The organism is Bacillus sp. 22475 (genome assembly GCF_052044835.1).
Taxonomy (GTDB): Bacteria; Bacillota; Bacilli; order Bacillales; family Bacillaceae_G; genus Bacillus_A; species Bacillus_A cereus.
The window spans coordinates 1-57,671 of sequence record NZ_JBQENW010000024.1; the positions used below are offsets into that span (position 1 = coordinate 1).

Below are 57,671 nucleotides of genomic sequence, written 5' to 3' on the forward strand. Positions count from 1 at the left end.
ATATATGCTTGAGCATGGATAATTTCTTTCTGAAGTTCTTTTAATTCTTCCGTAGATCCTGATTCAATCTTCATATAAGTAGTAACTAGACTAATCATCATATCCATCTTTTCTACTATATTTTGAATGACCTGTTCAGATTGCTCTTTTTTAGGGTGCTGTATTGCTATTAATGCATTTTCTATATAATTGTTCTTTCTTTGCTGGATATCATAAATAAACTGTTTTGTGTTTGAGTTCATTTGCTATTCCTCCATTTTGGATATACTTCTATTCTATCATATTCGAATGGGGAATATTGGATTATCCTAAATATACACCTGTCTCGCACATCTCCTCAAATATACAAACTAATCCCTTAACATAAAGGAAGCTAAACAAAATATGTCAATTTTGTGCCTAAATATAAAATTTATTTTTTGATACGGTGCCCCCATGCCCATCAACTTAAGAATTTAAAATTACCCCAAAAGAAAAATGAGTTTTTTGTTACAAGTTAACCAAAAATTTCGTTCTGAAGGCACTAAAAAATTTTAGCTTGATAGTGATGGGGCCTCTATATAAAAAAACACAGTTCATACTCAAACTGTGTTTTTTCGACGTATAATGAATTACATAAATCATTAGTCACTGTCTAATAATTTATCAACATCTCTTTTTATTCTTTAAAATCTGCAACAGAACCAGGACCCTCCTCAAAGTATAAATTCCAAGGGAGGAACTGTTCTTTATTTACTTATATACGTACAGCTGTACCACTGATAGCAACCATTAACATTCCATCACGAACAACTTCGTAATCTACATCAATACCAACGATAGCGTTCGCGCCTTTTTGTTTTGCAAGTTCTTTCATTTCGTCCATCGCAATATCACGGGCTTCTTTTAGCTTACTTTCATAAGCACCAGCACGGCCACCGACAACATCACGAACTGAAGCGAATAAATCGCGTACAATGTTTGCACCCATAATAGCTTCCCCATTTACAATATCAATATACTCAATAATCTCTTTACCTTGAATTCCAGAAGTCGTTGTTACAATCATGACTGACACTCTCCTAATATATTATAATTTTTGATTAGCTTTCTTATGGCTTTATTATGCCGTAGAAAAAGTGGTTCTGTTGCAAAAAATACTCGATAAAAACATAGAGTATTTTTGTATCAAAACCTGCAATTACATATGTCTTCCTATGACATATGCAATTGAATAAAAGTAATAGAATTATTTAACATATGTATCGCCATAACATATGCAAGGGATCTGTTAGAAATAAGATAAGCCGCAGTAAGTATCACCGCGCCAGGTAAATAAAGAGCATAATCCGAAAGCTGGTTCGTATGAAGGAATGTAAAAATTAGAATCGAAATGATAGATGCAATAGCAGTACCAATATAATGTGAAAAACGATTTAATATTATATGACGAAATATAATTTCTTCAAGTATTGGACCGAGAATACCAAATACAAGTAATGTAAATATAAGAGGTATCTCCGCGCCCGTTTCAAGGAGCTGTTCTTGATTCTCTGGCTGACCAAGTGCCAGAAAACGCATAACAGTCTGTTCTACAATTACCGTAAATAAAACCACCAGAGGAACACTTACTATTTTCAAAATTGTCTTCTCTTTAAAATAAGCAAAACTCTCAATAATTTCTTTCTTAAATAAAATTATTCCTATAATAGCAGGTACAGTAAAAGCAATGGCACTAATAATAAATTCTGAGTCAGCTAAATTGCTGTTAGTTAAAAGTGATATGCCAAATAATATGAACCAGCCAAATTGAAGTAGTGTAAAGATTGTAAAAACTAGTAGCATATTAATTTCTTTTTTATTGGTTTGTATAAAGCTCACTTTGTTACCTCCATAATTAAATTACTTAGAATCTTTGATTTTTCTTTCTGCATTATGTTCTCCTTCTAAAATATATTTATATAAATTCCGAACCGGACCGTTCGGTTCGGAAACTAATGATACTATAAGTTTCTAGTTTTTTAAACCCCTTTTATAAATTATTAATAAAATAAAAATGGTAAACAACAAATATATTTATATCTCAGTTGCTTAATTACAAGTAAATTTCAGTACTCATTAATTTTTGACAATTAGCTTTTTATAGAATGAAGTGATAAGGCTTTTAACTGCAAGGACTGCGGGAGATATCCTAATATACGAAGTGAAAGTGGGAGTAGTTCAAACACTTTAGCTAAACATATTAATAAAAATTATATATAATAATCATATGTCTATACGTTAAAATTAACTATATATTTTTACACCTCTACGATTTTAGGTAAAATTAGTTGTATAATATGACTGAATTAAACAATCGGTCATGTTATTTTGACAGAAAATTCACTTAAGTTATATGGATAATATAATTTGATTAACTTCTTTTCAAACTGTATTGTTTGAGGTTTCCATAAGATAGGGATTGATAAGATATTTCTGTTCCGAACTTATTTATACTTACAAAAAAATTAAGAAAATAGAGGGTAAACATTACCTAGAATATTAGGATCGTTTTCATTAGGAGGATTACAAAGCATGACTAAAGTTGATAAGGTAAAAGAAAAAATTATTGAAACATCTTTATATTTATTTAATACTAATGGGATAACTCGCACATCCATTCAGGATATAATGACAGCTACTGAGTTACCTAAAGGATCTATTTATCGTAGATTTAAAAGTAAAGAAGAAATTGTCCTTGCTGCCTACGACAAAAGTGGTGAGATTATGTGGAGTCATTTTCATAAAGCAATGGAAAATAAAAAGACTGCAATTGATAAAATCCTTGCAATATTCCTTGTATATCAAGATGCAGCTAATAATCCTCCTATTGCTGGAGGCTGTCCATTACTTAATAGCGCAATCGAAAGTACTGGAGTATTTCCAGAATTACAAAAAGCAGCAGCAAAAGGTTATGATGATACAGTAATGTTAATGGCTTCTCTCATAAAGGAAGGAATAGAGAAACAAGAACTTAAAGAAGATATAGACATTATATCACTCGCTTCTTTTCTTGCCTCTTCAATGGAGGGAGCTATTATGGCAAGTCGAGTATCTAACGATAATATACACCATCATTACTTTATTGAACAAATAAAACATCATCTTTTCACTTATTCTAAATAAGTGGGAACTTGCTTGTTTTCATCCAATTTTTATAAAGTTAAATTGAATAAATACCCCTTATAAATAGTATCTTCTGTTTATAAGGGGTATTTGAATAGTTTTTAGCAAAGGTAGTCTTTAGATGATGTTTCATGTTTCTTATTGAACGATTTCATTATATATAATAAGCGTAATAGAAGTTCAGTTAAATAAAATTCGGTAGTCGAATTTTTTTGCATAAAGCTGTATAATGCTTGTAACGAAAGGGAAATACAGGAAGGGATTTGTAATGAGTTACTATGGAAAAAGATAAACAACAATTAAGCGTTGAAGTTGCAAGATTATATTATCAATCAGATTATAGTCAACAAGAAATTGCTAACAAATTAAATATTTCAAGACCGACGATTTCTAGATTGTTAAAGTATGCGAAAGAAAAAGGGTTTGTTCAAATTAGCATCGCTGATCCATTTGCTGATTTAGATAACGTCGGGAATTTACTGAAAGAAAAGTACAACTTGTTAGAGGCACATGTTGTATTTTCTCCAGTGCCGGAATATGCAACGATTACAGAGTATATAAGTAAATATGCTGCTGAGTATATGGAAAAGACGGTTAAAAACGGTGATATTGTTGGTGTAAGCTGGGGCATGACGATGTATGAAATCGCTAGAAAAATCGTACCGCAACATGTAAAAGGGGTAGAGGTTGTCCAGCTAAAAGGTGGTATTAGTCATTCAAGTGTAAATACATATGCGAATGAGACGATAGCTTTATTTGCAGATGCTTTTCAAACGACGCCAAGAAATCTACCTCTTCCAGTTATATTTGATAATGCAGTGACAAAAGAATTAGTGGAGCAGGATCGACATATTCATCACATTATCGAAATGGGAAAACAAGCGAATATTGCAATTTTTACTGTAGGAACAGTGCGAGACGAAGCGCTATTATTCCGATTAGGTTATTTCGATAAGGATGAAACAAATTTACTCAAAAAACAATCGGTCGGTGACATTTGTTCACGTTTCTTTGATGGAGACGGAAATATTAGTAGCGAAGAAATCAATAAGCGTACCATTGGAATTGAGTTAGAGGAACTGAAATTAAAGAAACGCTCTATTTTAGTTGCAGGTGGTAATAGAAAAATAAAAGCAATTGATGGTGCGTTACGTGGCGGGTATGCAAATGTATTAATTATCGATCAGCATACAGCAAAAGAACTGTTACATTATGAAAAAGGTTAGAAATAAAAGGCGTTCTCAAGATGTTAATTTTGAGAACGCCTTTTATTTTGTTATGTATGAATGATAGGAGTCTTTTTTGAACACAAATTGCCTTTTTAAAAATAATTATGGATATGGAGATACATACTACCATTGTTAACATAGAAAATTTGATTATATATGAAGTGTTCTTTGTTAGAATGCGCTTTATTTACTACAAGAAAATTTCTTTTAAAAAAGAATGAACAAAATTTCAAAAGTTTATTTACATTTGTTCAACCAAGAGTTAGAATGAAGTTGTTAAAAGATATGAGGAGTGAAGATAATGAACATTGCAAAGTTAATTGACCATACAATTTTAAAAGCTAATACTACTAAAGAAGATGTTATGAAAGTAATCGAAGAAGCAAAGGAATATAAATTCGCTTCTGTTTGTATTAACCCAACATGGGTAAAATTAGCGGCTGATGAACTAGCTGGACATGATGTAGACGTTTGTACTGTAATCGGTTTCCCATTAGGAGCAAGCACTACTGAAACAAAAGCATTTGAAACAAAAGATGCTATCGCAAAAGGTGCAACTGAAGTTGATATGGTAATCAATGTAGGCGCTTTAAAAGATGGCGATAACGAACTTGTTGAAAAAGACATTTATGAAGTAGTACAAGCAGCAAAAGGAAAAGCTCTTGTAAAAGTAATCATTGAAACTTGTCTATTAACAGATGAAGAGAAAGTACGCGCTTGTGAATTATCAGTAAAAGCTGGTGCTGACTTCGTAAAAACTTCAACTGGATTCTCAACTGGCGGAGCAACTGCTGAAGATATCGCATTAATGCGTAAAACAGTAGGACCAAACGTTGGTGTAAAAGCATCTGGCGGCGTTCGTACACGTGAAGATGCAGACAAAATGGTAGCTGCTGGAGCTTCTCGCGTTGGAGCAAGTGCTAGTGTTGCAATCGTATTAAATGATGCAAAAGGTGCTACAGATAACTATTAATCAATAATGAAGTAAGAAGCAATAGATACACAAAGTGAAGTGTATCTATTGCTTTAACAATTGAAAAAAATGTAAGCGGATACGCATGGGAGGAAACGGCTTATGAAATACTTAATCGGTGTTTTTGGCCTCGTATTGATTTTAGGTATTGCTTGGCTTGCTAGTAATAATAGAAAGAAAGTCAAATATCGTCCAATCATAACGATGGTTATATTACAATTCATTTTGGGGTTTCTATTATTAAATACAAGTGTAGGGAATATATTAATTAGCGGAATAGCAGATGGTTTTGGAGAATTACTAAAGTATGCCGCTGATGGTGTGAATTTCGTATTTGGTGGATTAGTAAATCAAAAAGAGTTTTCATTCTTTTTAAGTGTATTAATGCCAATCGTATTTATATCCGCTTTAATAGGTATTTTGCAACATATTAAAGTATTACCTATTATTGTGAAATCTATCGGTTTAGCATTAAGTAAAGTAAATGGAATGGGGAAACTAGAATCATATAACGCAGTAGCTTCTGCGATTTTAGGACAATCTGAAGTATTTATTTCAGTTAAGAAACAACTAGGGTTATTGCCAGAGAAAAGAATGTATACATTATGTGCATCAGCAATGTCTACAGTTTCTATGTCTATCGTTGGATCATATATGGTGCTATTAAAACCACAATATGTTGTAACCGCTTTAGTGCTTAACTTATTCGGGGGCTTCATCATTGCTTCTATCATTAACCCGTATGAAGTTACTGAGGAAGAAGATATGTTAGAAGTACAAGAAGAAGAGAAGAAGACCTTCTTTGAAGTATTAGGGGAATACATTATCGATGGATTTAAAGTTGCGATTACAGTAGCAGCTATGTTAGTTGGTTTCGTTGCTCTTATCGCATTCATTAATGCAGTATTTAAAGGTGTAATCGGTATTTCATTCCAAGAAATTCTTGGTTATGTATTTGCACCATTTGCATTTATTATGGGTGTTCCATGGCATGAAGCAGTTAATGCCGGAAATATTATGGCAACAAAACTTGTATCGAATGAATTTGTCGCTATGACAGATTTAGCACAAGGAAACTTCAATTTCTCAGATAGAACGACAGCGATTATATCTGTATTCTTAGTTTCATTTGCAAACTTCTCTTCAATTGGAATTATTGCTGGGGCAGTTAAGAGCTTAAATGAAAAACAAGGGAATGTAGTCGCAAGATTTGGTTTGAAATTACTTTTCGGTGCAACATTAGTCAGTTTCTTATCAGCAACAATCGTTGGCTTATTATTTTAATAGATTTATATAACATAAAAAGGAATGGTGATTATAATGAGAATGGTAGATATTATTGCGAAAAAACGTGACGGAAAAGAATTAACGACGGAAGAAATCAAATTCTTTATTAATGGATATACAGACGGAAGTATTCCTGATTATCAAGTGAGTGCACTTGCGATGGCAATTTTCTTTAAAGATATGACAGATCGTGAACGCGCAGATTTAACGATGGCGATGGTTGAGTCTGGAGAAACGATCGACTTATCAGCAATTGAAGGAATTAAAGTAGACAAACATTCAACTGGCGGTGTTGGTGATACAACAACATTAGTATTAGGACCATTAGTAGCTGCTTTAGACGTACCAGTAGCAAAAATGTCTGGTCGTGGTTTAGGACATACTGGCGGAACAATTGATAAATTAGAAGCGGTAGAAGGATTCCACGTTGAAATTACGAAAGAGCAGTTCATCGATATTGTAAACCGTGACAAAGTAGCTGTTATTGGACAAACAGGAAACTTAACACCTGCAGATAAAAAGATCTATGCATTACGTGACGTAACAGGAACAGTAAACTCAATTCCTTTAATCGCAAGTTCAATTATGAGTAAAAAAATTGCAGCAGGTGCTGACGCAATCGTACTTGATGTAAAAACAGGTGCAGGTGCATTCATGAAGACAGAAGAAGATGCAAAAGAATTAGCGCATGCAATGGTACGTATCGGAAATAATGTAGGACGTCAAACTATGGCTGTTATTTCAGATATGTCACAACCTCTTGGCTTTGCGATTGGTAATGCTCTAGAAGTGAAAGAAGCAATTGATACGTTAAAAGGTGAAGGTCCAGAAGATTTAACAGAATTAGTACTTGTATTAGGAAGCCAAATGGTCGTACTTGCGAAAAAAGCAAATACGTTAGAAGAAGCTCGTGAAATGTTAATTGAAGTGATGAAAAATGGTAAAGCAACTGAGAAGTTTAAAGAGTTCTTAAGCAATCAAGGCGGAGATAGCTCAATTGTAGACAATCCAGAAAAAATGCCACAAGCGAAGTATGTAATTGATGTACCTGCAAAAACTTCAGGTGTTATTTCTAACATTGTTGCAGATGAGATTGGTATTGCAGCTATGTTACTTGGTGCAGGTCGTGCAACGAAGGAAGATGAAATCGATTTAGCAGTAGGATTAATGTTACGTAAAAAAGTTGGCGATGCAGTAAAAGAAGGCGAGCCGTTCGTAACAATCTACGCGAATCGTGAAAATGTAGAAGATGTAAAAGCTAAAATTTATGAGAATATTTCTATCGCTGAAACAGCAGTGGCTCCTAAATTAGTTCATACAGTTATTACTGACTAATCATCATTACATTGACTTTGAGGAGGAAATCATATGGATAAGAAAAAATATATTGAAGAAGCAAACAAGATGTTATCGAAAGCGTATATTCCGTATTCTAAATTTCCTGTTGGCGCAGCGTTAGTTACGAAAGAAGGTAAAATCTATACTGGTTGTAATATAGAAAATGCTTCTTACGGTTTATGTAACTGTGCAGAAAGAACAGCAATATTTAAAGCGGTATCAGAAGGGGAGCGCGATTTTAGTTACTTAGTTATTACAGGAGAAACTGATGGACCGATTTCACCATGTGGTGCGTGTAGACAAGTAATTGCTGAATTCTGTGATCCGAAAATGTCTGTATTACTAACGAATGTAAAAGGTGATGAAAAAGAAGTGACTGTTGAGCAATTACTTCCAGGTGCTTTCACAATTGACGATTTAAAATAAGTTAAAAAGCCATTTTGCAATTATTAATTGCAGAATGGCTTTTTTGTTCATATTCCGTTCATAAACTTTGCGTAAAATGATCACAGCCAATATGGAAAGTTTACAGCAGGAGGAATATAATGAAGAAATTCTATAATGTGGCATGTAGTTACTTATTGTTACTTATTGGTTTATGATTTTGCTAAAAAAGTCATTTAAATAGATAGGAGTGGAAAGTATGATAGCACTTTTATCAAGTGTCATAGCGGTTTGTATGGCTGTTGGGGTAATGTTTCTACGTTTTAAAGCAGCGAAAAAGCCGGTAACGAAAAAGAAAATTATATTACCACCAATTTTTATGAGTACAGGCGCGATGATGTACTTTTTACCAGAGTTTCGATTAACATCGTTAGAAATAGTCGAGGCAATTAGTATAGGGCTTATTTTCTCTATTTTTCTTATTAAAACAACTAAGTTTGAAATAAGAAGTGAAGATATATATATGAAACCGTCAAAAGCATTTATATTTATTTTAGTTGGGTTGTTAGCTGTACGAATAGCATTAAAGTCATATTTAAGCCAATCAATTGATTTGGCAGAGTTAAGCGGCATGTTTTTCTTACTCGCATTCGCGATGATTATATCGTGGAGAATTGCGATGTATCGCTCGTTTACTAAATTAGAAAAGACAATAAACAGAGCTGGAATTTCTATGTAGGAAATCCAGCTCTGTTTATGTTTTATTGAAATTCTTTAGCGCGGAACTCATTTACTTAATTTTAAACGTATTTGAGCATCTTGTAATGCAACTGGTGTAACGTTAAGACCATTCGGATCAACAATTTTTGTATTTAATAAAACGGAATCTAGGCTTCCACGAAATGTTTGTGTATAGTTTTGACGCAACGTCTGTTGTTCTTGTTTTTCATCAACTGTTAATCCAGTTGCTTTTTCTTTTTTTGACAATTCGTTAATACGGAATAAAATATTTTGCATTTTGTTCACCTCTGATTTGATTTAATTACATTAGTTACTTACTAATGTATAGTTATTGTAACGTGTAATTTTAATTATGTCAACACCATCAAAAAAAGGTTAAAAATTGACGAAAAATTGTAACAATAATAAAATGAATTGATTAGATAATTAGTTTTTTAATCATACATAAAACGCTAGGGGGATTAGTATGAAATCAACATTTTTTGCTCAAAATAGAGAACGATTAGCAAACACATTACCAGAGGGATCTATTACGGTTTTATTTGCGGGACAAGCACCGCATATGTCAGCTGATGCACATTATAAATTTGTACCGAATCGTAATTTTTACTACTTAACGGGAATCGATGAACCAAATGTTATTTTTATGCTGAAAAAGTTTGGGAATAGCGTAGAAGAGACACTTTTTATTGAAAAATCAGATCCAGTAATGGAAAAATGGGTTGGGAAAACAGTTTCTAGCGAAGAAGCAGAGGGAGTTTCAGGTATAAAGAAAGTTGTATATTTAGATAGCTTTGAAAAAGCAGTATCAAATATACTCTTTACAGAAAATGCGAAGCATCTATATTTAGATATAGAACGTCGCGAGTGGAATGGTACGGAGACAAAAACATTAGCATTTGCTAAACATGTAAGAGAACAATACCCACACGTAACAATTGGTAATGTATATCCGAACATTTGTGAATTACGAGTTTTTAAAACAGAGGAAGAAATTGAAATTATTAAAGAAGCGATTGCTATAACGAAAGACGGTATTTACAACGTACTTAAGCATGCAAAAGCAGACATGATGGAGTATGAATTAGAAGCTCAATTTGATTTTATACTGAAATCATCTGGCATTAAGCACCATGCGTTCAATACAATTTTGGCAAGTGGTAAAAATGCTACAGTTCTTCATTATGAAGATAATGATGCACAAATTCAAAATGGTGATTTAGTATTGCTAGATTTAGGTGCTCAAAAAGACTACTATAACGCTGATATTAGTTATACATTCCCGGCAAATGGAACATTCTCTAGTCGTCAAAAACAAATTTATAATATTGTATTAAAAGCATTAAAAGAAACAACAGAGATTATTAAGCCGGGATTAAAGTTCGCTGCATTAAATGAGCATACAAAAAAGGTACTGGCAGAAGAGTGTAAAGCAATTGGTTTAATTCAAAAAGATGAAGAGTTATCAAAATACTATTATCATGGTGTCAGCCATTTCCTTGGTTTAGATACACATGATGTAGGGAAATACCAAGATAGAGTATTAGAAGAAGGTATGGTTATTACGATAGAACCAGGTCTTTATATTGAGGAAGAGTCGATCGGTATTCGAATAGAAGATGATATTCTTGTAACGAAAGACGGGTATGAAAACTTGTCAAAAGATATCATTAGAGAAGTTGAAGAAATTGAAGAATTTATGAGTGTAAATAATGAACATGTAAAAGGAAACCAAGCTGTAGTTAAATAATAAAAAAGTCATCACTAATTTATTTGAACTTTATCTCGAATCGTGGACAATTAAAAAATCCATGATTCGGGATAGGGTTCTTTTCTTCGAATTACTAATCTTTAATTATTAATCCTAATAAAGTAGCAAACTGAACAGCTTGATATGTTGATACTTTACATCCTCTTAAATCGTTCACTGAAACTGTAAGTGTATCAAAGGTAGAAGAACTAATATCTATCCCCTTCAGTGATGTCTGATCAAAATTAGCTTCATCAAGACTACATAATTGGAATTCAACTTTTTTAAGTTTACAGTCAAAAAAATCTGCATTATTTAATGAAGTTTCATTGAAGATGATTTTTTCTAGTTTAGAATTTCCAAATGCTGCTAAATTCAAAATTGAATTCTCAAATTTAACATTTCCTAAGCTAGATTCTGTGAAATTTACTCCGATTAATTTACTGTTTTTAAATTCGACTCTGTGAACAGAAGAATTGCTTAAATTAACATTTGATAAATCACAGTTTTCAAAACAAACATCTGTAATATCAATATTGCTAAAGTCTGTATTAGTAAACTTACAGTTTTTTATCACCGCATCATATAATCGCACTCTATCTACAGATTCATTTTCGAAAGTGGAGTCTATAATTTCACACACTTCCAATGTTGGATCTTCTTCATAAAAAATATCTTGAAAATTCTTTGAAGATAACTCTGGTGAAATTTTTGGTCTATCAATTTTCATCGTATATCAATCCTCTTCTATTTGATATATTTGTGTAATTTGAGTCTATTGTCTTCTTGTAAGGAACATTAGTTCTTATTATACAAAAATGTAAGTTCTTTTGTGAAGAGCATTTTAGCTACATTTTTCTTATTTAATAATAGTAGTGTTATTGTTTCTTAAGAAATAACGTCAAAACAAATACGAGAACGGCTAATATAGTCGCTACAAGGAAAATATTTTGTATTCCTAAAATATTCGCCTCTTGTAAAGTCTCCGTTTTTAGTGATTTTCCAATTAAGTTACGTAAGATCTAATTACATCTCCTTATTTTCTTGAAAATCAACTTCTATAATGATTTTGAAAAAGAAAAAGGAGGGATTTTCCATGAAGCGATTTGTATTAGCAGCCGTTACAGTCTCTGTAATATTTTTAATTGCTGCCTGTTCTGTGACGACAAATACAACAAATGATCATAAAAATATGAATGATAAAAAAACACTACAGACTGAAACAGCTACAACACCATTGAAGGTTGAAAAAGGACCAGAAGTTACTTTAATTGCGAAAGAAGAAAAGCAAAAATTAAGTAACGGTGTTATTGTTCCAGTCTGGACATTTAATGGCTCATCTCCTGGTCCAGAAATTCGGGTGAAAAAAGGTGAAAAGGTGAAAGTGACATTAAAGAATGAATTATCTGCACCAGTATCTATTCATTGGCATGGATATCCTGTCCCAAATAACATGGATGGAATTCCAGGCGTGACGCAAGATGCGGTTGAACCAGGAAAAAGTTTCACTTACGAATTTGAAGCGAACGTACCAGGAACGTACTGGTATCACTCGCATCAAGATTCTGTAAATCAATTAGATAGAGGTTTGTATGGAGCGCTCATTGTAGAAGATACAAAGGAAAAATATGATAAAGATTACACATTAATGTTGGATGAATGGGTTACAGATAAAGAAGAAATTAATAAGCAGTTAAAAGAAATGACAAAAGGGCAAATAGGTAATAAATCTAAAGGTAATGAAAATGGGGAAAAGAATGATGATAAGAACGGCATGGATCATTCTGATATGAACATGGGCAGTGATAAAAAAGACTCTAGTAATATGGAAGGAATGGACCATGGAAATATGAAGATAGAAGGTCATGATATGAGTATGTATGATTTATTCACAATCAATGGAAAAAGCGGTGATTTAGTAGCGCCATTAAAAGTGAATAAGGGAGATAACGTTCGTCTTAGACTCGTCAATGCTGGTTATCTATCACATGATATACATGTTCATGGCCATGATATAAAAGTAATTGCGACAGATGGTCAACCAATAAACGATCCAAAAGTTATAAAGGATAAAGTAATTTCAATCGCACCGGGTGAACGTTATGATATTGAATTTACTGCTAATAATCCTGGGAAATGGTATGTTGAAGACCATTCAAAAAATAAAGGTGTAAAAGGAATGAAAGCTGTTATTGAGTATGATGGCAGCAAAGAGATGAAAGATAAAGCAGACGAAAAAGAAAAATTACCGAAAGTAGATATAATGAAATATGGTACTAAAAAATTAGGAAGTTTCACGTTAAATCAAGAGTATACTGCCATATATAATATGGACTTAAATACGCAAATGAATGGAAATGAAATGGTATATACAATTAACGGAAAGGTATTTCCGGATATTGACCCAATTCAAGTAAAAAAGGGTGATTTAGTAAAAGTGAAGTTGGTAAATCGTTCTAAAATGGATGATCACCCAATGCATTTACACGGGCACTTCTTCCAGGTGTTGAGTAAAGATGGAAAACCGATAAAAGGTTCTCCAATTGTAAAAGATACATTGAACTTAAAACCGGGTGAAGAATATGAAGTAGCCTTTGTAGCAGACAATCCGGGTGAGTGGATGTTCCACTGTCACGACCTACATCATGCTTCAGCAGGGATGGTAACGGAAGTGAACTATACAGATTATAAATCTGACTATGTTCCAAACCAAAACATTCCTAATAAGCCAGAATAATAGGAAGCAGTTATCCTATGGATAGCTGCTTATTCATTTTTGTTGCAAGTACTAATGTATATGTTGATTATGCCCAGGTGAAGGAGTATGATCTGGGAATGTCGCGAATACGGCAACGATAATTACTACACTAATTGAAAGTAATAACAAAAAACGCTGTTGGATAAAAGTAGAAAAGTTCTCCGATAACAATTGAATCACACAGGACATAGTAATCGTTATAGTAAGTAAAAGGCTAATGAACAATATACTATGAGCTTGTTGAGCGTTTAACATTTCTGTAATCATTGCTCCCATCATACTTGCCATTAATCCAGAGAACATTCCTTCTAAAGCAGTATATAGGTGAAAACGTAGACCGATTAAGAAACCGATAAAACCACTAATTAAAATAGCAAGCAAAGTAGAATATAGTAATGCCCCCTTAAAGAGAATGCCTAAGTAAAAACCAATACTTAAACCGATACTCATACTAAAAGACATAATAAATACCATATACTCCATTAGGGTACCTTTACGTTTAGAAATATAGGATGTAATAAGAATCGAGGTACAGCAAAGTGTTAAGGTAGTTAACGTATAAGCAAACATTATGATACCTCCTTGTCCTATCGTTCATTTCATCATATGTTTATATGGAGGGTACTTATGCTTATTAAGATCTGCATATTATCTGCACAATTTCATAGATGTAAGCAAAGGAACGCTTGATTTTTTAGGGCGTCTTTTTTAATTATAAGCATGTGAAAGAAATTGTTATATTATGAGTTTCTATTGTGAAGCCATAAAGAATAAGCGTATAATATTATAGGTCTCCCACTTGCGAGACAAACCGCGAATGATAAATAAGATTGTTGTTTTATCATCGCTTCTAAACATATAGACAATGAAAGTAACACTGGAATACAGATAGGGAGTTATAAAATGAAATTAATTATTGCCGAGAAACCAGATCAAGGGTTGGCTCTTGTTTCACAGTTTAAATATCGCCGGAAAGATGGATATTTAGAGGTAGAAGCGAATGAGTTATTTCCAAATGGAGCGTACTGTACATGGGCAATTGGTCATTTGACGCAGTTATGTAATCCAGAGCATTATCACGCAGAGTGGAAAAAATGGTCACTTAATACATTACCGATGATTCCAGAACGTTTTCAATTTGAAGTAACAAAGTCAAAGTATAAGCAATTTAACGTTGTGAAACAGCTGTTACATAATCCACAGGTAACAGAAATTATTCACGCGGGCGATGCTGGGCGCGAAGGGGAATTGATTGTACGAAACATTATTAATCTTTGTAACGTGAAAAAGCCGATGAAGCGTCTATGGATTTCGTCTTTAACGAAGCAAGCTATTTATCAAGGATTTAAAAACTTGCTTGATGAATCAGATACAATCAATACGTACTATGAGGCGTATACAAGGTCATGTGCGGATTGGGTTGTTGGTATGAATGCATCACGTGTCTTTAGTATTTTGCTAAAGAAAAAAGGAATGAATGATGTATTTTCTGCTGGTCGTGTCCAGACACCAACGTTAGCATTGATTGTAAAGCGAGAGAAAGAAATTGAAAACTTTAAGTCAGAGCCGTTTTGGGAAGTGTTCGCAACCTTTAATATAGAAGGAAAGAAATATGACGGAAAATGGGAAAAGGATAATGAATCCCGCTTAAAAGACCCTGATATGGCGAATAAAATTGCGGCATTTTGCCAAGGGAAACCGGCTGTTGTGAAGGAAATGAAAACGGAGCGTAAAGAGTTTCAGCCGCCGCTTTTATTTAACTTATCATCACTGCAAGCAACGGCAAATAAAGCCTTTAAGTTTTCACCGAAAAAGACGCTTGATATAACGCAAGCACTCTATCAAAAAGGGATTGTTTCTTATCCACGTTCAGATTCTAACTATGTTACACAAGGAGAAGCAGCGACGTTCCCTGATATTTTACAGAAGTTAAGTCAGTTTGATGAATATAAAGGTTTATTACCGGCTCCGGTTGAATCCATTATGAATAACAAGCGTTATGTAAATGAAAAGAAAGTAACAGATCACTACGCAATTATTCCGACAGAGCAAGTTACAAACCCAAGCAGACTATCAGGTGATGAAAAGAAAATATACGATATGATCGTAAGAAGGCTTATTGCAGCTCATTATGAAGTTGCAATCTTTGACTATACAACGATTGTAACGCTTGTAGATGAACGTGCTGAATTCATTTCAAAAGGAAAACAGCAAATTCAAGAAGGTTGGCGTAAAGTTATTTTCCAAGACGATAAAGATGACGAAACCATTCTTCCAATTGTAGCTGAAGGCGAAGAAGGAAAAGTTGTAAAGGTGAAAGTGAAAGAAGGAAAAACACAGCCACCGAAGCGCTATACAGAAGGACAACTTATTACGTTAATGAAAACAGCTGGTAAGTATTTAGAGAATGAAGAGCTGGAGAAAGTATTAAAGAAAACAGAAGGTTTAGGTACGGAAGCGACTCGCGCAGGTATTATTACGATGCTGAAAGACCGTAAGTATATAGATGTAAAGAAAAACCAAGTGTATGCGACTGATAAAGGAAAAGTATTAATTACCGCAATTGGTGATAAAATACTAGCTTCACCGGAAATGACTGCGAAATGGGAACAACGTCTTGCGGAAATTGGTGAAGGTACAGCTTCACCAGCTACATTTATGGAACAGACGAAAAAGCTATCAGCTAAAATTATTGAAGACGCAGTGGAAATGTCTGAGAAGTGGGATTTCACGGGACTACATGTTGAATCGATTGAACGGAAAGGATCGAAATTTACAACGGGTAAAAAGGTTGGTAGCTGTAAAAAATGTGATGGTGATGTAATTGATAAGTCAACGTTTTACGGTTGTTCTAACTATAATACAACGCAATGTGATTTCACCATTTCAAAGAAGATATTAAGTAAAACAATTTCGCAAAAGAATATGACAAAGCTCTTAAAAGGTGAAAAGACTGATTTAATTAAAGGCTTTAAAAAGGGCGAGAAAACGTTTGATGCGAAATTAGAGTGGAAAGATAATAAGATTAATTTTGTATTTGAGAATTAATTTGTTAAAAGAGCATGACATAAAACTGTCATGCTCTTTTGTTTTTCTTTCATATAAAATTTAACGATAAAAAAAATCCTTTAAATAATAATTTTTTATTGTAAAACGATAAATCTTGTATTAAAATCAAAATCATAATAAATGAGTGAGGTGCTTTTGTTAAAAGGTAACAACCTTATTTTTAAAATTAGAGGAGGTATAACTATGAACATTAACAATTTGATTGTTAAAAATATGGATAACCCCCATGAGTTGGAGAAGATGTATAGAAAAGATCCGAAAGCTTTTAAAAAAGCATTCTCACAAGCATGGGACCAAAACCCTGATTCTCAGATTCTAGGTGCTTGGTATGAAAGGTTGCATTTCAAGGAGAAAGTAAATAAAGAAAAAACATCTTTGTTTCAAAAAGGTTTCTTATTCATGGGCCTTTTAGCTATTCTGGCCGGCATAAGCACCAGGATCATTTTCCACTTTGTTGAGCAGGAAGCAATTGCTCCAATTAACTTGGCTTTTGGTGTAATTCCCTTTATTGCTGCTTATTTTGTTTACAATAATACTCCCCAAAAAAGTATTATTTATTCCCTTGCAGCGTTGTTCCTAATTTCCGGGATGTATCTTAATACGTTGCCAGTAAATTATAAAGACAGTACCATCCTTGCTTATTTACATCTTCCTATATTTTTATGGGTCTTAGTAGGGCTTGCGTTTACAGGAAATGAATATTTAAAAGGCAGTACAAGATTAGCCTATATTAAATTTAATTTAGAATATTGTCTTCTCTACGGGAGCATGGCAGTGAGCGGAATGATACTAGCAGTATTCACCATGCGTTTATTTAGCTTTGTTGACTTAGATATAGGAGAATTCTATTTTAGTAATGTTGTTTTATTTGGAGCAGCGGCTCTCGCTATTGTGGCTGCATACTTAGTATCAATGAATCTTAAGTTTGCTAAAAATATTACACCATACATATCTAAAATTTTTAGTCCTCTCGTTCTGATCACCTTGCTTATCTATCTTATAACGGTAATTTGGGTCGGGAAAAATCCATTCTTGGATCGCAATTTCCTAATGACCTTCAACGGAATACTGCTTGGTGTATTGGCTGTTACTATATTTTCTATCGTTGAGAGTGACTCGCACGAGAAAAAGAACATTTCAGATTATATAAATTTTTCCTTAATTGTTCTGGCACTTATTATTGACACTGTCGCATTGTCAGCCATCGTATTTAGACTTTCATCTTACGGAATTACACCTAATAGACTTGCTGTTTTAGGAGTAAACATACTGATTTGGGCAAATCTCATTTGGATTATGTTTTCCTATATGCGTTTCTTGCAAAATAAATCAGGACCAAAAGCTATCCAAGATGCCGTTACGAAGTATTTGCCAATATACGGAATTTGGGCAGCTTTCGTTATATTTACGTTTCCTATCATTTTTAATTAGAAAGGATCTGTTAATGCCGGAGTAGTGAGGGCTAATAATCATTGGGGGATGAACAAAACCCCCAATGATTAAAGTTTCACTTTATTATAATTGGTATTATTACGTTTGTAGTTTCGGTAATTTCATTTGTATTGATAAATAAGAAATAAGTGTTGTATGTAATCTTTCCATAATAAAAACCGTCCCAAAATGGGACGGTTTTTATTATGCGTATTGCCGTTTTTTCTTAATAAGCAACAAAACTTGTGAAACACAAGCTAGTACCGGTAACTCAATCAACGGTCCAATAACGAGTGCAAGTGCGATAAGAGGCTCGTCTGGAAAAGCTGTTACAGCGATAGCGAGTGCAACAGGTGAGTTTCTTGCTAACGTTGTTAAGCTTAGACTTACTGTATCTTTGTAAGATAAATGCATGATGCGCCCGATAAATTGTCCTAGTAAGAAATTAATGATGAAGAACAATAGAACAGGAACGAGTAATAATAAAACGACATTCATATTTTGCAGTAAATATTTACCTTGTGATGCAAACATCGCTACTATTGCTAAACTTAAAAATACAATTTGAGCAGAGCTGAAAAACGGAATGAGTTTATTCTCGAGAGTTTCAGCTTTTTTCATTTTATTCATAATGAACTTTGTAGCGTGTGCAAGTATAAATGGTAAGACGATTACGATAACAATACTTTCTATTAAAACAGAAACCGCTACAGTTTTCATGACACCAGCAAATAAAAATAAATAAATTGGAAGGAGTAGTACTTGCAAAATTAAATTTACAGGTAAAATTGCAGTAGAAAGTGCTACATTTCCTTTCGCTATTTCAGTAAAGATTAAGTACCAATCTGTGCATGGAGTAACCATTAACATTATAAATCCAATCCAAAGTGCTGGATGATCGGAAAGAAATAGTGCTCCTAATCCCCAAGCGAGTAAAGGGGTCCATAAGAAGTTAATAGTAAGACTTGTTCCAGCAAATTTTAAATTGCGAAATCCGTTTTTTATTTCTTTTAATGGGATGCTGAGGAATAATCCATATAGCATGAAAAATAAGAAGGGAACAATAAACTTGTCTGAATACGTATGTATCATATTAAATTGTCCGAGTACAATGCCGCATGTAACAGCAAAAAGAATAATAAAAGTTTGAATCTTTTCTATAGTGCTCATGAATAAATCCTTTCTATATATGAATTTTCCTCTCTAAGTTTATTATACAAGTAATAAAGATGTATTTGGTGTTCAATTGTATTTTAGTTAATATTTTTAAATTGAGATTTCGTTTTTTATTAAAAGTTACTTGACTAAAGTAAGTGGCTATATTATAATTACTTACATAAGGTAATTAAATAATAAAAAGTTTTGATAGCTAAACTTAAGGTATCTATTGGAACTTTTTCTTAGAATAAGAATTTTTATGATGATGAATAATGAATATGAAAAGAAAGATTAGGTGAAGAAAATGGGACTATTTAGCTCATTATTTGGTAAAAAAGAAGAAAATACGAATGTAGAGGGGAATAAAAAAATGTCAAAAGTATTATTTGTAAAAGCAAACGATCGTCCAGCGGAGCAAGCAGTTAGTTCAAAAATGTATGAAACATTTGTAAGTACTTATAAAGAAGCAAATCCAAATACAGAAATTACGGAATTAGATTTATTTGCATTAGATCTTCCTTATTACGGAAATATCGCGATTTCAGGTGGATATAAACGTAGCCAAGGCATGGAGTTAACAGCTGAAGAAGAGAAGGCAGTTGCTACAGTAGATCAATATTTAAATCAGTTTTTAGAAGCTGATAAGGTTGTATTTGCATTCCCATTATGGAACTTTACAGTACCAGCACCATTAATCACATATATTTCATACTTATCTCAAGCTGGAAAAACGTTTAAATATACAGCAAATGGCCCAGAAGGTTTAGTTGGTGGTAAAAAAGTAGTTGTGTTAGGTGCTCGTGGTTCAGATTACTCTTCAGAGCAAATGGCTCCTATGGAAATGGCAGTTAATTACGTAACAACTGTACTTGGATTCTGGGGAATTACAAATCCAGAGACAGTTGTAATTGAAGGGCACAATCAATATCCAGATCGTTCACAACAAATTGTTGAAGAAGGTCTAGAAAACGTTAAAAAAGTAGCAGCGAAATTTTAATTCATGATAGTAAATGGAAAAACCAACATGGATGACCATGTTGGTTTTTTAGTCTATTTTTCATGTTAAAAAATGTATATTTATAAAATAAAAGAAAAGTTCGAAAATAGTATTGCAAAATATTATATAGCAAACTATAATGAGTTCAAGAATAGTTGATACTTAAATTAAATATTCAGAAAATTCAATTAGTTAAAATTGGAAAATGAGATAAGGAAATTTGAATGGGGGTTATATTATGGCGAATAAAGTACCGTTTTCGTTCATAGTAGTTATTGGATTAATGTTATTTGCACTATTTTTTGGAGCAGGAAATTTAATTTTCCCAGCGATGCTTGGTCAATCAGCAGGAGAGAATGTATGGATTGCTAACGCTGGATTTTTAGTAACTGGTGTTGGACTACCATTACTAGGTGTACTAGCATTTGGTTTTTCAGGTAAAGATGATTTACAGTCATTAGCAAGTCGCGCTCACCCAGTGTTCGGGATTGTGTTTACAACAGTTTTATACTTAGCGATCGGTCCGTTATTTGCAATACCGAGAACAGGAAATGTATCTTATGAAATTGGTCTTAAGCCGTTTATGCCAGAGGGAGTAGGTTCTACACCTTTAATTCTTTTCACAATTATATTCTTTAGCATCACTTGTTTTTTTTCGCTAAATCCCGCGAAAATTGTCGATATTGTTGGAAAAATTTTAACGCCAATTAAGTTGACTTTCATCGGTATTTTAGTAATCGTTGCTTTTATACATCCGATTGGAGATATGCAAGCACCAGTGGAAGCTTATACATCACATGCATTCTTTAAAGGATTCCAAGAAGGATACTTAACGATGGATACGCTCGCATCATTCGTATTCGGGATTATCATCATCAATGCTATTAAAGAAAAAGGTGCGAAAACGAAAACACAAATTATGGTCGTTTGTGCAAAAGCGACAATAATTGCAGCATCTATTTTAGCAATTATCTATACAGCTCTTTCTTATATGGGTGCTTCAAGTGTTGCAAAGCTTGGACATTTAGAGAACGGCGGAGAAGTATTAGCGAAAGTTTCTAACTACTATTTCGGATCATATGGCGGAGTATTATTAGGATTAATGATTACAGTAGCTTGTTTAACAACTAGTGTGGGACTTGTATCAGCATGTTCTTCATTCTTCCATAAGTTATTCCCAAATGTTCCTTACAAAGCAATTGCAATCACACTATGTGTATTTAGTGCAATTGTTGCAAACGTAGGATTAACACAGTTAATCGCAGTTTCTGTTCCAGTATTAACAGCAATTTATCCACTAGCAATCGTATTGATTTTCTTAACATTCTTCCATTCATTATTCAAAGGAAGAGCTGAAGTTTATCAAGTGAGCTTAATCGTAACATTTATCATCAGCTTATTCGATGGATTAAGTGCAGCTGGAGTTAACATTGAAGTAGTAAGCCAAGTGTTCACTAAATTCCTTCCGATGCAGGAAGTAGGATTAGGCTGGATCTTCCCAGCGATTATCGGTGGATTTATCGGATATGGCATTAGCGTTGTAAAAGCAAAAAATCAAGTTCAACCAGCTAGTGCGAATAAGAAAATAGGTTAAATAAAAAAGTTATAGAACTTGTTTCTATAACTTTTTTTGTTACTATTGATAAGGATAGAAAAAATAAAGTAGTAGGGGAAATAAAATGAAAAAAACAATTGATCATATCGGCATCGCAGTTCGAGATATAGATAGTACGATACGTTTTTATGAAAATGTGTTACTAGGAACTTTAATAGATCGTTACGTAAGTGAAGCTCCTGGTGTGGAAAGCGAAGTAGCCATTCTTGAAGTGGATGGAGATAGAATTGAATTACTTGCACCGACGAATAATACGACATCTCCAATTGCCCGTTTTATTAAACAAAAAGGTAAAGGTGTTCATCACGTTGCGTATCGTGTCGATGATTTAGATGTGGCTCTAGAAGAGTTAAAAGAACAAGGTATTCGGACATTAGAGCATACACTTCGGATTAATAAGCACGGTAGAAGGTTAATTTATCTTAACCCAGCGGATACTGAAGGAACGATTATCGAGTATTGTGATTATCCGGAAGAGAAATAGAAGAGGGATATTTTTTTAAAGGTGTTACGTAATAACGTAATACCTTTTTATTTATGTATTTCACATTTTCTTCACAAATGATTCACGATAACTTTTCTTCTTTAATAACTTACATAAATATATTTTATGATATAATAACAATCGGCTTTAAAAATGTAAGTTGTATCTATCATAATAGTTACTATTATATTGGAAGTATAGAGGTGGAAGAGAAATAAAGAGTTATACTTTATAGAAAATTATATTTAATCAGGTTAATATTTCTACGGAGAATCAAACTTTGGAAGTTAAAGTAATGAAAATAGAGCAATGAGGAAGAGAGAAGTGAAATGAGTGTGAAAGTAATGAGAAGATTAGGGATATGGCTATTACTTGTGTGTGTGCTTATCATATTGATACCGCAAAGTGCATTTGCTCATGCGTACGTTGTGAAATCAAACCCTACTGAAAATGAAACATTGAAGAAAGCACCATCTGTTGTAAAAATCGAATTCGATGAGGACATACAAGTTTCAAATTTTAATACATTGTACGTGAGAGATACATCAGGTAAAAGAGTCGATTTAAAAGATGCTCATATTGATAAAAAAAATAAAAAGCTATTAGAAGCTGGATTAAAAGACAATCTCAAAAATGGTCTTTACTCCATTCAGTGGAAAGTGATTTCAGCTGATGGACATCCAATTCAAGGAGTTATCCCGTTCCGGATTGGATTAGCGGAAGCGGAAACAGACGATATACAAGTGGAAGAGATGGGTTACGTCCCACAAATCGATATGATTATGGAACGTGGAATTTTATATACAAGTTTCTCACTATTTATAGGAGTGCTATTCTTTAATCTTATCATGTATAAAGGCAATGCAACCTCGGTTCGATTAAGGAGTAAGAACATAATATGGATCTCTTTATTTGGGATATTTATTAGCTTGTTATTCAATCTACCACTGCAAGCGAAAATAAATGCTGATGTTTCGTGGCTAGAAGCATTCAACCTTTTACTATTAAAAGAAACATTACAGCTTTCTGTTTTTGGTTATATATGGATCACTCAAATGGTTCTCATTAGTACGCTTATAATTGTTACGTATTTTGCGGTGAAGCATGAGAAGTTTTCGTCGTTTAAAGTATGGAGTATTCCAATACTATTGTTTATAGGGTTACTTGTTATGAAATCATTTAATAGTCACGCATACGGTTTAAAGTTTAAAGACATTGCTGTCGTTATGGATTTTCTACATTTATTCGCAGCTTCATTATGGGTTGGTGGTTTATCATCTATTATTCTTCTTTTACGTAAAGAGGATAACAAGTGGCATATGTATTGGGATATGATTAAGCGTTTTTCACCGTGGGCAACAGGTGCTGTTATCGTGATTTTAATAACAGGCCTTTTTAACAGTACATTTTTTATTCCAACAATCCACTCGTTATTTGATACGAAGTATGGATTGGCTTTATTAACAAAGATACTTTTATTCATTTTCATGGGGATATTGGGAATTATTCATTATGTGAAAGGGAGAATGCGAGCGCAGCAAGGATTAGGAGCTACAGTGAAAGTAGAGTTTGTCATTGGAATTATCATTTTCGTAATCGTAGCTTTTATGACAAACGTACAAACACCACCGATGCCTCCTACTGGACCATTTACAGAGAGTAAGCAATTAGATAATGGATACGAACTTACGCTAAATGTAAATCCGAATAAGGTAGGACAAAATAAATTCCATATTACACTAAAGGATGCAAAGGGACAGCCTGTTACTGATATGGAACAAATGATATTGACGACTCAATCATTAGATATGAACATGGGAAAAGGTTCATTTAAAGTTTCAGTAGTTTCACCAGGAGAATATGAAGCAGAAGGTATGTATATTAACATGACAGGAAACTGGAATATACATGTTCATGGATTAACAAAATCTCTTGATAGTTTCGATACAGATTTTAAATTTATTGTCGGTGGCAGATAAAAAGAAGCTATGTATGAAAAGGAGCTAATAGAAAATGAAACGTATAAAAAAATTAGGAACAACAATGATCGCAACAATTATTGCAATGGGAATGTTTTCGTTACCTGTTAGTGCGCACGTCACTGTAAAACCAGCAACTTCTGACGTTGGTTCTTGGGAGACTTATACGATAAAAGTACCAGTTGAAAAAAATGTAGCAACGACAAAAGTTACACTGAAAATACCGTCTGGAGTGGAGTTCCAACAGTATGAACCAGTGCCAGGATGGAAAGTTGAGGAGCAAAAAGATAATGCCGGAAAAGTTAAAACTGTAGTATGGGAAGCGACAGGAGAAGGAATTTTAACAGGTCAGTTCCAGCGATTTACTTTCGTCGCTAAAAATCCGGATAAAGAGCAAAAAATAGCTTGGGACGCATATCAACAATATAAAGATGGAGAAATTGTTGAATGGACAGGCGATGAAAAAGCTGAAAAACCGCATTCACTTACTACAATTGCAAAAGGTACGTCATTAACAGGAGAACATGGTGAAGTATCTAGTGTAGAAAAAAATGAAGGTACTAGTAATGTGCAAGTAATAGCGATTGTCTTATCTATTTTAGCGATAGTATCGTCGGTGGGTGCGTGTATTTTTGTATTACGTCGTAAAAGATAAGGAATATTGAAAGGTCTCATTGAGAGTAATGGGACCTTTTTTATTTGTTTTAGGAATCAGTAAAAATGAGGATAACAACATTGTTGTAGTCACTATATAACAAAATTTATTGATACATGAAAATTAATTGATGGTCATTACGTCTTCCGGCAAGGAATCATGTTCTAGCCAGTTTTCAATTAAAGTATTAAATAACTTGGGATTCGCTAAAGGAATTCCATGACCGATTTTAGAAATAATAACACCTGTGCATTCGGGATTACTCTCAAGGATTTCAGTCAACGAGTCTTTCATGATTCTTTTTTCGTTTTCTCCAACAGTTACCAATATATTACTATTAGCATTTTCGAAATTTTTTGGTATTGTAAACGACATGTTTTCTTCTAGTATCCTTATGAAGGCATTTTTACTTATTTGACAACTGTCATGATAATAGTGGTCGAAGTATTCTTTATCAATGTACATTGATTTGGCTTGTATTTTTGAAAACATCCTACTCTTTATAAGTGGGTAGGTTAGACCAATAGATTTTATAAATGTGCTAGCAAAAGGAATGGATTTGACTAAGGCACTATTTATCATGGCATATTGGATTAAGTTAGGTTTCATGCTAAGCATCGCAATTAACACTTGAGCGCCTAATGAAAAACCAATTACTATAACAGTTTTACCTTGTCCTTTTTCTTCAATTAGTTCTATAATTTTTTCAGCACTAAAGTTTATTGAGAAATGATCTTTACTTCTGTTTTCTCCTTGCTCCGGTAAATCAGGAACAAGGCAGTGAAAGTTAGTAAAATGTTTAATTTGTTTGTCCCACATCCAACCACTGACTCCCCCCATGAATAAACACCATAAGTGGAGAGCTTGAATCTCCAAATTCTTTATACTGTAAAACCATATAATTCCCCCTTATGATTAGAATTGTTAGTCTATTTGTATATATCAGAGAAAATATTCTTACTATTTAAATATCATCATACAATAAAAAAGAGCCTACAAACAGTAGGCTCTTTCTCATATTCACTTCACTTCAACCTGCTGCCTTACAGCAAGTGTTTTCGGCTTTATGTTTACGAAACAAATACTCACCACAATAAATAATAGTCCGATGAATAAGCTAATAGTAATAGCCTCATGTAAGAAAATTGAACTTACAATAATAGCGATTAGTGGAATGAGGAATGTATAAGCCCCAACTTTACTTGCTTCACCAGCTCCAACAAGTGTGAAGTATGCAAGCCACCCCATTGCAATAACAAAGAATGAAATAAAGAGAAGTACGCTAACAAATGGCATACTCCAAGCGATACTAGACCAGCTTTCAAACTCTGAACCAAATCCAATTAAGCAAAGGCCACCAATAATAAGCTGAAGTGTTACCATCCAAATGGCATTAACACGGTGACCAGTCTTCTTAATGAATACTGTGCCAAGCGCCCAGCCAATAGCGCATCCTAACGCGAGAAGGATTCCAATAACAGAAATATGTCCTGTTAAACTGCTTGAGCTAATAACACCTACACCAATAAATCCGAGAACAAGCCCGAAAATTTTCAAGCCGTACATTGATTCTTCAAGCCATATCCACGAGAAAATACCGAGTAAAACTGGTTGTAGAAATACAATGGCGGAAAATAACCCAGCAGGCATATATTGAAGGCCGACAGTTTGTAATCCGTAAAATATAATGATGTTAAGTAAGGAAGAAATAACGTATAAATGCCACGTTTCTTTTAAATGTAACTCTTTGTATTTCGGTAATGCGAACAGAAATAAAATGAATCCTCCAATTAAAGTTCGAACGCCTGCAAATAAAACAGGTGGTGTATAATGCAGGGCAAACTTTGATAAAGGCCAATTGATTCCCCACATGAAAACGAGAAAGGTAAGGATGATGGCCGTCTTAGTTCGAGAAAGCTGTGTCACTGAAAGACCTCCTTGTTGTTATTCATTTCACTATGATATGATATCGACTGTAATAAATAAAATGAATCTTTTTTATGAGGAGTATAAGTGATTAGTTATGACCATTACACAACTGCAAGTATTAATAAAAACTGTTGATTTAGGTAGTTTTACGAAAGCTGCCAGGGTGTTAAATATGACGCAGCCAGCTGTTAGTCATGCGATTTCAAGTATTGAGTCAGAGTTAGGAGTTACTATTCTTATACGTGATAAACGAAAAGGGCTACTCGTTACGGATGTAGGAAATAGGGTTCTTGTACATATTAGAGAGATTTTGAACGGTGTAGCGAAGATTGAACAAGAAGTTGCGATGGAGAAAGGACACGAAGTTGGGACGATTCGAATTGGTAGTTTTCCGAGCGCTTCTGCACATTTCTTACCCAAAATGATAAACCTTTTTAAGGAGAAGTATCCGAACTTAGAGGTCGTTCTTTGTGAAGGAACAATTAAAGAAGTTGAAGATTGGTTAATATCAAGGATTGTTGATATAGGAATTGTTATCTTGCCTAATAAAGAGATGGAGATTGTCCCATTAACGAAGGGAAAAATGGTTGCTATCTTAAGAGAGGATCATCCTCTTTGTAAGAAGGACTCTATTACAATTAGTGATTTAGAGAATGAACCGATTATATTATGTAAGGGTGGATACGAACCACCCATTATTGATATGTTTAAACAAGCCAACGTACCACTTCGGGCTGAATATGTAATATCGACCGTTACTACAGCTTTAAATATGATTCAGGAAGGGCTAGGTATTGCAATATTAGCTGAATTATCTTTAACGAATTTACCACAGAATGTGCAAACGAGAGAATTGGAACCGCAAGTATGGAGAGAAATTGCTTTAGCTGTTCCTTCATTAAAGGATTCTTCAATCGCTGTGCAGCTATTTATTGAAGAATTTCAAGCGCTATTTGCAGAATAAAAAGAGGTGTCTCATATATCATAATGGGACACTTTTTAATTTACTTATAAAAAATCTATGAAAAGGATTGACTTATTTTTTAGTTGTAACTATAATGATTACATCGAGGTGGTGATTACGATGAAAATTAGTAGCCGCTTTTCCATAGCTGTTCATATTTTATCTATTTTGAAAAACAATCCATCTTCACTTTGTACTTCAGACTATATGGCTGAGAGTGTTAATACAAATCCAGTAGTCATTCGTAAAATCATGTCGTACTTGAAACAAGCTGGCTTTGTTTACGTAAATCGTGGACCGGGTGGCGCGGGATTACTAAAGGATTTACATGAAATCACATTGTTAGATGTGTATCATGCAGTGAACGTAGTAGAAGAAGACAAGCTATTTCATATTCACGAGCAACCAAATCCAGATTGTCCAATTGGGGCGAACATTCAAGCGGTGTTAGAAATTATTTTAATTCAAGCACAATCCGCGATGGAAGAAGTTTTGAGAAATATTACGATGGGGCAGTTGTTTGAAACTTTGCAAGAAAAAATGAATGCTTAAATAATATTTATATTTTTTTATCATTAATGTAACTAATTTGATTACAACTATAAAGGTAAGGTGTAAAAGTTATGACTGTAAAAATGAAAGTATACTCAGATTTTATATGTCCGTTTTGTTTTTTAGCAAAAGGTCCATTAGATGAGGTAGCGAAAGAGAAAGATGTAGAGATTGAATGGATGCCATTTGAATTACGTCCAAGTCCATATTCAAAAATAGATCCATGGAATGAGCCAGAAAAATTAGGTTCATGGGATGCTTTCATTCTTCCGACTGCGAAGAAATTAGGAATCGATATGCGCTTGCCACGTGTTTCACCGCACCCATATACACATTTAGCTTTCGAAGGATGTCAATTTGCGAAAGAACGTGGACTAGGTAATGAGTATCACCACCGCGTATTCACAGCATTTTTCCAAGAGGAACAAAATATTGAAGATATTGATGTGTTAACAACATTAGCGGTAGAAGTAGGACTTCCTGAAGCAGAATTTAAAGATGCTTTAGTAACTCGTAAATATAAAGAAAAACATCAAGAAGCAATTCAGCACGCATATGATGAAGCGAATATTATGGCTGTTCCAACTGTCATGATTGGAGATGAAGTCATTCAAGGGCTTGCTAGTAAAGAAACACTAGAAAGGGTCATTGATAAAGAAATTGAAAAGGATAAAACAAATTCATTTGAAGGTATGCAATGTAATACCGATGGATATTGCTAATTCGCTTGTTATGAAATAACAAAATAAATTATAAAACAAACATTTGGAGGAATTAAAATGTCAGCAACTACAACAAACTTAAAAGAAGCAATTGTGAACCGCCGTTCAATTCGTAAAGTAGCAAAAAACGATGCAATTACGAAAGACAGAATTGAAGAAGTGTTAAAAACAGCTTTACATGCACCAACATCTTTCAATATGCAAAGTGGTCGTATGGTTGTATTAATGGATGGAGAGCATGAAAAGTTTTGGGATATCGTTAAAGAAACACTAAGAGCTCGCGTACCAGCAGAAAACTTTGAAGCGACTGTAGAAAGACTAAAAGGCTTCCATGCAGGTGTAGGAACAGTTCTATTCTTTGAAGATCAAGCAACTGTACAAAAAATGCAAGAAAATGCGCCATTATATAAAGATCAGTTCCCATTCTGGTCTCATCAAGGAAATGCGATGTTACAACATACTGTGTGGATGCTATTATCTGCTGAAGGAATTGGAGCGTCATTACAACATTACAACCCAATCGTAGATGCTGAAGTGAAAGAAACTTGGAACATTCCAGCAGAGTGGAGCTTAGTAGGTCAAATGCCATTTGGTGAACCAAACGAACAACCAGCAGAAAGAACGTTCTTGCCTACTGAAGATGTAGTGAAATTTTATTAAGAAATACAATATGTAACGAGAAGGAAGCTGTGCTTAAAAACAGCTTCCTTTTTTGTAGTGGTGTTAATTTATGCGCATTTAGGGAAGAAATATAAGAAATAATACGGTGAGAAGGGAATTAGAAAAATGAATGATGAGAAAAAATATACAGTGGTAGGTACTGATGTTGAGGAAGTAAAGCGTTTAAATAAAAATTCAGGATTAACGTATAATCAAGTGAAAGAAATGTTAGCAAAGCAAATGAAAAAAAGAAGTAATTAGATTGAAATCTTTCATTTTTTTATTTAGCATTTTGATTGGAGAGAGTTAAGTAAAAGGTAACTCTCTTTTTTGTATAGCTAAGCATCTTATAGAGTGGAGGAAGCAACATGAAGAAATGGGTAAAGGTAACGCTGTCTATCACTGGAGGCATTGTCTTATTAGCGTGTGCCGGCGGATATTACGTGTATAAAAATTATTTTCCAAAGGAACCTGAGCGTATTGTATATGATAAAGAAAGAGTGCTACAACCGATACATAATCAGCTTAAAGGAATCAATATAGAAAATGTAAAGATAAAAGAAAAAGAAGTCGTAAATGCGACTGTAGATGAGCTTCAAAAAATGATTGATGATGGAAAGTTGTCATATGAAGAATTAACGAGTATTTATCTCTTTAGAATACAAGAACATGATCAAAATGGAATAACATTAAATTCTGTTACAGAGATAAATCCTAATGCGATGGAAGAAGCAAGAAAGTTAGATCAAGAGCGGGGTAGAAACAAAAATTCGAATTTATATGGTATTCCTGTCGTTGTAAAAGATAATGTACAGACGGAAAAAGTGATGCCGACTAGTGCAGGAACTTATGTATTAAAAGATTGGATTGCAGATCAAGACGCAACAATTGTGAAGCAGTTGAAAGAAGAAGGAGCATTTGTTTTAGGAAAAGCGAATATGTCTGAGTGGGCGAACTATTTATCTTTTACAATGCCAAGCGGGTATAGCGGGAAGAAAGGACAAAATTTAAACCCGTACGGTCCGATTACATTCGATACTTCAGGATCAAGTTCAGGATCTGCTACAGTAGTTGCGGCAGATTTTGCGCCGCTTGCAATTGGAACAGAAACGACGGGATCGATTGTTGCACCAGCGGCGCAGCAATCAGTAGTTGGGTTACGTCCATCTTTAGGTATGGTAAGTAGAACAGGAATTATTCCATTAGCTGAAACTCTTGATACAGCAGGACCTATGGCAAGAACAGTAAAAGATGCAGCAACGTTATTTAATGCAATGATAGGTTATGACGAAAAAGATGTTATGACAGAAAAAATGAAAGATAAAGAAAGAATTGATTATACAAAGGATTTATCAATAGATGGATTAAAAGGGAAAAAGATAGGGCTTCTTTTTTCTGTAGACCAACAAGATGAAAATAGAAAAACAGTAGCAGAAAAAATTAGAAAAGACCTTCAAGATGCAGGTGCGATATTAGCTGATAATATCCAGTTAAGTGCTGAGGGTGTAGATAATTTGCAAACATTAGAATATGAGTTCAAGCATAATGTAAACGAATATTTTTCACAGCAAAAAAATATACCGGTAAAATCGTTAGAAGAGATTATAGCGTTTAATAAAAAGGATAGTAAAAGACGAATAAAATACGGACAAACATTAATTGAGGGGTCTGAAAAATCTGCTATAACGAAAGAAGAGTTCGAAAACGTAGTACAAACGAGTCAAGCAAATGCAAAAAAAGAGCTAGATAGGTATTTAGTAGAAAAAGGTTTGGATGCTCTAGTTATGATTAATAACGATGAAGTTCTTCTATCAGCTGTAGCTGGTTATCCGGAATTAGCGGTTCCTGCTGGATATGATAAAAATGGAGAACCAATCGGTGTAGTGTTTGTAGGGAAACAGTTTGGTGAAAGAGAGCTTTTCAATATGGGATATGCGTATGAACAGCAGTCTAAAAATAGAAAATCACCTAGTTTATAAAAAGATTATATGAAAAATAACTGGAGTCCACCGAAATATGTTGGTGGATTCCAGTTAAACGAATCTAACAATATGAAAAGAAAAAAAGGATTCTTCTCAATTAGTAAGAAAGATTGTCTATAGAAGTTCATAAAATGTAATATATTCAATTTCCATCCATTGAAGGGGGAGGTTAATTCTTAATGAATGAAGTAAAGAGTTTTTTTCGAAGTAGAGGGTTTCAACGGTTTCTCGTTTTAATAATAGTAGCGCTTGTATTATATGCATTAAAAAGTATGATCAATTTAATATTAATTACGTTTATACTGACGTTTTTAATGGATCGATTTCAACGTTTTATTTCAAGAAAATTGAAAGTAAACCGGAAAATTGTTATTGCATGTTTGTATATAATACTAGTTTCCTTTATAGGCACAACGTTATATAAATATTTACCTGTGCTGACGATACAAATTTCACAATTAATTTATCAATTTAAACTATTTTTTCAAAATCCACCTGATAATGAAATCGTTAAATATGTCCTTTCGACAATTAATGAGATGGAAGTATCAAAATATATAGAACAAGGTGTAGATGTTATATATCAATCAATAGCAAATATAGGGAAGGTAAGTTTACAAATATTATTATCTCTAATTTTAAGCTTATTTTTCTTATTAGAAAAAGAGCGTATTATTACATTTACATCTAAGTTTAAAGATAGTAAGTTAAAAATCTTTTATGAGGAAATTGCATATTTTGGTGAAAGATTTGCAAGATCGTTCGGAAAAGTAATTGAAGCTCAGTTTTTAATTGCCGTTGTAAATTGTATTCTTACTGTCATTGCATTAATTGTTTTAGGATTTCCACAGCTACTTGTATTAGCTGTTATGGTTTTCTTACTAGGGTTGATTCCTGTTGCAGGTGTGATTATTTCTTTGTTTCCACTTTGTATCATTGCTTACAACGTAGGCGGAGTTATGTACGTAGTATACATACTCGTGTTCATAACAGTAATCCACGCTCTTGAAAGTTATTTTTTAAATCCGAAGTTTATGTCTGCAAAAACAAATTTACCAATCTTTTATACATTTATGATTCTCATCTTCTCAGAGCATTTCCTCGGAATATGGGGGCTTATTATCGGGATACCAATCTTTATCTTTTTATTAGATGTACTTGATATAAATAATGAGGATGCGACTAAAAAATAAGAAATGATAGAAAATCATTAAAAGGTCATAGGGGATAATGAAAATAAAAAAGCAATCCAAAATAAATTGGATTGCTTTTTATCTTAATTAAAGAACCGGAGCCATTGTTTCTTTTAATACTTGAACAGAGTGATCGAATTTTAATTCTTCTTCTTCACTTAATTCAACCTCTAAAATTTCACGAACACCGCCGCGATTTAAAACAGCAGGCACCCCGATATAAACATCTTTTTGACCATATTGACCTTCTAAGTAAGCTGATACAGTTAATACACTATTTTCGTCGTTTAAAATTGCTTTTGTAACACGTAGAAGTGACATACCGATACCATAATAAGTTGCGCCTTTACGCTCAATAATATGGTAAGCTGCATCACGGACGTTTATGAAAATTTTGTCTAAATCTTCTTGATTATACGTGTTGTCTTTTTCAAGCAGTGTTTGTAGTTTTTGGATACCAACGGAAACATGACTCCAAACAGGAAGTTCAGTATCGCCGTGTTCTCCGATAATATAAGCGTGAATGTTGTGTGGACCAATATCGAAGTACTCACCTAACATATAGCGGAAACGAGCAGAATCAAGCGTTGTACCAGAACCGATTACACGTTCTTTCGGTAAACCAGATTCTTTCCAAGTTACGTAAGTTAAAATATCTACAGGGTTTGTTGCGATTAAGAAGATGCCATCAAATCCGCTATCCATAATACTGCGAACGATTTGTTTAAAGATTTTAGCGTTTTTCTCAACTAAATCTAAACGTGTTTCGCCTGGTTTTTGTGGTAATCCAGCTGTAATAACTACAAGGTCAGCATCTTTACAATCTTCGTAGCTGCCTTTCCATACTCTAGTTGGAGCTGGTGCGAATGGAACAGCATGACTTAAATCCATTGCCTCCCCTTCAGCTTTTGCCTCATTTACATCGACTAAAACAAATTCTTCAGCTACGGCCTGGTTAATCATGCAATAAGCATAACTACATCCAACTGCTCCTGTTCCTACTAATACAACACGGTTAATACCTTTTTTCATTTCAAAATTCCTCGCAATTTCATTGATTTTATTATGTAAGATAATACGTCTTACTTCTATAGAGTCATATCTAGTTTATTACATTTTATAAAAGATATTCAAGTATTTGAAAATGTATCCGTGCAAATCCGCGAACAAAACATAGGAATTCAGTGAACCGAATATAATTCAGTAAAATCCTTTGTAAAAGGGGAAATGGCATGGGGAACCCATTAGCAATGGAAGAAATGCTTCATATTATTCATGCAGGGCTTGTCAAAAAGAATAACCCAAAACGGATTACGATTGCAGGTGCAGGGATTTCTGGATTAGTTGCAGGTTCTTTATTAAAAGAGGCTGGGCACGAAGTAACGATTATAGAAGCAAATAACAGAATAGGTGGCAGGGTGTATACGATTCGGGAACCATTTAGTGTGGGTTTATATTTTAATGCGGGACCGATGAGAATCCCTGACACCCATAAGTTAACCTTAGCGTATATTCATAAATTTAAACTACCTTTAAACCTTTTTATAAATAAAACTTTTGCAGATATCATTTATACGAATAACATTCAAACGAGATTGAATGTGTTTGAAAATGATCCAAGTGTACTTGAATATCCGGTTTTGGATAAAGAAAGAGGAAAAACGGCAGAAGAGCTAATGATTGAGGTATTAGAACCAATACTAAATTATATTAAGAAGGATCCTGATAAAAACTGGCTTATCGTTGAAAAAAAGTATAAAACGTATTCGCTTGGTTCATTTTTAATGGAGTATTATTCAGATGGTGCAATAGATATGATTGGGGTACTTCTTGATATGGAAGCTTATATGGGAATGTCCTTAATTGAAGTATTACGTGAAATGATTTTCTTTACTTCAACAACGAAATATTATGAAATAACTGGTGGAATGGATAAGTTATCGAATGCATTCTTACCACAATTAAGAGAACATATTTTAATGCCATATAAGGTTGATAAAATCATACAAGAAGATAATAAAGTAATGTTACAAGGAAATCATGAACAAACGTTAGAGCAATTTACAATAACAAGTGATTTTGCTATTATTACAATTCCATTTTCAGCGTTAAGATTTGTAGAAGTTCAGCCATACTATTTATCCTCTTATTTTAAAAAAAGAGCAATTCGTGAATTAAATTATATTGCTGCAACTAAAATTGCAATAGAGTTTAAAAGTAGATTTTGGGAGAAAGCGGGACAGTGTGGCGGTAAATCTATTACTGATTTACCGATACGGTTTACATACTATCCGAGTTATGGCATTCATACTCCAGGACCAGCTATCGTTATAGCAAGTTATACGTGGGCAGATGAGGCATTAACATGGGATAGTCTCCCGCAAAGAGATCGTATTCGTTACGCATTAAAAAATTTAGCGGAAATATACGGTGACATCATCTATAGTGAGTTTGTCACCGGAACATCTTTTAGCTGGAGTAAAAATCCGTATTCTTGCGGTGCATTTACAGCTTTCGAACCAGGCCAAGAGCTCGAGTTATTTCCATATATTACGCCACCATCTGGAAAAGTACATTTTGCAGGAGAGCATACGACATTAACACATGGATGGATGCAAGGGGCAATTGAGTCTGGAGTTAGAGTTGCATATGAAGTGAATGAACAGTGAATCTCTTATATTTACAAATAGTCATTCTTTTAATAAAATGATAAATATAAATCGTAATTATTACGCTTTGAATACATTTGAAATAAAGAAATGGATGGTCGGTTGAATGAATAAAGTGGAGATTCATATATTAGGTGGTTTTTTAGGTAGTGGAAAATCAACATTATTACAAAATTTATTGTTAGCAGAGAAAAAGAAGAATAGAAAAGTTGCAGTATTAATGAATGAAATTGGTGAATACTCGGTAGATACAGATATTATTGGAAAAGAGAATGTTTTAAGAGAACTTCTTAAAGGCTGTATTTGTTGTACGTTAAAAGAAGAGCTTGAAATACAATTACATTCGTTATACCAACAAGAAAGACCAGATGTCATTTATATAGAAACGACAGGTGTTGCACATCCAATTGAAGTGTTAGACGCGTGTGTCTCACCAATTTTAGCTCCTTTCCTGGAAGTGAAATCAATTGTAGTCGTTTTAGATGCAGTAAGGTGGTTAAACCGAAGTATATTAAGTGCAAATGTACAACAGCTATTGCATGAGCAACTGAAATTTGGTAGTCACATTCTTGTTAATAAAGCAGATTTACTAACAGATGAAGATAAGAACACAGTACTTGAAGAAGTAAAGGCAATAAATGATCATGCGAAAATATATGAGACGAAGTATTGTAATATATCTTTAAAAGATATAGAAGAAGCAGAATTTACAAATGATGAGGAACATGAGACACTACATGTCAAACAGCATTTACATATACAAACGATGACGTATCAATTTACGAAACCGATTGATCAAGACAAATTATATGAATGGCTTTCGAATTTACCAGATAGTATTTATCGAGTGAAAGGCTTTGTGAAATTCCATGGAGATAAATACCCTCACCTATTCCAATATTCGTTTGGAGTACCAACTTTATTGGAACAAGATTTCGGTTTCCCAACAAACTTGGTAGTAATAGGAGAAGGACTAGATAAGAAACGATTGGCTGAAGGATTAGAGAAAGTAGAACTTAACTCTAATTAAGGGGAAAAGACTAACTTAAAAATAAGTTAGTCTTTTTGTATGGTCATTACTGAAATGAAACAGTATTTTCAATTGGATTGCAGAATATATATTGATTGTATGTCCGTTTCCATTACATAGGAAGGTGATTATATATTTGTGCCGAATGTAGAGGGTACTACAAGAGTTTTCCATTATATATCGAATTAGTTAGTCATGATTACGGACAGGGGATTTTGGCGTGTTTGATTCTATCAGAAAGTAAAGTATGGGGAGGATCACAATGTCGATGAAAAAACGTAAGTGGCTAAAGACAATGTTTACTGGTTGTGTTTTAGGTTCGTTATTAATAACGGCAGCTTGTTCAGGAAAGAAAACAAGTACAGAGGATGAAAAAACGATTAAGGTAGGAGTCCTTGCTTCTTTAACAGGACCGCTAGAATCGTATGGAAAACAAACAGTGAACGGATTTGAATTAGGGGTAGATTATGCAACTGGTGGAACTGGGAAAGTAGATGGGAAAAAGATTAAGTTTGTTGTAGAAGATACAGAAACGAAAGCGGATGTAGCAGTTAAAAAAGCTACGAAGTTATTAGAAGAAGAAAAAGTAGATTTTTTAGTTGGATCGTCTAGTTCAAGTGATACGTTAGCGGTTTTACCACTGGCTGAAGAATATGAAAAGATTATGGTTGTAGAACCGGCAGTTGCGGATAGTATTACCGGGAAGAACTGGAATAAATATATTTTTAGAACTGGAAGAAGTTCCTCACAAGATGCGATTGCAGGAGCAGCAGCAATTGCGAAAAAAGATGTAAAGATTGCGACATTTGCCCCAGATAACGCTTTTGGTCGTGAAGGGATTGCTGCATTTAAAGCGGGTGCGAAAAAATTAGGTGCGAACATTGTGAATGAGCAATACGCGGATACAAATTCAACAGATTTTACAGCGAATATTCAAAATATCATTAGTTCAAAACCAGATTATTTATTTATCGTTTGGGCAGGGGCAAATTCACCTTGGAAACAGTTGAAAGATATGAATGTGGAAGCGCAAGGTATTAAAATTTCTACAGGTGCGCCAGATATACCAGCATTAAAAACAATGGATGCATTAGTAGGTATGCAAGGTTTTTCTGTATATTATCACACACTTCCAAAAAATAAAGTGAATGATTGGCTAGTTGAAGAGCATAAAAAACGTTTTAATGGTGCAGTGCCAGATTTGTTTACAGCGGGAGGAATGTCAGCAGCAATTTCTATTGTAGAAGCCTTAAAGAAAACAAAAGGTGATACAGATATAGATACCTTGATTAAGAAAATGGAAGGAATGGAATTTGATACACCGAAAGGAAAGATGAAGTTTAGAGAGAAGGACCACCAAGCGATGCAGACACTGTATTCTATCACATTGAAAAAGCAAGACGGTGTTGATTATCCGGTGCCAGTGTTAGAGCGAGAATTAACGATGAAAGAAACAGAACCACCAGTTCAAAATAAGTAGACTGAATTTTCTGTTGTTTTTGTATAAAGAGGGGGGACCCTCTTTATACATATTTCTTTCATACTCACGGCTTTAAAGGGAGGGATTTCGTGACACATTTGCTAGAGACGAAAAATCTTAGCGTATCTTTTGGTGAACATCATGTTATTAAAGATGTAAATTTAACTGTCCAAAAAGGAAAGCTCATTTCTATTATCGGGCCAAATGGTGCGGGGAAGACAACATTATTTAATTTACTAAGTGGCCAGATTTCACCCACAACAGGTGAAGTGTATTTTAAAGGGCAAGATATTACAAAACTATCGATTTCAGATCGAACACGCTTAGGAATCGGTCGCTCTTTTCAGCTTACAAACATATTCCCAGAATTAACGGTACTTGAAAATGTCCGTTTAAGTGTTCAATCATTCGTACAAGATTACTATAGTTTTTTCCCGAGTCCAGCAAAATTAAAGCAACAAGTTGGAGAGGCGAGACGTTTCTTAAAAACAGTATTACTTCACGAGAAAGAGAACGTATTAGCGAAAGATTTGGCACATGGAGAGAAAAGAAAGCTAGAACTTGCGATGTTATTAGCTTTAAAAACGGATGTGTTATTACTTGATGAGCCGACGGCAGGTATTTCGGTTGAGGAAGTCCCTGCTATATTACAAGTGATTGAAAATATTAAGAAACATCCAGAGAGCACAATTGTACTTATCGAACACAAAATGGATATGATACTAGGTTTGTCAGATCATCTTATCGTTTTATTTCATGGAGAGTTATTGGCTGAAGGATTGCCAGAAGAAATTATGAAAGATGAGCGTGTACAAAGTGCTTATTTAGGGGGATTATATAGTGGCACTATTACAAGTGAATAATATAGAAACGTATTTAGATCAGTTTCATATTTTGCAAGGAGTATCTCTTACTGTTGAGAAAGGGACGATTACTGTACTGTTTGGTAGAAACGGGGCAGGGAAAACAACGACATTACGTTCAGTGATGGGGTTTCACCGCATTGCAGATGGTGAAATTTATTATGATAGTGCAAAAGTAAGTGGATTACCTACACATTTAATTTCAAGGAAAGGAATAGGATATGTACCAGAAAATCAAGGTATTTTTCATGATTTGACAGTAGAAGAAACATTCGCTCTTGCTAGGGGGAAAGGTGAAGAAGTAGAAGGGAAAATAGAGTGGATGCTAGAACTATTTCCGGATTTAAAGCAGTTTTGGAATAAGAAAAGTGGGCTCTTGAGCGGAGGGCAAAAGCAAATGTTGGCTATTTCAAGAGCGTTTATTAATAGTGATGGATTATTACTTATTGATGAACCGAGCAAAGGGCTATCCCCGATAATGGTGGAGAAATTAATGCTAGCTATTTTGAAGATGAAAGAGAAAACAACAGTTTTACTTGTTGAGCAAAATTTTATGATGGCTAGTCAAATTGGCGATTATTTTTACATTATGGATAACGGACGAATTGTTCATAACGGTTTTATGAATGAATTAAAAAAGGATAAGGAAATGTGTCATAAATATTTAGGAATCTCTTAACATGAATCCGAGGTGAAAAGGATGGATGTGTTAATCAATTTATTTGTAAATGGGATTTCAACAGGGATGCTCATTTTTTTGTTAGCCTCAGGTCTTTCACTTATTTTCGGTCTAATGAGCGTTTTAAACTTTGCACACGGTGGTTTATTTGCGTGGGGAGCATTTACAGGTGTTTGGTTATTTAATATGACAGGAAGTTATATATTAGCTTTAGTTGGAGCAGTAGCTATGGGAATGTTCCTAGGATTTATTTTAGAAAGGTTTCTTATTAGACCAGTATATGGAAATCATGTTCGACAGCTGCTCGTTACGCTTGGGGGAATGCTCGTTCTTAGTGAGTGTATTAAAATATTTTGGGGGCCGAACCCTATTAGTGCAAAATTACCGTTATGGTTACAAGGAAGTTTTACATCCGGAGGTATTATATTAATTAAATATCGTCTATTTGTTATTTTGATTGGGGTAATTATTTACATTGCACTACTATTATTACTCAAAAAGACGAAGATAGGTCTTATGATCCGTGCAGGTGTAATGGATAAAGAAATGGTTCAAGCGCTTGGTATTAATGTAAAAGCGATGTTTTCTTTCGTCTTTTTATTAGGAGCAGGGATGGCAGCTTTGGGAGGTTTCTTATTAGCACCGTATTCGGGCGTTATTTTCGCCGAGATGGGCATGCAGTATGCAATTTTAGCTTTTATAGTAGTAATTATCGGAGGATTAGGAAGCGTACAAGGTTCAGCTATTGCTTCTTTAATTGTCGGATTAGCTGGTGCTTTTACAGCGTATTTTATACCAGATTTATCACTTGCAATTAATATGTTAATGTTACTATTTTTCTTAATAGTGAAGCCAACTGGACTTGTTGGTGAAAAGGGGTGAAATGGTGAACAACACATCGGACCGAATTAAAGTATACTTCGGAGTATGTATGCTCATTTGTTTAAGTGTATTTCCGTTCGTAAATGATTCACGGAGCCTGTTAATTTTGTTCACTCAAATCTTCATCTTTGCTATTTTTGCAATGAGTTTTGATGTATTGCTTGGGTATACAGGAATTGTATCGTTCGGTCATTGTATGTTCTTTGGGATAGGAGCATATGGGGTAGCGCTTTTATTTGATCGGCAAGGCGTATCAATAACGAACTTTTTAATTGGAATAGTAGCTGCAATTATCGTTTCAGCAATCGTTAGCTATATAATAGGTTTGCTTTCTTTACGGTTGAAAAGTCATTTTTATGCAATGTTAACACTTGCTATTTCACAGTTGTTTTTCGTACTTGCTGAAAAATGGCGTGGGCTTACTCATGGTGGAGATGGTTTTACATTTGGTGTACCAGACGTATTCCGTGATCGTTTTACGTTTTATTATGTAACACTTATATGTTTACTTATCATTTTTGTTCTCTTACGTCTTTTCACCAAATCTTCTATTGGAAAAGTATTAAAGGCAATTTCACAAAATGAGCAACGTGTTGAAGCACTAGGATATAAAGTGCTTCATTATAAAATTATTGCTAGCATTGTTGCAGGAGTAGTAGCTGCGATTAGCGGTGGTTTATTTGTTATCACATTGCGTTTTGTTAATACGACTGTATTTTCAATTGAAATGACATTAAATGCATTATTGATGACGATGATTGGTGGGGTTGGAACGTTAATTGGAGCAATTGCAGGAGCTGGAATTATTGAATCCCTAAAATATTATTTATCAGAACTAGCTACAGAGTATCCGATCTTTGAACGATGGACGATTATTCTTGGTTTATTGTACATTATCGTATTGCTAGTTTTCCCGAAAGGATTAGTTGGCACGGCTAAGGGATTGAAGAATATGAAACGGAATAAGAAGGAGAAAAGTGCAGAAGTGGAGCAAAATGTGTGAAAAATCAATTGTATAGAATATGAAAATCCCTCTTTTAGATTCATAAAGGAGGGATTTTTTATTAACCAAATAGTTCATCAGGGATTTGTTTGAAAGAGTTTTGATTTGTAAAAAAATGAACAGCTAATTTCTCAACTGGAACATCTTCAATTGGTACCAATTTATCATTTTTAATCGGCAAAAAGGCTATCCCTTTTCCGTCATGAATAAACTCTTCCATAAGCGAATAAGAATCTAATTGTTGAAGTTGACGCTGAGATAAATTATTTTCTTTTAGAAATTGTATCGTCTTATTTCTAAAAGGGCACTTTTTGTCATTACTAACGAAGAAGAGTTCCTTTGAATAGTCAACGATACATTTTTCTTGCTCTTTTAGTAATCCTATAGAAATTGAAGTAGTAAATACTTTTTTAAAACCTGCACCAGAACCATCCTCATAAGTGATGACCATATCAACTTTTTGTTGCTGCAGTAATTTTTGCAAATGACTACTATTTTCAACATATACTTGATAATTTCTGAAATTTGCTTTAATACGCTTACTTAAATAATTTGTCAAAATAGATTGTGAGGTCGCTATTATATAAGAAGAACCACTCGTTTTAATTTCATCTTTTACTTCTTCTAATAGAGTTAATATTTTATTCGTGTAATCTAATAAAATGTCACCAGCAGGTAACAAGGAAACACCTTTGTTATCTCTATGTAGTAAAGGCGTTTCTAATTCTTGTTCTAATTTTTTGATTCGCTCAGTTACGTTCGGTTGAACATATCCTAACTCTTTAGCAGCTTTACTAATAGAACCCTCACTGGCCACAGTTTTGAATATAATAAGATCATTTATTTCCATGTATCCCAGCCCCTTATGCATTATCATTATAAATGATACCAAACATAATTTATACCTATTTTACGTTAGCCGCTTATCGATTTATCATAATGTATATAAGATTGAAAGCGAGTGATAAACATGATTGGAATGCAATATAAGGTCATTCTTCCAAAGGATTATGACATGGAAATTATTAAGAAAAGGGTAAAGGATAATGGCTATAAAACTGATGGTTTCCAAGAACTAAATTTTAAAGCTTATTTAATTACGGAAACGGAGAAAGACGGGAATTTTTATAACTGCTATGCACCTTTATATATTTGGAATGGTCATGAAGGGATGAATAAATTTATCTTTGAAGGGTATTACGATAATATTTTACAATCTTTTGGATGGCAACAAATAAATATAGGTGTTCCATTAGTTGTTAATCTAAGTGATGGATTTAAGAAAAGTAGATATGTTGTTGAATATGCAGGAAGTATTTCTCAAAGTAAAACGCTGATTGGGACTCAATTAAACACGATGAATGAAAATGTACAAAACAATGAAAAGTGTTTAGGGAATATAATCGTTTATAATCCGGATAAATGGGGATATAGTAGGTTTGAGTTTTATGAAGAGAAGCCTGATATTATAGTAAATAAAGGTGTTACAGTATATGAGATTTTATATATTTCACGATGAAATTTTGTTGTATATTAAAAATAAGAAAAGGAATGAAAGTCTATGCCTTTTGTGAAGATTTATTATCCTGAAAACATATTAAATGAAGAAGAGTTGGAAAAAATGGGTGAATGTATCCATCTTTCATTAATTGAACATTTTAACATCCCTGAAAATGATTATTTTCAAATGTTCTTACCTTACCAACAAAACAAATTTTTATATAATCCATATTATTTGTTGGAAAGAGGAGAAAAGAGAACAGAGAATATGATTTATGTTTCTATTACATGTGGACCGGGAAGAACGGTGCAACAGAAAAAAGATTTGTATCAATCGGTATCCTTAAAAATCACGGAATATTCCGACGTTAAAACTTCGGATATTTTTATTACACTAAATGAGACAGCTGCTGAAAACTGGTCATTTGGTCAAGGAATAGCACAAATGGTGAAAATAAAGGGAGAAAAAAATGAAAAATGAACTTATTGAAGTACATATTAAAAAGAAAATGAGAGAAATGTCACCTGCATTTGCTCATTATAGTGAAAAGATATTATTTGAGGAAGTGTGGCGGGATGCCACTTTAACATTAAGAGAAAGAAGTTTGTGTACTGTGTCAGCACTAATCAGTCTCGGTAATACAGAACAATTACAATTTCATCTGAAGCTAGCTAAACAAAATGGGGTTATGGAGAATGAATTGGTTGCATTAATAACACATATGGCTTTTTACGTTGGTTGGCCAAAAGCTATGGCAGCTTTAAATATAGTAATGAATGAAATGAAAAGTTAAGAATAATGATAAGTAAGAATTCATGTTTATATGAATTCTTACTTATCATTATTTATGCAATACTCTATCGCTATATTTATTACATTTTATCTTGCTTTTTTATCACTTGCGTAGTAAAGTGATAGTAAGATGAACGCTAGGAAGTGATGAAACATGCGTGATAATACGATAGGATCATTAATATGGTTACGTTTAATACGATTTACGAACCAAAGTAATCAAATGTCAAATGAGTTTTTAAAACGTTTTGATTTAACGACAGCTCAATTTGATGTGCTTTTGCAAATACGTACGTATCAACCACTAACACAAATGGAGTTAGCTGAAAAGGTAACTGTTACACAAGGTGGCATTTCTCGAATGTTAACTCGTCTTGAAAAAGAAGGATATATTGTACGAAAACAAGATTGGAAAACGAAAACAATTAGTCTTACAGAGCAAGGAGAAGCAGCTTTAGAGAGAGCATTGCCAGAGCAACTTGCATTTCAATCTTCGTTTTTTGATGATGTATTAAATGAAGAAGAGCAGAAAATATTATACGAGCTGATGACGAAAGTTCATAAGCATAGCGAAAAAAAAGAATTACCGCAAGAGTAATTTTTTTTACATCATCAATTGACTAATCAAGTGATGAGATAGGTAATACGGAGATATACTTGACTTACCAACGTTTTTAGAAGAAAAACTAATACTACATTATTAAAGGGGAGAGTAACTATGGAAAAATACCGTATAGATACAAGAAAAGGAATTGAGTTTGGGTTATATTCAATTGGCGATCATGTTTTAAATCCACATAATGGAGAGAAAATTACGCCAGAAAAAAGAATTCACGAACTAATTGAAACAGCTAAGTTAGCAGATGAGGCAGGGCTTGATGTGTTTGCTGTAGGCGAAAGTCATCAAACGCATTTTACAACACAAGCTCATACAGTTATTTTAGGTGCGGTCGCGCAAGCTACGAAAAATATAAAAATTGCAAGTTCCGCAACGATATTAAGTACATCTGACCCAGTTCGAGTATATGAGGATTTCGCTACCATTGACTTGATTTCTAATGGTCGTGCTGAAATCGTAGCTGGTCGTGGATCTCGTATTGGAGGATATAGTTTACTTGGTTATGACGTGAATGATTATGAAGAATTATTTAAAGAGAAGATGGATCTTTTATTAAAAATTAATAAAGAGGAACATGTAACATGGAATGGGCAGTTCAGAGCACCACTTGAGCATGCTTCAGTTATCCCTAGAGCTAAAAATAATAACCTGCCAATTTGGCGTGCGGTTGGTGGACCGCCAGCTAGTGCAATTAAAGCAGGACGTACAGGTGTGCCAATGATGATAACAACACTTGGTGGTCCAGCAATTAACTTTAAAGTGTCAGTAGATGCTTACCGCGAGGCTGCTCAGCAAAGTGGATTTGATCCAGCTAGTTTACCAGTTGCGACAACGAGTTTATTTTATACGGCAAAAAATTCACAAGATGCACTTAGTGAATATTACCCTCACATTAATGCTGGTATGCTTACACTGCGCGGTGGTGGGTATCCGAAACAGCAATTTACAAATGCAATAGATTACCGTGATGCTTTAATGATTGGTAGCCCACAACAAATCATTGAGAAAATGCTTTACCAATATGAATTGTTTGGCCAACAACGATTTATGGCACAAATTGATTTTGGCGGTGTACCATTTGATAAAATTGAGAAAAATATTGAATTAATTGCTACTGAAATTTTACCAGCCGTTAGAAAACATACAGCAAAATAAATAAAAAAACTGAGAGTCTAATTGACTCTCAGTTTTTTTTATTTGTTATGGAAAAATGACAAATAAATGAACTTTTAGTCGAGGGAGAGGGAAGTTATTTTCTATTTTTGAATAACATTATTTCGAGTTTGAATTTTGGAAATACATTTTTCTCTTGACAAAAAATAAGCGTTTATCGAGGGTGGCTACGAGGACATTTTTTCGGGTGAAAGTCAAGTGTATGAAGAAAAAAACGATTGTTTTATAGATATAAAAGTAAGCCGTATATTGAAAAAACACATTTTACTAATGAGGAAAATGTGATTCAAAAAAATGACAAAAGACATATTTCGGACAAAATGATGTCAATAATACGTCAAAAATAACCTGAATTTACTATGCAGGTATATTATACAATTCGATTAACGAATAAAACACTACAGAAATAGTGAAAAGGTAAAAATTAGCATTGCAATAGTTTGAAAAACTGAAACTTCATATTTTTCGACAATACATAAAAAATGTTTTTGTCTTTTCGTATTTCTTAATAATTGAGTTTGATAAGATTGCTCAATTAACTTTTATTATAAAAACTATGAAGGAAGTGATTTTAGTATGGAAACGCTCGAATTGGCACGAATACAGTTCGCATCAACAACGATTTTCCATTACTTTTTTGTTCCGCTGTCAATTGGTTTAGCTTTTATTATTGCGATCATGCAAACGTTGTATGTGGTAAAAGGACAAGAGGTATATAAGAAGATGGCAAAGTTTTGGACGCAATTATTCCTTATTAACTTTGCAGTAGGTGTAGTAACAGGTATTTTACAAGAATTTCAGTTCGGTATGAACTGGTCAACGTATTCACGTTTTGTAGGTGATGTATTTGGTCCATCACTTGCAATTGAAGGATTACTGGCATTTTTCATTGAGTCTACATTCCTAGGTTTATGGGTATTCGGTGAGGATAAACTACCGAAGCGAATTCACTTATTGTGTATTTGGCTTCTTTCAATTGGAACGATGTTATCAGCATTCTGGATTTTAACTGCAAGTGCATTTATGCAGTCACCTGTCGGGTATGAAATGGCAGCTGATGGTCGTGCACAAATGAATGATTTCTTAGCCATTATTCAAAACCCACAACTATGGGTACAATTCCCGCATACAATTACAGCGGCAATTGCAACAGGTGCATTCTTTATTGCGGGTGTAAGTGCATGGAAAATTACAAAAGGACAAGAAACTGTAGTATTTAAAAAATCTTTCCGCATTTCTATCATTGTTGGAACAATTACAACGGCGCTTGTATTATTCTTCGGTCATGCACAAGCGCAACAATTAATTAAGACACATCCAATGAAGATGGCGGCAGCTGAAGCGCTATGGAATACAAGTGAGGATCCAGCGCCATTTACAGTATTTTCGAAAATTGATACAGAGAAGAAAGAAAATTCGTTTGAAATTCAAATCCCTTATATGCTAAGTCTATTATCGTATGATAAGTTTAGCGGTCAAGTTGAAGGGATGAATCAAATTCAAAAACAATATGAAGAAAAATATGGACCTGGAGATTATATTCCTCCAGTGCATACAATGTTTTGGAGTTTTAGAGCGATGGTAATGAGTGGAACATTCATGCTTCTTCTAGGAGCTTACGGATGGTTCTTATCAAGAAAAGATCGTTTAGCTGAAAAAACGTGGTATTTAAAATTAATGGTGTATGCAATTTCTCTTCCATTCATCGGTAATACAGTAGGGTGGATTATGACTGAAATGGGTCGTCAACCTTGGGTTGTATTTGGTGTAATGAAAACAGAAGATGCTGTATCACCAAATGTAACATTCGGTGAAGTATTATTCTCACTTATTTCATTCACATCAATGTATTTAATTATGGGTGGAATTTGTGTGTACTTATTTGTTCGTACCATTAAGGGCCACACGAATAAGAAAACGAAAAAGGATTATCAAAGCCATGATCCATTTGATAAGGAGGAAGAGTATGTTATCTCTTAATGAGTTGTGGTTTTTAGTTATTGCAATCTTATTTGTTGGATTCTTCGTACTGGAAGGTTTCGATTTTGGTGTAGGAATGGTTTCGAGGTTTTTAGGAAAGAATGATTTTGAAAAACGAGTTTACTTAAATACAATAGGACCGTTCTGGCACGCGAATGAAGTATGGCTTGTTTGTGCTGGTGGAGCTATGTTTGCGGCATTTCCGCACTGGTATGCAACTTTATTTAGTGGTTTTTATATTCCGTTTGTATTTATGCTTCTTGCTTTAATTTTAAGAGGTGTTTCCTTTAAATTTCGTGCGAAAATAGATAATCATAAATGGAAGAGTGCATGGGATTGGGGGATGTTTATTGGAAGTATGTTACCGCCTATCCTTTGGGGAGTTGCGATTGCAAACTTTATGGTAGGTGTACCTATTGATGAGAGTAAAAATGTTGTAGGTGGATTCCTGCAATTACTTCATCCATTTGCGTTACTTGGAGGAGTAATGTTTCTCCTACTATGTATTGTTCACGGATTACAATTTCTTACGATACGTACAACTGGTAAATTGAGAGAACGTGCACGAATTGCTGCAATAAAAATTGCACCATTTTCATTAATTACACTTCTTGTTTTTGCTGGTGTAGGGTTATGGAAAACCGATATTTTCACTGCTCATGGAACAGAATGGATTATGGTACCAATCGGAGCTTTTGTAGCACTATTAGTGTCCACTTTATTAAATAAAAGAAGAAGAGATGGTTGGGCTTTCTTTATGACGAGTTTAACAATCATTTTACTAAGTGCGAGTGTATTTATCGGTATGTTCCCACGTGTTATGATTAGCTCTTTAGGAGCAATGAATGATTTGACAATTTACAACGCAGCATCAGGAGCTTATGCATTAAAACTTATGACTTACTTTGCGATTGCTATTTTGCCTTTCGTTATCGGAAGTCAAATATGGAGTTATTATGTATTTAGACAACCTGTTAAGTCAGACAACGATTTGGAGTACTAATGAAAAGAAAAAGAGGACTTCCGTCTTATCCCGGTAGCCGTATTTTATATGTAACGTTAACGATTATTAGTATTTTAGAAGCTTTTAGTATTATTGCGCAAACAATCTTTTTAGCACGAGCTATTACGTTTTTATTTCATGGAGAGACAGTACAAACAATATTAAGTGAAATTGTTTATTTTGGTATCGCGTTTGCAGCGCGTAACATAGTAGTTCGAACATCACAAATATTAGTGGAACGTTTTGCCGAAAAAACAGGGTCGTTACTAAGAAAACAATTGATAGAGGCATATTTCACATTAGGTCCAAGGTATGTTCAAACTGTTGGAACGGGTCATCTGGTTACCTTATCAATTGAGGGGATTGAGAAATTTAAAACATATATTGAATTAACGATTCCTAAAATGATTAGAAGTAGTATCGTTCCAGGTCTAATTGTACTATATGTTTTTACGCTAGATATTGAGTCTGGAATCATTTTAGTTGTAACGATTCCTATCGTGATTATATTTATGATTCTTCTCGGATTAGCAGCGCAAAAAATGGCAGATAGTCAGTATGAGATATATCGTGTACTTTCGAACCATTTTGTAGATACGTTAAAAGGTTTAGAAACATTAAAGTATTTAGGGAAAAGTGAACAGCACGAAGGAAAGATTGAAAAAGTAAGTAAAAGATATAGAAAAGCAACGATGCGTACTTTGCGAGTTGCTTTTCTTTCTTCTTTTGCATTAGATTTCTTTACGAGTTTATCAATCGCGTTTGTGGCAGTTGGATTAGGGATACGTTTAATAGATGGAACGATTATACTATTACCAGCCCTTACAATTTTGATTTTAGCTCCGGAATATTTTCTGCCGATTAAACAAGTGGGAGCAAATTATCATGCGACATTAGATGGACAAATTGCGATGGAGCAAATAGAAGAGATTTTGCAACAACAAAAAGGAATACAAAAGAAAGATTTAAATGAAGATATAGTATGGAATGCCTCTAGTAGCTTGAAATTACAAGACATCAAAGTTAATAACACTGAATCTGAAAAGGCTATATTAGAAGGAATTAATTTTACTTGGGAAGGTAACGGTGCTATTGGTGTTATTGGTGAAAGTGGTGCAGGGAAATCGACGTTAATCGACGTATTAGCAGGTTTTTTATCTCCTTCGAGTGGAAAGATGTTAGTAAATGGTCTAGAAGTTGATGGATCTACTCGTGAAGATTGGCAAAAAAATATTGCTTATATTCCGCAGCAACCTTATATTTTTCCGCTTTCATTAAAGGATAACATTCGTTTTTATGAAACAAATGCAACAGATGAAGAAGTTGAAAGAGTTATTAATGAAGTCGGCCTTCGTTCACTCGTTACATCACTTCCAAATGGGATACAAGAAAGAATTGGAGAAGGTGGACGTATGCTAAGTGGCGGACAAGAACAGCGTGTTGCTATGGCGCGTGCACTTTTAAGTAAAAAACCAATCATTTTATTAGATGAGCCTACGGCACATCTTGATATTGAAACCGAATTTGAAATAAAGCAAGCGATGTTACGTCTATTTAATGGAAAGTTAGTATTTTTAGCAACCCACCGTCTACATTGGATGAAACAAATGGACCATATCCTTATTTTAAATAAAGGGGAAATGAAAGAAAGTGGGACGTATGAAGAATTTTTAGAGAATGAGACATTACATTTTCATAAGGAAGAGAGGGGAGAGAAATGAGTAACTGGGTTAAACCTTATATAAAACAAAATAAAGGTAGAATGACTTTAACTATTTTCCTTGGTCTTCTTGGAGTTAGTTCAGGAGCGATGTTACTTTTTATTTCAGGTTATTTAATCTCAAAATCTGCCCTTAGACCAGAAAATGTAATGGCTGTATATGTTCCTATTGTTGCAACAAGAGCGTTTAGTATAGGGCAAGCTGTGTTTCATTATATAGAGCGCTTAGTCGGACATGATGTCGTACTACGTATATTAGAAAAAATGAGAACGAAGCTATATAGAATAGTAGAACCACAGGCGTTATTTTTCCGTTCTCGATTTCAAACGGGTGATATGTTAGGAGTGTTATCCGAAGATATAGAGCATTTGCAAAACCTATATTTACGTACAATATTTCCTAGTATATTAGCGCTAGTTGTTTATAGTATCTTCGTACTTGTTATCGGTGCATTTGATTTTGTTTTTGCACTTATTGTAGGTTGTATGTTAGCTATTATCGTTTTTCTTCTTCCATTTGTATCATTACTTTTGATGAAGAAACATCATGTTACTTTAAAGCAAGGAAGAAACCGTTTGTATCAACAACTGACAGATGCTGTTTTTGGATTATCTGATTGGCAAGCAAGTGGTCGTAAAGATGAATTTATTAATGAGTATGTAAAACAAAATGATCAGTTGTTAAAAATCGAAAAGAGAGTGAAACGTTGGTATCATATTCGGGACAGTATCATTCAATTAGTAGTAGGTATTGTAGTTATTTCAATGATTATATGGACTGGGAATGAAGCGGCAAGTGAACAAATTGCGCCTACAGTTATCGCAGCTTTCGTATTAATGACTTTATCTGTAACGAACGCGCTTATTCCTATTGCAGATGCCATCGATCGAATCCCGTCGTATGTAGAATCTACCCATCGTCTTAATGGCGTAGAAAGTGATAGTGTTTTACATGATGAAATGGATTTGTATGGAGAGAAAGATTATATTGAACCAAAACATGTAGATATTGAACTGAATCACGTATCGTATAGTTATCCAGATAGTAATGAGATTGTATTAAAAGATGTATCATTACAAATAAAAGCAGGGAAGAAAATTGCTATTTTAGGGAGAAGTGGGACAGGGAAATCTACTTTACTAAAATTGTTAACAGGGGCGTTAAGCCCAGTAAATGGCCAAGTTGTATTGAATGGTGAACGAGCTCATACGAATCTTTTATCTAAATATATTTCTGTATTAAATCAAAAGCCGCATTTGTTTGATACGACAATTGGAAATAATGTACGAATTGGCAAACCAGAGGCGACGGATGAAGAGATATGGAAAGCTTTAGAGAAAGCACAATTAGCTTCACATGTTACTTCTCTTCCAGACGGATTACAAACAAAAATGCATGAAATGGGAAAGCGGTTTTCTGGTGGGGAAAGACAAAGGGTTGCTTTTGCTAGAACTCTTATGCAAGAAACACCCATCATTGTACTTGATGAACCGACTATCGGTTTAGATCCGAAAACAGAATTGTCTTTAATTGAAACAATGTTTTCTGCAACGGAAGAAAAGACCGTTATTTGGATTACGCACCATCTTGTAGGAATAGAACATGTAGACGAAGTTATATTCCTTGATCGTGGCCAAATTGTCATGCAAGGTAGTCATAAACAACTTCTGAAAGAAAATGAAAAGTATCGTAAACTTTATGAGTTAGATAAAGGAATATAATTTAAATAAGCAATAATTGTAAAAATAGCTACGCCTAAGGGTGAAGCTATTTTTTTGTTAGATTGCAGGTGTATATGATTGTTACGAATTAAAAATGAATTTCATATTATACATATAATGGAGGGATGTACATGAAGGAGCAATATAAAATCATTGTTTTAAGTGATGAATTATCAGGGGATAGGATTGGAAATACATTAGACAAAAATAAATGTAAAACAATAGTTCATGTTGTAGACGTTTCAGATGTTGTTCGAATAGAAAATTCTTTTCAATATATAGTCATTTGGAGAGTGGACGCAGAAAAACTTACAAATGACTTGATAAATAGGGGCGTGCAAAGTTCAAAAATTATTAATTTAACAAAATACATGTATGAATGGAAGGATAAATTAATTTCTATCTATCAAATAAATCCAGATCTTATGTCTTTATACATTTCTATGAAAAAAGCAAAGAGTGATCCGACGTATGAATTGTTTACTACCGGTTTGTCTTATCCACATTGTGGCATAAGTACGGAACTCCTCTCAAAAAAGTCAATAAAAGTAACACTTCCATCGCAAGATCTATACTATGATTATTTAATAGCATCACAACTTCTATCAAACATTCATTCATTTCAATATTGTTTAATAGGAATAGCCTATTTCTCGTTTTTCTTTGATATGTCGTTATCATCTGAATCGTATAGAATTCACAAAGTATATTATCCATTGTTTCAAGATGGCCATCATATTGTAGTTCATTCTCCTCTACCCACTGATGGATTCTCATATCTAAATACTCCGAAACCACTTCTTTCTATTTTTAATTTGCATTTTGAATATATTTTATTAGATGAACTAAAAGATGAATCATTGATACTGCCTTGGATAAATGCTGAATGGAATACTACTCCTCTTCACATTCCTTTTGAAGAACACGGGAAAATAAGAGCAGCTTCACATGCTAAATTGGCGTATCCTCATACTTTAGTTGAAAATAAAATGATTTTTAAGAAATATTTAGAATTACTGTTAAAAAACGATATAAAGCCATTAATTGTTGTATTCCCTGTTACTTCACATTATTTCAATTGTAGTAGTAAGAAATTAAAAGAAGATTTTTATAAAGTTATAAATGAGTTTCAAACTCAATATTCTTTTCAAATCATAGATCTATTTGATTCGCCATTATTTTGTGATGATGATTTTTTTGATAGTGATCATATGAATAAAAAAGGTGCAAATAAAATGTCCGCGTTATTAAATATGTTTATTCAGGAACGAAAAGTATGATATTTTGTTTCATGTTTGCATAAAAGTATATAGGCTCCATACAGTTAAAGTAATGTGATTTTTGTGTCGCGTATATAAATAATATGCGAAGAGGTGAGAGAGTTAAAATGAGAACTCGTATTGAAAGAACTGAAGAGGTAGTAGAGCAACTTCCATTGGTAAGTGTATTAATTCCTACGTATAATCGTCCTCGCTACTTTGAAAAGGCGTTATGTAGTGTGTTAGAACAAACATACCCTAATATAGAAATTATAGTTGGAGATGACAGCACGAATGACGAAACAGAAAAGATGTTACAAAAATATTTATGTGATCATTCAAATATTATTTATATAAAAAACAGATCAACTCTCGGACAGTTTGAAAATGCGTTAATGTTATTTCATGAAGCGAATGGTGAGTATATAAATTTTTTAATGGATGATGATATATTTCATGTGAATAAAATTGAAAAGATGATGAAGTACTTTTTCAATGATCTAGATAATGAAATTAAGCTAGTAACATCTCATCGTCAAGTAATTGATGATAAAGGGAAAGAACTGCGACATATTTATTCAACTGTCCGTTTATTTGAAGAGGATACGATTATAGAGGGGACAGAATTAGGAAATAAGGTAATTGTGGAGCAAAAAAATTATATTGGAGAACCGACAACAGTTTTATTTCGTAAAAATGATTTGCAAGAACCGTATGGGATTTTTGATAAGAGGCGGTATTTATGTAACGTAGATATAGCTTCATGGTTATCTTTATTAAGTAAAGGAAAGGCAGTTTATATAGCAGAGACACTTAGTTACTTTCGATTACATCCAGATCAACAGTTAAATGAATCTAATAAAATGATGGATGGGTTAGAAGATTTTTCACACAGTATTATAGCAGGAGAACAATATGGTTTCTTATCCACCGAAAAAGAGTTAGACAAAGCGATAACTAATTTTCTAGATTATGCAAGAAGGATAGTTCCATCATCCATATTATATACATTAGACTATTACCAAAAAATTAGAGAGAAGAAAATAAACATAGAAAAGAAAAAACAACATATAAATAATAATTCTTCTTTACCGAAAGTAAGTATACTTATTCCTGCGTACAATAGACCTTATTACTTGGAATTAGCACTCAACAGTGCTCTGAATCAAACATATGAAAATATAGAAATTATTATTTCTGACGACAGTACAAATAATGAAGTCAATGCTATGATTCAACCGTACTTACGTGAATATGAGTGTATTACATATGTTAAAAATGAAACACCGTTAGTTGCCGAAAACTTTAATAAGTGTGTAGAACTTGCGGATGGGGACTATATAAACTTTTTATTAGATGATGATTTATTTCATCATGAAAAGATCGAGAGAATGATGCAATACTTTTTGACGTTAGAAAATATTTCATTTGTGACGTCATATCGTGAACTGATTGATGAGAATGGAGAGATATTACCACCTTCAACATTGAATATGAAAATCGCGAAAGAAACTACACTTTTTGAAGGAAAAGAATTAGGGAATTATATGTTAAAAAACTTAAAAAATGTAGTTGGTGAGCCGACAACTGTTTTATTTAATCGTGATTTGTTTGACGGGAAGTTTGGGTATTTTAAAGGAAAGGCTTATTCTGCTATTAATGACATTGCAACTTGGCTAGATATGATGAGGAAAGGAAAAGTAGTTTATATACAAGAACCTCTTAGTTATTTTAGACAACATAGTGGCCAAAATCAAAAACAAATGCATTTTATTTTAATGACAATTGAAGAGTGGATTGAATTAATTATAGATGCATATAATAGTGGATTTTTAAGCTCCGAAAGTGAGTATAAAGAGAGTTTATCTTATTGTTTAGAAAATGCGGGATTTATAGTTAAGGATGCAGTAAGAAATGGCGAACTAGATCAAATTTATAATGAAAAGATAAAAAAAGGGTTAAACAAGTTAGTTGCTCATATGTTCGAGAAAGAATCTTGTTATTGTCAATATTGCAATAAACAATTTGAAAAATTTTCACCTTGGCCAGCACATTATGATTTTCCGAAATATAAATTTGAGATGTGGAATAAAGATACAGGGATATGTCCAGTTTGTAATTCGATGGATCGTGAAAGATTGTATCGTGCGTACATTGAAACGGAAACGGACTTGTTAAATAGAAACTATACAATGCTTCATATTGCACCTGAAGCGAAGTTAAGAGATTGGTTTAACGAGTATAAAAATATTACGTATGTATGTGGTGACTTAGAACCAAAGGATCCATTAATGAAGGAAATTGATGTTACAAAGATTACATATGATAGTAATACTTTTGATGTAATATTATGTAGTCATGTGTTAGAACACGTTCCTGATGATGACAAAGCAATGCGAGAGTTATATAGAGTGTTAAAGCCAAATGGATGGGGAATTATTCAAGTACCAATCGTAATGAATGTAGATTTTATTGTAGAGAATGAATTAATTGTAACACCACAATTGAGGAAACTAGCTTTTGGTCAAGAAGATCATGTGAGAATTTATAATCAATCGGGATTTATTCAACGATTAATGAATGCAGGATTTAAGGTAGAATTATATAACATAGCAGAAAAACAAGGAATGAAAAGTGCTAGGAAATTTGGATTATCTGAAACAGATATGCTCTATATTGTCCGAAAATGATAGGAAGGAATAGATAGATATGGAGAATATTCCTTTTTTACGTGCTTCAACTGTACCTGTAAGTGAGTATTTGGACGAATTGAAGGAAATTGATACATCTCACATATATACGAATTATGGACCTATAAATCAACGTTTTGAGGAAACAATTATGTCGTCATTTTTTCAAAACAGGGGAGCTGTTACAACAGTAGCAAACGCAACGTTAGGGTTAATGGCGGCTATTCAACTAAAGAAAAGAAGAAAGGGAAAGTATGCTCTCATGCCTAGCTTTACATTCCCTGCGACTGCCTTAGCCGCTATTTGGTGTGGATTGGAACCTTACTTTATTGATATTTCAATAGATGATTGGTATATGGATAAAACCGTACTTTTGGATAAGATAGAAGAATTAAAAGAAGAGGTTGCGATTGTTGTCCCGTACGCCACTTTTGGATCATGGATGAACTTAGAAGAATATGAAGAATTAGAGAAGAAGGGGATTCCGGTTGTCGTAGATGCGGCGCCGGGATTTGGATTAATGAATGGAGGGATGCATTACGGTCAAGATTTTAGTGGAATGATCGTATATAGCTTTCATGCAACAAAGCCATTCGGAATTGGTGAAGGAGGGCTCATATATAGTAAAAACGAAGAAGATATACAACGTATTAAAAGAATGGGGAATTTCGGATTTGATAAAAATCGTGAATGTACGATGATGGGGTTTAATTGTAAAATGTCTGAATACGCAGCAGCTATTGGGATTGCGACTATAAAAAAGTGGGATCAAAAATTAAAAGAACGTACCCGTATTTCTGAATGGTATAAACAGTTGTTACAAAATACTGGGTTAATGAAAAAAGGGTGGAAAGTCCAAAAGACAGAAGCAGTTATTCACCAATTTATGCCTATCATTTGTCCAGAAGAAGTTCGCAACATACAAGTAATTGAAGAACTGAAAAAACAGAAAATAGAAGCTAGATTATACTTTTCACCATCTTGCCACCAACAAGTTCTTTTTAAAAACTATAAGTCGACAGATTTAACAAAAACGAATAAAATAGCAAAACGAATCGTAAGTTTACCTTTATGGGAAGGAATGACGAAAGAACTAGTAGAGCAAATTGTAATCTGTTTAGAGCAGAAGGTGGTGTCGGTAGATGAATAGTTTTTATAGTCAAGAAGAACTAAAGGAAATTGGATTTTTATCTGTTGGGAAAAATGTATTGGTTAGTAAAAAAGCAAGTATATATAATCCGAGTGCTATATCAGTTGGCAATCATGTAAGAATTGATGATTTTTGCATTTTAAGTGGTAAAATCACAATTGGAAGTTATTCGCACATATCAGCGTATACAGCGTTATATGGAGGGGAAGTTGGGATTGAAATGCATGATTTTGCAAACATCTCAGCTAAAACAATCGTATATGCAGTACTTGATGATTTCAGTGGAAATACATTAATGGGGCCAACCGTCCCGAATCAATATAGGAATGTGAAAGCAGAAAAAGTTATTTTTAAAAAACATGTGATTATTGGTGCTAATTCTATTATTTTTCCAAATGTAACGGTAGGAGAAGGTACGGCAGTCGGTGCGATGAGTATGGTAAAAGAGAGTTTAGATGATTG

Annotated in this window: 53 protein-coding genes and 1 pseudogene (1 of these 54 running past the window's edge); 43 read left to right on the top strand and 11 right to left on the bottom strand. The window is 33.8% G+C overall.

The features are described from left to right. The 3 genes from ACTJJY_RS25045 to ACTJJY_RS25055 all read right to left on the bottom strand — a co-directional run. On the bottom strand, positions 1 to 242 hold a 242-nt coding region (locus ACTJJY_RS25045; RefSeq protein ID WP_440606851.1), incomplete at its 3' end, for a hypothetical protein. Between the two features lie 494 nt (positions 243 to 736). Then, complete coding sequence (locus ACTJJY_RS25050) at positions 737 to 1,048, bottom strand: YbjQ family protein (protein ID WP_440606852.1); 312 nt, start codon at positions 1,046 to 1,048, stop codon at positions 737 to 739. A gap of 146 nt (positions 1,049 to 1,194) precedes the next feature. Continuing rightward, positions 1,195 to 1,860 carry a lysostaphin resistance A-like protein gene (locus tag ACTJJY_RS25055; RefSeq protein ID WP_440606853.1) on the bottom strand — a complete coding sequence of 222 codons (666 nt, stop codon included), beginning with the start codon at positions 1,858 to 1,860 and terminating at the stop codon, positions 1,195 to 1,197. A 693-nt stretch (positions 1,861 to 2,553) separates the two neighbouring features. Here ACTJJY_RS25055 and ACTJJY_RS25060 point away from each other — a divergent pair. From ACTJJY_RS25060 to ACTJJY_RS25090, 7 genes are all read left to right on the top strand, one after another. Beyond that, a complete protein-coding gene (locus tag ACTJJY_RS25060; RefSeq protein WP_152121338.1) occupies positions 2,554 to 3,144 on the top strand; it encodes a TetR/AcrR family transcriptional regulator in 591 nt (196 codons plus the stop codon). Between the two features lie 278 nt (positions 3,145 to 3,422). After that, positions 3,423 to 4,370 carry a sugar-binding transcriptional regulator gene (locus tag ACTJJY_RS25065; protein WP_416474574.1) on the top strand — a complete coding sequence of 316 codons (948 nt, stop codon included), beginning with the start codon at positions 3,423 to 3,425 and terminating at the stop codon, positions 4,368 to 4,370. A 304-nt stretch (positions 4,371 to 4,674) separates the two neighbouring features. Next, the gene (gene deoC, locus ACTJJY_RS25070) at positions 4,675 to 5,346 is read left to right on the top strand and encodes a deoxyribose-phosphate aldolase (RefSeq protein ID WP_001017441.1); all 672 of its coding nucleotides are present in this window, start codon (positions 4,675 to 4,677) and stop codon (positions 5,344 to 5,346) included. A gap of 102 nt (positions 5,347 to 5,448) precedes the next feature. Next, entirely contained in the window at positions 5,449 to 6,630 is a 1,182-nt protein-coding gene (locus tag ACTJJY_RS25075; protein ID WP_098874038.1) for a NupC/NupG family nucleoside CNT transporter, read from the top strand. 36 nt (positions 6,631 to 6,666) lie between these two features. Then, a complete protein-coding gene (locus ACTJJY_RS25080) occupies positions 6,667 to 7,968 on the top strand; it encodes a pyrimidine-nucleoside phosphorylase (protein WP_001983022.1) in 1,302 nt (433 codons plus the stop codon). A gap of 33 nt (positions 7,969 to 8,001) precedes the next feature. Continuing rightward, a complete protein-coding gene (locus tag ACTJJY_RS25085) occupies positions 8,002 to 8,397 on the top strand; it encodes a cytidine deaminase (RefSeq protein WP_071730962.1) in 396 nt (131 codons plus the stop codon). Positions 8,398 to 8,614: 217 nt separating this feature from the next. Further along, positions 8,615 to 9,094 (top strand): CcdC family protein, encoded by a 480-nt coding sequence (locus ACTJJY_RS25090; protein WP_440606854.1) that lies wholly within the window; start codon positions 8,615 to 8,617, stop codon positions 9,092 to 9,094. 47 nt (positions 9,095 to 9,141) lie between these two features. Here ACTJJY_RS25090 and ACTJJY_RS25095 read toward each other — a convergent pair whose 3' ends face one another. Continuing rightward, complete coding sequence (locus tag ACTJJY_RS25095; protein ID WP_440606855.1) at positions 9,142 to 9,372, bottom strand: DUF896 domain-containing protein; 231 nt, start codon at positions 9,370 to 9,372, stop codon at positions 9,142 to 9,144. A gap of 190 nt (positions 9,373 to 9,562) precedes the next feature. Here ACTJJY_RS25095 and ACTJJY_RS25100 point away from each other — a divergent pair, with 190 nt between their 5' ends. Then, the gene (locus ACTJJY_RS25100) at positions 9,563 to 10,846 is read left to right on the top strand and encodes an aminopeptidase P family protein (protein WP_440606856.1); all 1,284 of its coding nucleotides are present in this window, start codon (positions 9,563 to 9,565) and stop codon (positions 10,844 to 10,846) included. A gap of 94 nt (positions 10,847 to 10,940) precedes the next feature. Here ACTJJY_RS25100 and ACTJJY_RS25105 read toward each other — a convergent pair whose 3' ends face one another. Further along, positions 10,941 to 11,576 carry a pentapeptide repeat-containing protein gene (locus tag ACTJJY_RS25105; protein WP_000687270.1) on the bottom strand — a complete coding sequence of 212 codons (636 nt, stop codon included), beginning with the start codon at positions 11,574 to 11,576 and terminating at the stop codon, positions 10,941 to 10,943. A gap of 366 nt (positions 11,577 to 11,942) precedes the next feature. Here ACTJJY_RS25105 and ACTJJY_RS25110 point away from each other — a divergent pair, with 366 nt between their 5' ends. Next, the gene (locus ACTJJY_RS25110) at positions 11,943 to 13,583 is read left to right on the top strand and encodes a multicopper oxidase family protein (protein ID WP_440606857.1); all 1,641 of its coding nucleotides are present in this window, start codon (positions 11,943 to 11,945) and stop codon (positions 13,581 to 13,583) included. 51 nt (positions 13,584 to 13,634) lie between these two features. Here ACTJJY_RS25110 and ACTJJY_RS25115 read toward each other — a convergent pair whose 3' ends face one another. Then, complete coding sequence (locus ACTJJY_RS25115) at positions 13,635 to 14,174, bottom strand: hypothetical protein (RefSeq protein WP_440606858.1); 540 nt, start codon at positions 14,172 to 14,174, stop codon at positions 13,635 to 13,637. 333 nt (positions 14,175 to 14,507) lie between these two features. Between ACTJJY_RS25115 and topB the strand changes: the two genes are divergently transcribed. Both topB and ACTJJY_RS25125 read left to right on the top strand, forming a co-directional pair. Further along, on the top strand, positions 14,508 to 16,652 hold the full coding sequence (gene topB, locus ACTJJY_RS25120) for a DNA topoisomerase III (protein WP_440606859.1): 2,145 nt from the start codon (positions 14,508 to 14,510) through the stop codon (positions 16,650 to 16,652). Positions 16,653 to 16,856: 204 nt separating this feature from the next. Beyond that, a complete protein-coding gene (locus ACTJJY_RS25125; RefSeq protein WP_440606860.1) occupies positions 16,857 to 18,104 on the top strand; it encodes a DUF4153 domain-containing protein in 1,248 nt (415 codons plus the stop codon). A gap of 204 nt (positions 18,105 to 18,308) precedes the next feature. Here ACTJJY_RS25125 and ACTJJY_RS25130 read toward each other — a convergent pair whose 3' ends face one another. Further along, positions 18,309 to 19,274 carry an arsenic resistance protein gene (locus ACTJJY_RS25130; RefSeq protein WP_440606861.1) on the bottom strand — a complete coding sequence of 322 codons (966 nt, stop codon included), beginning with the start codon at positions 19,272 to 19,274 and terminating at the stop codon, positions 18,309 to 18,311. Positions 19,275 to 19,566: 292 nt separating this feature from the next. On the opposite strand from ACTJJY_RS25130, the gene ACTJJY_RS25135 reads away from it, so the two are divergent. The 5 genes from ACTJJY_RS25135 to ACTJJY_RS25155 all read left to right on the top strand — a co-directional run bounded on the left by ACTJJY_RS25135 (position 19,567) and on the right by ACTJJY_RS25155 (position 24,992). Then, positions 19,567 to 20,259, top strand: coding sequence for an FMN-dependent NADH-azoreductase (locus ACTJJY_RS25135; protein ID WP_000522528.1), 693 nt, complete (start codon positions 19,567 to 19,569; stop codon positions 20,257 to 20,259). Between the two features lie 238 nt (positions 20,260 to 20,497). Further along, positions 20,498 to 21,853 (top strand): branched-chain amino acid transport system II carrier protein, encoded by a 1,356-nt coding sequence (gene brnQ, locus ACTJJY_RS25140; RefSeq protein ID WP_001284784.1) that lies wholly within the window; start codon positions 20,498 to 20,500, stop codon positions 21,851 to 21,853. 85 nt (positions 21,854 to 21,938) lie between these two features. After that, positions 21,939 to 22,358: a VOC family protein gene (locus ACTJJY_RS25145; protein ID WP_000750850.1), complete on the top strand. Its 420-nt coding sequence runs from the start codon at positions 21,939 to 21,941 to the stop codon at positions 22,356 to 22,358. 329 nt (positions 22,359 to 22,687) lie between these two features. Then, positions 22,688 to 24,337, top strand: coding sequence for a copper resistance CopC/CopD family protein (locus ACTJJY_RS25150; protein WP_440606862.1), 1,650 nt, complete (start codon positions 22,688 to 22,690; stop codon positions 24,335 to 24,337). Positions 24,338 to 24,371: 34 nt separating this feature from the next. Then, entirely contained in the window at positions 24,372 to 24,992 is a 621-nt protein-coding gene (locus tag ACTJJY_RS25155; protein WP_440606863.1) for a YcnI family copper-binding membrane protein, read from the top strand. A 123-nt stretch (positions 24,993 to 25,115) separates the two neighbouring features. Here the strand turns inward: ACTJJY_RS25155 and ACTJJY_RS25160 are convergent. Together ACTJJY_RS25160 and ACTJJY_RS25165 are read right to left on the bottom strand one after the other, a co-directional pair. Continuing rightward, positions 25,116 to 25,890 (bottom strand): annotated as a pseudogene (locus ACTJJY_RS25160) (alpha/beta fold hydrolase). A 122-nt stretch (positions 25,891 to 26,012) separates the two neighbouring features. Next, a complete protein-coding gene (locus tag ACTJJY_RS25165; RefSeq protein WP_440606864.1) occupies positions 26,013 to 26,918 on the bottom strand; it encodes a DMT family transporter in 906 nt (301 codons plus the stop codon). Between the two features lie 97 nt (positions 26,919 to 27,015). Here ACTJJY_RS25165 and ACTJJY_RS25170 point away from each other — a divergent pair, with 97 nt between their 5' ends. From ACTJJY_RS25170 to ACTJJY_RS25200, 7 genes are all read left to right on the top strand, one after another. Then, positions 27,016 to 27,885: a LysR family transcriptional regulator gene (locus ACTJJY_RS25170; RefSeq protein WP_440606865.1), complete on the top strand. Its 870-nt coding sequence runs from the start codon at positions 27,016 to 27,018 to the stop codon at positions 27,883 to 27,885. Positions 27,886 to 28,005: 120 nt separating this feature from the next. Next, the gene (locus tag ACTJJY_RS25175) at positions 28,006 to 28,437 is read left to right on the top strand and encodes an Rrf2 family transcriptional regulator (protein WP_000704073.1); all 432 of its coding nucleotides are present in this window, start codon (positions 28,006 to 28,008) and stop codon (positions 28,435 to 28,437) included. Between the two features lie 71 nt (positions 28,438 to 28,508). After that, on the top strand, positions 28,509 to 29,159 hold the full coding sequence (locus tag ACTJJY_RS25180; protein ID WP_016082031.1) for a DsbA family oxidoreductase: 651 nt from the start codon (positions 28,509 to 28,511) through the stop codon (positions 29,157 to 29,159). Positions 29,160 to 29,216: 57 nt separating this feature from the next. Further along, positions 29,217 to 29,819, top strand: a complete 603-nt coding sequence (locus ACTJJY_RS25185) for a nitroreductase family protein (RefSeq protein ID WP_047385946.1) — start codon at positions 29,217 to 29,219, stop codon at positions 29,817 to 29,819. A gap of 126 nt (positions 29,820 to 29,945) precedes the next feature. Continuing rightward, positions 29,946 to 30,080, top strand: a complete 135-nt coding sequence (locus ACTJJY_RS25190) for a hypothetical protein (RefSeq protein WP_440606866.1) — start codon at positions 29,946 to 29,948, stop codon at positions 30,078 to 30,080. Between the two features lie 107 nt (positions 30,081 to 30,187). Next, positions 30,188 to 31,798, top strand: coding sequence for an amidase family protein (locus ACTJJY_RS25195; protein ID WP_440606867.1), 1,611 nt, complete (start codon positions 30,188 to 30,190; stop codon positions 31,796 to 31,798). Positions 31,799 to 31,980: 182 nt separating this feature from the next. Then, positions 31,981 to 32,994 carry an AI-2E family transporter gene (locus ACTJJY_RS25200; RefSeq protein ID WP_440606868.1) on the top strand — a complete coding sequence of 338 codons (1,014 nt, stop codon included), beginning with the start codon at positions 31,981 to 31,983 and terminating at the stop codon, positions 32,992 to 32,994. Positions 32,995 to 33,081: 87 nt separating this feature from the next. Here the strand turns inward: ACTJJY_RS25200 and ACTJJY_RS25205 are convergent, their stop codons facing one another. Beyond that, complete coding sequence (locus ACTJJY_RS25205) at positions 33,082 to 34,026, bottom strand: L-lactate dehydrogenase (protein ID WP_000715322.1); 945 nt, start codon at positions 34,024 to 34,026, stop codon at positions 33,082 to 33,084. A gap of 200 nt (positions 34,027 to 34,226) precedes the next feature. Between ACTJJY_RS25205 and ACTJJY_RS25210 the strand changes: the two genes are divergently transcribed. From ACTJJY_RS25210 to ACTJJY_RS25240, 7 genes are all read left to right on the top strand, one after another. Further along, positions 34,227 to 35,663, top strand: a complete 1,437-nt coding sequence (locus ACTJJY_RS25210) for a flavin monoamine oxidase family protein (RefSeq protein ID WP_440606869.1) — start codon at positions 34,227 to 34,229, stop codon at positions 35,661 to 35,663. 106 nt (positions 35,664 to 35,769) lie between these two features. Beyond that, positions 35,770 to 36,693, top strand: a complete 924-nt coding sequence (locus ACTJJY_RS25215; protein ID WP_440606870.1) for a CobW family GTP-binding protein — start codon at positions 35,770 to 35,772, stop codon at positions 36,691 to 36,693. Positions 36,694 to 36,955: 262 nt separating this feature from the next. Then, entirely contained in the window at positions 36,956 to 38,173 is a 1,218-nt protein-coding gene (locus ACTJJY_RS25220) for a substrate-binding domain-containing protein (protein WP_440606871.1), read from the top strand. Between the two features lie 89 nt (positions 38,174 to 38,262). Then, complete coding sequence (locus ACTJJY_RS25225) at positions 38,263 to 39,036, top strand: ABC transporter ATP-binding protein (RefSeq protein WP_000149324.1); 774 nt, start codon at positions 38,263 to 38,265, stop codon at positions 39,034 to 39,036. Beyond that, on the top strand, positions 39,014 to 39,715 hold the full coding sequence (locus ACTJJY_RS25230; RefSeq protein ID WP_440606872.1) for a branched-chain amino acid ABC transporter ATP-binding protein: 702 nt from the start codon (positions 39,014 to 39,016) through the stop codon (positions 39,713 to 39,715). The genes ACTJJY_RS25225 and ACTJJY_RS25230 overlap by 23 nt, the downstream gene beginning before the upstream one ends. Before the next feature lie 21 nt (positions 39,716 to 39,736). Then, a complete protein-coding gene (locus tag ACTJJY_RS25235; protein WP_440606873.1) occupies positions 39,737 to 40,597 on the top strand; it encodes a branched-chain amino acid ABC transporter permease in 861 nt (286 codons plus the stop codon). A gap of 49 nt (positions 40,598 to 40,646) precedes the next feature. Next, entirely contained in the window at positions 40,647 to 41,600 is a 954-nt protein-coding gene (locus ACTJJY_RS25240) for a branched-chain amino acid ABC transporter permease (protein WP_440606890.1), read from the top strand. Between the two features lie 61 nt (positions 41,601 to 41,661). Here ACTJJY_RS25240 and ACTJJY_RS25245 read toward each other — a convergent pair whose 3' ends face one another. Beyond that, positions 41,662 to 42,450 carry a LysR family transcriptional regulator gene (locus ACTJJY_RS25245; RefSeq protein WP_440606874.1) on the bottom strand — a complete coding sequence of 263 codons (789 nt, stop codon included), beginning with the start codon at positions 42,448 to 42,450 and terminating at the stop codon, positions 41,662 to 41,664. Between the two features lie 120 nt (positions 42,451 to 42,570). On the opposite strand from ACTJJY_RS25245, the gene ACTJJY_RS25250 reads away from it, so the two are divergent. The 13 genes from ACTJJY_RS25250 to ACTJJY_RS25310 all read left to right on the top strand — a co-directional run. Then, positions 42,571 to 43,119 carry a DUF4865 family protein gene (locus ACTJJY_RS25250; RefSeq protein WP_440606875.1) on the top strand — a complete coding sequence of 183 codons (549 nt, stop codon included), beginning with the start codon at positions 42,571 to 42,573 and terminating at the stop codon, positions 43,117 to 43,119. 42 nt (positions 43,120 to 43,161) lie between these two features. Continuing rightward, the gene (locus ACTJJY_RS25255; protein WP_227900849.1) at positions 43,162 to 43,581 is read left to right on the top strand and encodes a tautomerase family protein; all 420 of its coding nucleotides are present in this window, start codon (positions 43,162 to 43,164) and stop codon (positions 43,579 to 43,581) included. Further along, a complete protein-coding gene (locus tag ACTJJY_RS25260; protein ID WP_000787201.1) occupies positions 43,571 to 43,894 on the top strand; it encodes a carboxymuconolactone decarboxylase family protein in 324 nt (107 codons plus the stop codon). The genes ACTJJY_RS25255 and ACTJJY_RS25260 overlap by 11 nt, the downstream gene beginning before the upstream one ends. Before the next feature lie 153 nt (positions 43,895 to 44,047). After that, positions 44,048 to 44,491, top strand: a complete 444-nt coding sequence (locus ACTJJY_RS25265; protein ID WP_001205523.1) for a MarR family winged helix-turn-helix transcriptional regulator — start codon at positions 44,048 to 44,050, stop codon at positions 44,489 to 44,491. A 120-nt stretch (positions 44,492 to 44,611) separates the two neighbouring features. Then, positions 44,612 to 45,667, top strand: a complete 1,056-nt coding sequence (locus ACTJJY_RS25270) for an LLM class flavin-dependent oxidoreductase (protein ID WP_440606876.1) — start codon at positions 44,612 to 44,614, stop codon at positions 45,665 to 45,667. A gap of 594 nt (positions 45,668 to 46,261) precedes the next feature. Next, positions 46,262 to 47,665 carry a cytochrome ubiquinol oxidase subunit I gene (gene cydA / locus ACTJJY_RS25275; protein ID WP_440606877.1) on the top strand — a complete coding sequence of 468 codons (1,404 nt, stop codon included), beginning with the start codon at positions 46,262 to 46,264 and terminating at the stop codon, positions 47,663 to 47,665. Then, complete coding sequence (cydB, locus tag ACTJJY_RS25280) at positions 47,652 to 48,668, top strand: cytochrome d ubiquinol oxidase subunit II (RefSeq protein ID WP_000950083.1); 1,017 nt, start codon at positions 47,652 to 47,654, stop codon at positions 48,666 to 48,668. Before cydA ends, cydB begins: the two co-directional genes overlap by 14 nt. Next, positions 48,668 to 50,389 (top strand): thiol reductant ABC exporter subunit CydD, encoded by a 1,722-nt coding sequence (gene cydD / locus ACTJJY_RS25285; protein ID WP_440606878.1) that lies wholly within the window; start codon positions 48,668 to 48,670, stop codon positions 50,387 to 50,389. The genes cydB and cydD overlap by 1 nt, the downstream gene beginning before the upstream one ends. Beyond that, entirely contained in the window at positions 50,386 to 52,110 is a 1,725-nt protein-coding gene (gene cydC / locus ACTJJY_RS25290; protein WP_440606879.1) for a thiol reductant ABC exporter subunit CydC, read from the top strand. Before cydD ends, cydC begins: the two co-directional genes overlap by 4 nt. A 131-nt stretch (positions 52,111 to 52,241) precedes the next feature. Next, complete coding sequence (locus tag ACTJJY_RS25295; RefSeq protein ID WP_440606880.1) at positions 52,242 to 53,390, top strand: hypothetical protein; 1,149 nt, start codon at positions 52,242 to 52,244, stop codon at positions 53,388 to 53,390. Positions 53,391 to 53,497: 107 nt separating this feature from the next. Continuing rightward, positions 53,498 to 56,059 carry a glycosyltransferase gene (locus ACTJJY_RS25300; protein ID WP_440606881.1) on the top strand — a complete coding sequence of 854 codons (2,562 nt, stop codon included), beginning with the start codon at positions 53,498 to 53,500 and terminating at the stop codon, positions 56,057 to 56,059. Positions 56,060 to 56,078: 19 nt separating this feature from the next. Then, a complete protein-coding gene (locus ACTJJY_RS25305; RefSeq protein ID WP_000427968.1) occupies positions 56,079 to 57,209 on the top strand; it encodes a DegT/DnrJ/EryC1/StrS aminotransferase family protein in 1,131 nt (376 codons plus the stop codon). After that, a protein-coding gene (locus tag ACTJJY_RS25310) for an acyltransferase (protein WP_001084164.1) crosses the window boundary here: on the top strand, positions 57,202 to 57,671 show its 5' portion. It continues 97 nt past the right edge of the window; only the first 470 of its 567 coding nucleotides appear in the window; the start codon lies at positions 57,202 to 57,204; its stop codon lies beyond the right edge, outside the window. Before ACTJJY_RS25305 ends, ACTJJY_RS25310 begins: the two co-directional genes overlap by 8 nt.

Excerpts from the sequence above, each read along its gene's own strand:
- ACTJJY_RS25300 (WP_440606881.1), top strand. The coding sequence starts at position 53,498 with ATGAGAACTCGTATTGAAAGAACTGAAGAGGTAGTAGAGCAACTTCCA.
- ACTJJY_RS25085 (WP_071730962.1), top strand. The coding sequence starts at position 8,002 with ATGGATAAGAAAAAATATATTGAAGAAGCAAACAAGATGTTATCGAAA.
- cydA (WP_440606877.1), top strand. The coding sequence starts at position 46,262 with ATGGAAACGCTCGAATTGGCACGAATACAGTTCGCATCAACAACGATT.
- ACTJJY_RS25105 (WP_000687270.1), bottom strand. The coding sequence starts at position 11,576 with ATGAAAATTGATAGACCAAAAATTTCACCAGAGTTATCTTCAAAGAAT.
- ACTJJY_RS25305 (WP_000427968.1), top strand. The coding sequence starts at position 56,079 with ATGGAGAATATTCCTTTTTTACGTGCTTCAACTGTACCTGTAAGTGAG.
- ACTJJY_RS25200 (WP_440606868.1), top strand. The coding sequence starts at position 31,981 with ATGAATGAAGTAAAGAGTTTTTTTCGAAGTAGAGGGTTTCAACGGTTT.
- ACTJJY_RS25130 (WP_440606861.1), bottom strand. The coding sequence starts at position 19,274 with ATGAGCACTATAGAAAAGATTCAAACTTTTATTATTCTTTTTGCTGTT.
- brnQ (WP_001284784.1), top strand. The coding sequence starts at position 20,498 with ATGGCGAATAAAGTACCGTTTTCGTTCATAGTAGTTATTGGATTAATG.
- ACTJJY_RS25100 (WP_440606856.1), top strand. The coding sequence starts at position 9,563 with ATGAAATCAACATTTTTTGCTCAAAATAGAGAACGATTAGCAAACACA.
- ACTJJY_RS25245 (WP_440606874.1), bottom strand. The coding sequence starts at position 42,450 with ATGGAAATAAATGATCTTATTATATTCAAAACTGTGGCCAGTGAGGGT.
- ACTJJY_RS25090 (WP_440606854.1), top strand. The coding sequence starts at position 8,615 with ATGATAGCACTTTTATCAAGTGTCATAGCGGTTTGTATGGCTGTTGGG.
- ACTJJY_RS25135 (WP_000522528.1), top strand. The coding sequence starts at position 19,567 with ATGGGACTATTTAGCTCATTATTTGGTAAAAAAGAAGAAAATACGAAT.
- ACTJJY_RS25080 (WP_001983022.1), top strand. The coding sequence starts at position 6,667 with ATGAGAATGGTAGATATTATTGCGAAAAAACGTGACGGAAAAGAATTA.
- ACTJJY_RS25220 (WP_440606871.1), top strand. The coding sequence starts at position 36,956 with ATGTCGATGAAAAAACGTAAGTGGCTAAAGACAATGTTTACTGGTTGT.
- ACTJJY_RS25110 (WP_440606857.1), top strand. The coding sequence starts at position 11,943 with ATGAAGCGATTTGTATTAGCAGCCGTTACAGTCTCTGTAATATTTTTA.
- ACTJJY_RS25145 (WP_000750850.1), top strand. The coding sequence starts at position 21,939 with ATGAAAAAAACAATTGATCATATCGGCATCGCAGTTCGAGATATAGAT.
- ACTJJY_RS25210 (WP_440606869.1), top strand. The coding sequence starts at position 34,227 with ATGGGGAACCCATTAGCAATGGAAGAAATGCTTCATATTATTCATGCA.
- ACTJJY_RS25270 (WP_440606876.1), top strand. The coding sequence starts at position 44,612 with ATGGAAAAATACCGTATAGATACAAGAAAAGGAATTGAGTTTGGGTTA.
- ACTJJY_RS25115 (WP_440606858.1), bottom strand. The coding sequence starts at position 14,174 with ATGTTTGCTTATACGTTAACTACCTTAACACTTTGCTGTACCTCGATT.
- ACTJJY_RS25295 (WP_440606880.1), top strand. The coding sequence starts at position 52,242 with ATGAAGGAGCAATATAAAATCATTGTTTTAAGTGATGAATTATCAGGG.
- ACTJJY_RS25155 (WP_440606863.1), top strand. The coding sequence starts at position 24,372 with ATGAAACGTATAAAAAAATTAGGAACAACAATGATCGCAACAATTATT.
- ACTJJY_RS25250 (WP_440606875.1), top strand. The coding sequence starts at position 42,571 with ATGATTGGAATGCAATATAAGGTCATTCTTCCAAAGGATTATGACATG.
- ACTJJY_RS25185 (WP_047385946.1), top strand. The coding sequence starts at position 29,217 with ATGTCAGCAACTACAACAAACTTAAAAGAAGCAATTGTGAACCGCCGT.
- cydB (WP_000950083.1), top strand. The coding sequence starts at position 47,652 with ATGTTATCTCTTAATGAGTTGTGGTTTTTAGTTATTGCAATCTTATTT.
- ACTJJY_RS25235 (WP_440606873.1), top strand. The coding sequence starts at position 39,737 with ATGGATGTGTTAATCAATTTATTTGTAAATGGGATTTCAACAGGGATG.
- ACTJJY_RS25095 (WP_440606855.1), bottom strand. The coding sequence starts at position 9,372 with ATGCAAAATATTTTATTCCGTATTAACGAATTGTCAAAAAAAGAAAAA.
- ACTJJY_RS25170 (WP_440606865.1), top strand. The coding sequence starts at position 27,016 with ATGACCATTACACAACTGCAAGTATTAATAAAAACTGTTGATTTAGGT.
- ACTJJY_RS25260 (WP_000787201.1), top strand. The coding sequence starts at position 43,571 with ATGAAAAATGAACTTATTGAAGTACATATTAAAAAGAAAATGAGAGAA.
- ACTJJY_RS25190 (WP_440606866.1), top strand. The coding sequence starts at position 29,946 with ATGAATGATGAGAAAAAATATACAGTGGTAGGTACTGATGTTGAGGAA.
- ACTJJY_RS25205 (WP_000715322.1), bottom strand. The coding sequence starts at position 34,026 with ATGAAAAAAGGTATTAACCGTGTTGTATTAGTAGGAACAGGAGCAGTT.
- ACTJJY_RS25075 (WP_098874038.1), top strand. The coding sequence starts at position 5,449 with ATGAAATACTTAATCGGTGTTTTTGGCCTCGTATTGATTTTAGGTATT.
- topB (WP_440606859.1), top strand. The coding sequence starts at position 14,508 with ATGAAATTAATTATTGCCGAGAAACCAGATCAAGGGTTGGCTCTTGTT.
- deoC (WP_001017441.1), top strand. The coding sequence starts at position 4,675 with ATGAACATTGCAAAGTTAATTGACCATACAATTTTAAAAGCTAATACT.
- ACTJJY_RS25150 (WP_440606862.1), top strand. The coding sequence starts at position 22,688 with ATGAGTGTGAAAGTAATGAGAAGATTAGGGATATGGCTATTACTTGTG.
- ACTJJY_RS25060 (WP_152121338.1), top strand. The coding sequence starts at position 2,554 with ATGACTAAAGTTGATAAGGTAAAAGAAAAAATTATTGAAACATCTTTA.
- cydD (WP_440606878.1), top strand. The coding sequence starts at position 48,668 with ATGAAAAGAAAAAGAGGACTTCCGTCTTATCCCGGTAGCCGTATTTTA.
- ACTJJY_RS25215 (WP_440606870.1), top strand. The coding sequence starts at position 35,770 with ATGAATAAAGTGGAGATTCATATATTAGGTGGTTTTTTAGGTAGTGGA.
- ACTJJY_RS25195 (WP_440606867.1), top strand. The coding sequence starts at position 30,188 with ATGAAGAAATGGGTAAAGGTAACGCTGTCTATCACTGGAGGCATTGTC.
- ACTJJY_RS25180 (WP_016082031.1), top strand. The coding sequence starts at position 28,509 with ATGACTGTAAAAATGAAAGTATACTCAGATTTTATATGTCCGTTTTGT.
- ACTJJY_RS25065 (WP_416474574.1), top strand. The coding sequence starts at position 3,423 with ATGGAAAAAGATAAACAACAATTAAGCGTTGAAGTTGCAAGATTATAT.
- ACTJJY_RS25125 (WP_440606860.1), top strand. The coding sequence starts at position 16,857 with ATGAACATTAACAATTTGATTGTTAAAAATATGGATAACCCCCATGAG.
- ACTJJY_RS25240 (WP_440606890.1), top strand. The coding sequence starts at position 40,647 with ATGCTCATTTGTTTAAGTGTATTTCCGTTCGTAAATGATTCACGGAGC.
- ACTJJY_RS25175 (WP_000704073.1), top strand. The coding sequence starts at position 28,006 with ATGAAAATTAGTAGCCGCTTTTCCATAGCTGTTCATATTTTATCTATT.
- ACTJJY_RS25265 (WP_001205523.1), top strand. The coding sequence starts at position 44,048 with ATGCGTGATAATACGATAGGATCATTAATATGGTTACGTTTAATACGA.
- ACTJJY_RS25050 (WP_440606852.1), bottom strand. The coding sequence starts at position 1,048 with ATGATTGTAACAACGACTTCTGGAATTCAAGGTAAAGAGATTATTGAG.
- cydC (WP_440606879.1), top strand. The coding sequence starts at position 50,386 with ATGAGTAACTGGGTTAAACCTTATATAAAACAAAATAAAGGTAGAATG.
- ACTJJY_RS25255 (WP_227900849.1), top strand. The coding sequence starts at position 43,162 with ATGCCTTTTGTGAAGATTTATTATCCTGAAAACATATTAAATGAAGAA.